General features: G+C 72.3%; 50 protein-coding genes and 1 riboswitch. Of the genes, 26 read left to right on the top strand and 24 right to left on the bottom strand.

Going from position 1 to position 53,638, the window contains the following annotated elements; genetic code table 11:
- Positions 1–89: 89 nt before the first annotated feature.
- Positions 90–1,115: an ATP-binding cassette domain-containing protein gene (locus ABTY62_RS17505; protein WP_352130300.1), complete on the bottom strand. Its 1,026-nt coding sequence runs from the start codon at positions 1,113–1,115 to the stop codon at positions 90–92.
- Between the two features lie 107 nt (positions 1,116–1,222).
- On the opposite strand from ABTY62_RS17505, the gene ABTY62_RS17500 reads away from it, so the two are divergent.
- Entirely contained in the window at positions 1,223–1,990 is a 768-nt protein-coding gene (locus ABTY62_RS17500) for a TetR/AcrR family transcriptional regulator (protein WP_352130299.1), read from the top strand.
- Positions 1,991–2,015: 25 nt separating this feature from the next.
- Here the strand turns inward: ABTY62_RS17500 and ABTY62_RS17495 are convergent, their stop codons facing one another.
- Positions 2,016–3,023 (bottom strand): hypothetical protein, encoded by a 1,008-nt coding sequence (locus ABTY62_RS17495; RefSeq protein WP_352130298.1) that lies wholly within the window; start codon positions 3,021–3,023, stop codon positions 2,016–2,018.
- Positions 3,024–3,295: 272 nt separating this feature from the next.
- Here ABTY62_RS17495 and ABTY62_RS17490 point away from each other — a divergent pair, with 272 nt between their 5' ends.
- The 3 genes from ABTY62_RS17490 (at position 3,296) to ABTY62_RS17480 (ending at position 5,469) form a co-directional block, all read left to right on the top strand.
- Positions 3,296–3,826, top strand: a complete 531-nt coding sequence (locus ABTY62_RS17490; RefSeq protein ID WP_352130297.1) for a hypothetical protein — start codon at positions 3,296–3,298, stop codon at positions 3,824–3,826.
- 118 nt (positions 3,827–3,944) lie between these two features.
- Positions 3,945–4,418: a hypothetical protein gene (locus ABTY62_RS17485; protein ID WP_352130296.1), complete on the top strand. Its 474-nt coding sequence runs from the start codon at positions 3,945–3,947 to the stop codon at positions 4,416–4,418.
- A 55-nt stretch (positions 4,419–4,473) separates the two neighbouring features.
- The gene (locus ABTY62_RS17480) at positions 4,474–5,469 is read left to right on the top strand and encodes an aldo/keto reductase (protein ID WP_352130295.1); all 996 of its coding nucleotides are present in this window, start codon (positions 4,474–4,476) and stop codon (positions 5,467–5,469) included.
- A 145-nt stretch (positions 5,470–5,614) separates the two neighbouring features.
- Here the strand turns inward: ABTY62_RS17480 and thpR are convergent, their stop codons facing one another.
- The 3 genes from thpR to ABTY62_RS17465 are packed head-to-tail and all read right to left on the bottom strand — an operon-like array spanning position 5,615 to position 8,088.
- Positions 5,615–6,178 (bottom strand): RNA 2',3'-cyclic phosphodiesterase, encoded by a 564-nt coding sequence (thpR, locus tag ABTY62_RS17475; protein ID WP_352130294.1) that lies wholly within the window; start codon positions 6,176–6,178, stop codon positions 5,615–5,617.
- A gap of 49 nt (positions 6,179–6,227) precedes the next feature.
- Entirely contained in the window at positions 6,228–7,610 is a 1,383-nt protein-coding gene (locus ABTY62_RS17470; protein ID WP_352130293.1) for an MFS transporter, read from the bottom strand.
- Between the two features lie 34 nt (positions 7,611–7,644).
- Positions 7,645–8,088 (bottom strand): MarR family winged helix-turn-helix transcriptional regulator, encoded by a 444-nt coding sequence (locus tag ABTY62_RS17465; protein WP_311724436.1) that lies wholly within the window; start codon positions 8,086–8,088, stop codon positions 7,645–7,647.
- Between the two features lie 132 nt (positions 8,089–8,220).
- On the opposite strand from ABTY62_RS17465, the gene ABTY62_RS17460 reads away from it, so the two are divergent.
- Positions 8,221–8,406 (top strand): ribbon-helix-helix protein, CopG family, encoded by a 186-nt coding sequence (locus ABTY62_RS17460; RefSeq protein ID WP_352130292.1) that lies wholly within the window; start codon positions 8,221–8,223, stop codon positions 8,404–8,406.
- Positions 8,407–8,451: 45 nt separating this feature from the next.
- Here ABTY62_RS17460 and ABTY62_RS17455 read toward each other — a convergent pair whose 3' ends face one another.
- A complete protein-coding gene (locus ABTY62_RS17455) occupies positions 8,452–9,921 on the bottom strand; it encodes an NCS2 family permease (protein ID WP_352130291.1) in 1,470 nt (489 codons plus the stop codon).
- A gap of 214 nt (positions 9,922–10,135) precedes the next feature.
- On the opposite strand from ABTY62_RS17455, the gene ABTY62_RS17450 reads away from it, so the two are divergent.
- Both ABTY62_RS17450 and ABTY62_RS17445 read left to right on the top strand, forming a co-directional pair.
- Positions 10,136–10,384, top strand: coding sequence for a DUF2530 domain-containing protein (locus tag ABTY62_RS17450; protein ID WP_352130290.1), 249 nt, complete (start codon positions 10,136–10,138; stop codon positions 10,382–10,384).
- A 114-nt stretch (positions 10,385–10,498) separates the two neighbouring features.
- Positions 10,499–11,317: an SAM-dependent methyltransferase gene (locus tag ABTY62_RS17445; protein ID WP_352130289.1), complete on the top strand. Its 819-nt coding sequence runs from the start codon at positions 10,499–10,501 to the stop codon at positions 11,315–11,317.
- Positions 11,318–11,607: 290 nt separating this feature from the next.
- On the opposite strand, the gene ABTY62_RS17440 is transcribed toward ABTY62_RS17445, so the two are convergent.
- Both ABTY62_RS17440 and ABTY62_RS17435 read right to left on the bottom strand, forming a co-directional pair.
- Positions 11,608–14,922: a sacsin N-terminal ATP-binding-like domain-containing protein gene (locus ABTY62_RS17440; RefSeq protein WP_352130522.1), complete on the bottom strand. Its 3,315-nt coding sequence runs from the start codon at positions 14,920–14,922 to the stop codon at positions 11,608–11,610.
- Positions 14,923–15,324: 402 nt separating this feature from the next.
- Positions 15,325–16,248, bottom strand: coding sequence for a DUF3027 domain-containing protein (locus ABTY62_RS17435; RefSeq protein ID WP_352130288.1), 924 nt, complete (start codon positions 16,246–16,248; stop codon positions 15,325–15,327).
- A gap of 425 nt (positions 16,249–16,673) precedes the next feature.
- On the opposite strand from ABTY62_RS17435, the gene ABTY62_RS17430 reads away from it, so the two are divergent.
- The 4 genes from ABTY62_RS17430 to ABTY62_RS17415 all read left to right on the top strand — a co-directional run bounded on the left by ABTY62_RS17430 (position 16,674) and on the right by ABTY62_RS17415 (position 20,346).
- The gene (locus tag ABTY62_RS17430) at positions 16,674–18,167 is read left to right on the top strand and encodes an MFS transporter (protein WP_352130287.1); all 1,494 of its coding nucleotides are present in this window, start codon (positions 16,674–16,676) and stop codon (positions 18,165–18,167) included.
- Between the two features lie 26 nt (positions 18,168–18,193).
- Positions 18,194–18,706 carry a hypothetical protein gene (locus ABTY62_RS17425; protein WP_352130286.1) on the top strand — a complete coding sequence of 171 codons (513 nt, stop codon included), beginning with the start codon at positions 18,194–18,196 and terminating at the stop codon, positions 18,704–18,706.
- A 63-nt stretch (positions 18,707–18,769) separates the two neighbouring features.
- A complete protein-coding gene (locus tag ABTY62_RS17420) occupies positions 18,770–19,495 on the top strand; it encodes a futalosine hydrolase (protein ID WP_352130285.1) in 726 nt (241 codons plus the stop codon).
- Entirely contained in the window at positions 19,492–20,346 is an 855-nt protein-coding gene (locus tag ABTY62_RS17415) for a 1,4-dihydroxy-6-naphtoate synthase (protein WP_352130284.1), read from the top strand. The genes ABTY62_RS17420 and ABTY62_RS17415 overlap by 4 nt, the downstream gene beginning before the upstream one ends.
- An 8-nt stretch (positions 20,347–20,354) precedes the next feature.
- Here ABTY62_RS17415 and ABTY62_RS17410 read toward each other — a convergent pair whose 3' ends face one another.
- A complete protein-coding gene (locus tag ABTY62_RS17410) occupies positions 20,355–20,738 on the bottom strand; it encodes a cold-shock protein (protein WP_311724449.1) in 384 nt (127 codons plus the stop codon).
- A gap of 182 nt (positions 20,739–20,920) precedes the next feature.
- Here ABTY62_RS17410 and ABTY62_RS17405 point away from each other — a divergent pair, with 182 nt between their 5' ends.
- Complete coding sequence (locus tag ABTY62_RS17405) at positions 20,921–21,265, top strand: hypothetical protein (protein ID WP_502997472.1); 345 nt, start codon at positions 20,921–20,923, stop codon at positions 21,263–21,265.
- 52 nt (positions 21,266–21,317) lie between these two features.
- Here the strand turns inward: ABTY62_RS17405 and ABTY62_RS17400 are convergent, their stop codons facing one another.
- Together ABTY62_RS17400 and ABTY62_RS17395 are read right to left on the bottom strand one after the other, a co-directional pair.
- Entirely contained in the window at positions 21,318–21,956 is a 639-nt protein-coding gene (locus ABTY62_RS17400; RefSeq protein WP_352130283.1) for an HAD family hydrolase, read from the bottom strand.
- 105 nt (positions 21,957–22,061) lie between these two features.
- On the bottom strand, positions 22,062–23,255 hold the full coding sequence (locus ABTY62_RS17395) for a hypothetical protein (protein ID WP_352130282.1): 1,194 nt from the start codon (positions 23,253–23,255) through the stop codon (positions 22,062–22,064).
- Between the two features lie 115 nt (positions 23,256–23,370).
- Here ABTY62_RS17395 and ABTY62_RS17390 point away from each other — a divergent pair, with 115 nt between their 5' ends.
- Both ABTY62_RS17390 and ABTY62_RS17385 read left to right on the top strand, forming a co-directional pair.
- Entirely contained in the window at positions 23,371–26,277 is a 2,907-nt protein-coding gene (locus ABTY62_RS17390) for a helicase C-terminal domain-containing protein (protein WP_352130281.1), read from the top strand.
- Between the two features lie 116 nt (positions 26,278–26,393).
- Positions 26,394–28,043 (top strand): DNA repair helicase XPB, encoded by a 1,650-nt coding sequence (locus tag ABTY62_RS17385; protein ID WP_352130280.1) that lies wholly within the window; start codon positions 26,394–26,396, stop codon positions 28,041–28,043.
- Positions 28,044–28,054: 11 nt separating this feature from the next.
- Here ABTY62_RS17385 and ABTY62_RS17380 read toward each other — a convergent pair whose 3' ends face one another.
- On the bottom strand, positions 28,055–28,633 hold the full coding sequence (locus ABTY62_RS17380) for a TetR/AcrR family transcriptional regulator (RefSeq protein ID WP_352130279.1): 579 nt from the start codon (positions 28,631–28,633) through the stop codon (positions 28,055–28,057).
- Positions 28,634–28,902: 269 nt separating this feature from the next.
- On the opposite strand from ABTY62_RS17380, the gene ABTY62_RS17375 reads away from it, so the two are divergent.
- Positions 28,903–31,017 (top strand): HelD family protein, encoded by a 2,115-nt coding sequence (locus ABTY62_RS17375; protein ID WP_352130278.1) that lies wholly within the window; start codon positions 28,903–28,905, stop codon positions 31,015–31,017.
- Between the two features lie 346 nt (positions 31,018–31,363).
- Here ABTY62_RS17375 and ABTY62_RS17370 read toward each other — a convergent pair whose 3' ends face one another.
- Positions 31,364–32,080, bottom strand: a complete 717-nt coding sequence (locus ABTY62_RS17370; RefSeq protein ID WP_352130277.1) for a copper homeostasis protein CutC — start codon at positions 32,078–32,080, stop codon at positions 31,364–31,366.
- 58 nt (positions 32,081–32,138) lie between these two features.
- Between ABTY62_RS17370 and ABTY62_RS17365 the strand changes: the two genes are divergently transcribed.
- Positions 32,139–32,789: an HD domain-containing protein gene (locus tag ABTY62_RS17365; protein WP_352130276.1), complete on the top strand. Its 651-nt coding sequence runs from the start codon at positions 32,139–32,141 to the stop codon at positions 32,787–32,789.
- 25 nt (positions 32,790–32,814) lie between these two features.
- Here the strand turns inward: ABTY62_RS17365 and ABTY62_RS17360 are convergent, their stop codons facing one another.
- Positions 32,815–34,599, bottom strand: coding sequence for a WD40 repeat domain-containing serine/threonine protein kinase (locus tag ABTY62_RS17360; RefSeq protein ID WP_352130275.1), 1,785 nt, complete (start codon positions 34,597–34,599; stop codon positions 32,815–32,817).
- Positions 34,600–34,705: 106 nt separating this feature from the next.
- On the bottom strand, positions 34,706–35,542 hold the full coding sequence (locus tag ABTY62_RS17355; protein ID WP_352130274.1) for a helix-turn-helix domain-containing protein: 837 nt from the start codon (positions 35,540–35,542) through the stop codon (positions 34,706–34,708).
- A 149-nt stretch (positions 35,543–35,691) separates the two neighbouring features.
- Here ABTY62_RS17355 and ABTY62_RS17350 point away from each other — a divergent pair, with 149 nt between their 5' ends.
- Positions 35,692–36,063, top strand: coding sequence for a VOC family protein (locus ABTY62_RS17350; RefSeq protein WP_352130273.1), 372 nt, complete (start codon positions 35,692–35,694; stop codon positions 36,061–36,063).
- 28 nt (positions 36,064–36,091) lie between these two features.
- Entirely contained in the window at positions 36,092–36,514 is a 423-nt protein-coding gene (locus tag ABTY62_RS17345) for an SRPBCC family protein (RefSeq protein WP_352130272.1), read from the top strand.
- Here ABTY62_RS17345 and ABTY62_RS17340 read toward each other — a convergent pair.
- Positions 36,505–37,122: a TetR/AcrR family transcriptional regulator gene (locus ABTY62_RS17340; RefSeq protein ID WP_352130271.1), complete on the bottom strand. Its 618-nt coding sequence runs from the start codon at positions 37,120–37,122 to the stop codon at positions 36,505–36,507. The two genes, ABTY62_RS17345 and ABTY62_RS17340, sit on opposite strands and share 10 nt — an antisense overlap.
- A gap of 135 nt (positions 37,123–37,257) precedes the next feature.
- Here ABTY62_RS17340 and ABTY62_RS17335 point away from each other — a divergent pair, with 135 nt between their 5' ends.
- Positions 37,258–37,470 carry a DUF4287 domain-containing protein gene (locus ABTY62_RS17335; protein ID WP_352130270.1) on the top strand — a complete coding sequence of 71 codons (213 nt, stop codon included), beginning with the start codon at positions 37,258–37,260 and terminating at the stop codon, positions 37,468–37,470.
- Between the two features lie 283 nt (positions 37,471–37,753).
- A complete protein-coding gene (locus ABTY62_RS17330) occupies positions 37,754–38,269 on the top strand; it encodes a GNAT family N-acetyltransferase (RefSeq protein ID WP_352130269.1) in 516 nt (171 codons plus the stop codon).
- Between the two features lie 72 nt (positions 38,270–38,341).
- Here the strand turns inward: ABTY62_RS17330 and ABTY62_RS17325 are convergent, their stop codons facing one another.
- Positions 38,342–39,172: a DUF1963 domain-containing protein gene (locus ABTY62_RS17325; protein WP_352130268.1), complete on the bottom strand. Its 831-nt coding sequence runs from the start codon at positions 39,170–39,172 to the stop codon at positions 38,342–38,344.
- 100 nt (positions 39,173–39,272) lie between these two features.
- Between ABTY62_RS17325 and ABTY62_RS17320 the strand changes: the two genes are divergently transcribed.
- A complete protein-coding gene (locus tag ABTY62_RS17320; protein WP_352130520.1) occupies positions 39,273–40,514 on the top strand; it encodes a Cmx/CmrA family chloramphenicol efflux MFS transporter in 1,242 nt (413 codons plus the stop codon).
- A 49-nt stretch (positions 40,515–40,563) separates the two neighbouring features.
- Here ABTY62_RS17320 and ABTY62_RS17315 read toward each other — a convergent pair whose 3' ends face one another.
- A complete protein-coding gene (locus tag ABTY62_RS17315) occupies positions 40,564–41,430 on the bottom strand; it encodes a class I SAM-dependent methyltransferase (protein ID WP_352130267.1) in 867 nt (288 codons plus the stop codon).
- 92 nt (positions 41,431–41,522) lie between these two features.
- Positions 41,523–42,116 carry a helix-turn-helix domain-containing protein gene (locus ABTY62_RS17310; RefSeq protein ID WP_352130266.1) on the bottom strand — a complete coding sequence of 198 codons (594 nt, stop codon included), beginning with the start codon at positions 42,114–42,116 and terminating at the stop codon, positions 41,523–41,525.
- A 103-nt stretch (positions 42,117–42,219) separates the two neighbouring features.
- On the opposite strand from ABTY62_RS17310, the gene ABTY62_RS17305 reads away from it, so the two are divergent.
- Entirely contained in the window at positions 42,220–43,821 is a 1,602-nt protein-coding gene (locus ABTY62_RS17305; RefSeq protein WP_352130265.1) for an MFS transporter, read from the top strand.
- Positions 43,822–43,855: 34 nt separating this feature from the next.
- On the opposite strand, the gene ABTY62_RS17300 is transcribed toward ABTY62_RS17305, so the two are convergent.
- Positions 43,856–44,218, bottom strand: a complete 363-nt coding sequence (locus ABTY62_RS17300; protein ID WP_352130264.1) for a DUF8819 family protein — start codon at positions 44,216–44,218, stop codon at positions 43,856–43,858.
- Positions 44,219–44,350: 132 nt separating this feature from the next.
- Here ABTY62_RS17300 and ABTY62_RS17295 point away from each other — a divergent pair, with 132 nt between their 5' ends.
- Complete coding sequence (locus ABTY62_RS17295) at positions 44,351–45,280, top strand: MurR/RpiR family transcriptional regulator (protein WP_352130263.1); 930 nt, start codon at positions 44,351–44,353, stop codon at positions 45,278–45,280.
- A 63-nt stretch (positions 45,281–45,343) separates the two neighbouring features.
- A complete protein-coding gene (murQ, locus tag ABTY62_RS17290; protein ID WP_352130262.1) occupies positions 45,344–46,279 on the top strand; it encodes an N-acetylmuramic acid 6-phosphate etherase in 936 nt (311 codons plus the stop codon).
- Between the two features lie 121 nt (positions 46,280–46,400).
- Here murQ and groL read toward each other — a convergent pair whose 3' ends face one another.
- The 4 genes from groL to thrC all read right to left on the bottom strand — a co-directional run bounded on the left by groL (position 46,401) and on the right by thrC (position 50,737).
- Positions 46,401–48,026, bottom strand: a complete 1,626-nt coding sequence (gene groL, locus ABTY62_RS17285; protein WP_352130261.1) for a chaperonin GroEL — start codon at positions 48,024–48,026, stop codon at positions 46,401–46,403.
- A gap of 339 nt (positions 48,027–48,365) precedes the next feature.
- On the bottom strand, positions 48,366–48,572 hold the full coding sequence (locus ABTY62_RS17280; protein ID WP_009716982.1) for a cold-shock protein: 207 nt from the start codon (positions 48,570–48,572) through the stop codon (positions 48,366–48,368).
- A 465-nt stretch (positions 48,573–49,037) separates the two neighbouring features.
- Entirely contained in the window at positions 49,038–49,316 is a 279-nt protein-coding gene (locus ABTY62_RS17275) for a MoaD/ThiS family protein (RefSeq protein ID WP_311724471.1), read from the bottom strand.
- An 89-nt stretch (positions 49,317–49,405) separates the two neighbouring features.
- The gene (gene thrC, locus ABTY62_RS17270) at positions 49,406–50,737 is read right to left on the bottom strand and encodes a threonine synthase (RefSeq protein ID WP_352130260.1); all 1,332 of its coding nucleotides are present in this window, start codon (positions 50,735–50,737) and stop codon (positions 49,406–49,408) included.
- An 18-nt stretch (positions 50,738–50,755) separates the two neighbouring features.
- Positions 50,756–50,901, bottom strand: a riboswitch (SAM riboswitch).
- Positions 50,902–51,072: 171 nt separating this feature from the next.
- Here thrC and ABTY62_RS17265 point away from each other — a divergent pair.
- Both ABTY62_RS17265 and ABTY62_RS17260 read left to right on the top strand, forming a co-directional pair.
- The gene (locus ABTY62_RS17265) at positions 51,073–52,020 is read left to right on the top strand and encodes a glucosyl-3-phosphoglycerate synthase (RefSeq protein ID WP_311724473.1); all 948 of its coding nucleotides are present in this window, start codon (positions 51,073–51,075) and stop codon (positions 52,018–52,020) included.
- A gap of 56 nt (positions 52,021–52,076) precedes the next feature.
- The gene (locus tag ABTY62_RS17260) at positions 52,077–53,537 is read left to right on the top strand and encodes an alpha,alpha-trehalose-phosphate synthase (UDP-forming) (protein WP_352130259.1); all 1,461 of its coding nucleotides are present in this window, start codon (positions 52,077–52,079) and stop codon (positions 53,535–53,537) included.
- The last annotated feature ends 101 nt before the right edge of the window (positions 53,538–53,638 follow it).

Genomic DNA, 53,638 nt, shown 5'->3' with positions numbered 1-53,638 from the left:
CTCCAACACGCAGGCTTCCCTCGTCACTGCTCGCTCCTCCGTCACTGCGCGGCTCCTCAGTCCAGCCCGCGCGGCGCGCCGGGACACGCTCATGCCGCCACCTCCACCCTCTTGTCAGCGTTCGGCTCGTCCGTGCGGTGTCCGGTCAGCCGCAGGAAGACCTCGTCCAGGGTCGGGCGGCGCAGCCCGATGTCCTCGACGGCCACGCCCCGCTCCTGGAGCGCCCGCGCGACCTCGGTCAGCGCCGTGACCCGGTCGCGCACCGGGGCCGTCACCCGGCGGTCCTCCCGGTCGGCCCGCGGCTCGGCGGGCCGCTCGCCCGGACCCCCATCCCCACCCGCGGCCCGATCCATAACCCGCGCCACGGCCTCGACGGCGGCCGGCAGGTCCGCGGTCTCCCGCACCACGACCTCGATCCGGTCCCCGCCGATCGCCCGCTTGAGCTCGGCGGGCGTGTCGTCGGCGATCTTCCGCCCGCGGTCGATCACGGCGACGCGGTCCGCGAGCTGATCGGCCTCGTCCAGGTACTGCGTGGTCAGCAGCACGGTCGTGCCTCCCGCGACCAGCGAGCGGACCGCCTCCCACACCTCGTTGCGGCCGCGCGGGTCGAGCCCGGTCGTCGGCTCGTCGAGGAACAGCACCTGCGGGGCGAGGATCATGCTCGCGGCCAGGTCGAGCCGGCGCCGCATGCCGCCGCTGTACTCCTTGGAGACCGTGTCGGCGGCCTCGGTCAGCCCGAACGCGCTCAGCAGCTCGTCGGCCCGCCGGGCGGCCCGCGCCTTGTCCAGGTGGAAGAGGCGGCCGAACATCACCAGGTTCTGCCGCCCGCTCAACATGTCGGCCAGCGCCGGGTACTGGCCGGTCAGCCCGATCCGGCGGCGCACCTGGCGGGGCTGCTCCGTCACATCGAATCCGGCGACGGTCGCCCGGCCGCCGCTCGGCCGGGCCAGCGTGGACAGGATCCGCACCGCCGTCGTCTTGCCCGCGCCGTTGGGGCCGAGCAGCCCCTGGACGGTGCCGCGGCCGACGGCCAGGTCGAAGCCGTCGAGCGCGCACTTTTGTCCGTATCGCTTGCACAGTCCTTCGGTGAGGACCGCCCATCGCGCCGTGTCCACAAGAAACCCCCAGGTCGTTCGGCGCCCATCAGGTCACTGGGTACAGCGTACCCAATAGCGGGTACACCGTACTCAGTTTTTGGTCGTGGCGTTAGGATGAGCACGCGATGACGACCACCGAACACAGCGGCAGCGGAGACATCTCCCGCAGCCTCGAGCTCCTGTGGGGCACCGGCGAGCGGCCCAGCCGCGGCCCCAAACCCGGGCTGACCCTGGAGCGGATCGTGACGGCCGCCATCGCCATCGCCGACGCGGAAGGGCTCGCCGCGGTCTCCATGCGGCGGCTGTCGGCCGACCTGGGCACCGGCACCATGTCGCTGTACCGGTACATCCCCGGCAAGGCCGAGCTGCTGGACCTGATGCTGGATCAGGTCCAGTCCTTCGACCCCACCGCCCACGACCTGGCGCTGGGCTGGCGGGAGACGCTGGAGATGGTGGCGCGCGGCGCCTGGCAGCTGTACGAGCGCCACCCCTGGCTGCTCCAGGTCGACCAGGCGCGCCCCGTCCTCGGGCCGAACGCCATGACGGGGCTGGAGTTCGCGCTGCGCGGCCTCGACGGCCTCGGCCTCACCGACCGCGAGCGGGTCCATGTCATCGTGACCGTCGACGGGTTCGCCACCGGCGTCGCCCGCACCCATCTGAACTCGACGATGGCCGAGAAGCGCACGGGCATCAGCGACGAGGAGTTCTGGAAGGCGCACGGGCCCGCGATGGAGAAGGCGCTCGCCAGCGGCCGGTTCCCGATGCAGGCGGCGCTCGACGAGGACGCCTTCAAGGAGCCGGACACGGACGTCCGCGAATTCGGCCTGAAGAGCCTGCTGGACGGCATCGGCGCGTTCATCGAGACCCGCGCCGGCGACGCCGCCGAACAGTAACCCCGGGCAGTGACTCCGGAGCCCCTCAGCGCCGCCGGCGGAAGAGCGAGCGCAGGCCGAAGAACAGGGCCGCGGCGGCGGCGAACGTCAGCGCCGCCTTGAACAGATTGCCGTCCTTCTCCTTCTCCGACGCCTCACCGCCCGCCGCGGATTCCCCGCCCCCGTTCCTCTTCTGCTCCTTCGCCGTCGCGTCCGGCAGCAGTTCCCCGCTCAGCTTCACCGCCGTGACCTTGCTGCCCGGGCCCTCCGTGCCGTACATCAGCGTGCCGCCGTCGGTGGTGAAGGTGACCGACTCGCCCTGCCGCTGCAACGGCAGATCCGGCTCCTTGTCGAGCTTCGCCGGCTTTCCGCCGCGCCAGCGGTATTCGGCGACGTTGAAATAGCCGCGGAGCACGAGTCTGCTGGCGTCCGGGGCGAAGGCCCCGTCCGTCACCTCCATGTCGATGTCGGCGACCCGCCGGAAGATATTGACCCCCGAGGCGGACAGCTTCTCGGGCCCGGCGTACAGGCCGCCGTTGTCCTGGCTCTTGCTCGCGATGTAGGCCCGGCCGGTCTTGGGATCGACCATCATCGCCTCGGCGTTGCGCGGGCCGTCCTCGTACTTCACCGTGAACTGGGTCGCCGTGACCGTGGTGTCGCCGAGCTTCTTCGGCTCGGGGAAGCGGTAGATCCACACATGCGGCCAGGTGCCGCCCAGGTTGTCGCCGATGTCGGCGACGTAGACGGCGCCGTCCGGCCCGATCGAGATGGCCTCCACATCGCGCGGGCTGCCGATGCCGCGCATGGTGACGGTCGCGACCGTGCGCCCGGTCCTGCTGTCGACGGCGTAGACGTACGGGCCGTCGTCGCTGTCGTTGTGCGTCCAGTAGACGCCCGGGTGAAGGCGGCTGGCCGCCAAGCCGCTGGACTCGGTGATCCGGGAGTCCTCGATCGTGAACGAGGACGGCGACGTGTGGTCGTCGGCGGCGGCCGGGGCGGCGGCGGGCAGAACCGCCAGCGCGGCGGCGCCGAGGACGGACGGAAGCGAACGCATGGGGCCAAGCCTGCCATCCGGACGCGGACCCGAGGGGCGGCAGTCGGCCAGGGGTGGGTCACCGGGCTGCTACACCTGTCTGATTGACTTCGTCGAGAACGGGCAGATAACGAATGAGCGAGCACTCCACACCGGCTCAACACACAAATTCATAATCTCTGGATTAGTTGCGCTGATCCAGAGATTAATTTTCGGAAATTTATCGGTCGAATGGCGGCAAAGCGGACCACGGCGTTGCATCGAAGAATAAGACCGCCCTACGGTCTTGCCTCATGAGCAATTACGGTGGTTCCTCTTACCCGCAAACCGCTCCCGCTCCCGGGGGCATTCCGGCGGACTCCGCGCCGCCCAAGAAGTTCGCGATCTTCGGGATCGTCGGCGCGGTCATCGCCCTGGCCGGCTCCCTGGTGAACTGGGTGGTCTCCGGCGTCGATGGCGCCGACGGCGGCATCAAGGGCATGGACGGCGACGGTGTGATCACGCTGATCGTCTCCATCGTCGCCGCGCTTGCCCTGATCGGCGCCCTCGTCGCCAAGAAGGCTCAGCTCTACCTGGGCGGCGCGGTCCTGTCCCTGGTCACCGCGGTCTTCGCCGTGCTCAACATCGCGGACCCGGCGCGTCTGGTCGCCGCGAAGGCGGAGGACGAAGGAGTGGCCGCGGACCAGGCCGACAAGGCCGCCGAGCAGCTCGTGAAGCAGCTCGACATCAGCGCGGGCCCCGGCCTGTACATGGTGCTGATCGGCGCGGCGCTGACCATCGCCTTCGGCGTCCTCGGCTTCATGAAGTCCCGCAACAGCCGATAAGAAAAAGAATTCGGCGAAGCATCCGAGAGCCCGCTTTTCGGCCGCACCCCGGCCGAGAATGCGGGCATTCGGATTTTCCGCACCACCTTCCGGAATCGCCCGGCGCTAGGATCTCCGCGTGGCCGATATCTATGACCTGATCCTGTCGGTGGACCTCCCCGGCACCCTCTCGGACGCCGAGATATCCGAACTCCGCTGGCACCTGGGCCTCGCCCCCCAGCCCGCCGCCCCCCTGTCCCTCGTGACCGGCTACGCCGAGCCGCTGATCGGCGACGACGGCAGGCCGGAAGAGGACGAGCAGGGCAACTGGCTGACGGTCTACGAGCCGTACCCCGTCCTCGCCGCCAAGGGCCCCGCCCACCGCGCCGGCGGCGTACTCCTGTCGGCCCTGGAGCCCGGGAACCACGGCGGCTGGGCCCTGACGTCCCGCCAGGAGTTCCACCCCGACGAGTTCGACAGGCTGGGCGAACTCCTGGTCTGGCTGCACGAGCGGGCCGTGGACTCCCTCCGCTTCCAGTGCCATCTGCGCTTCTACGAGGAGGACACCTTCGCGCCGGTGTCCGTCACCGAAGGTGAAGTGAACTGGCCCTGAGCTGACCCGGCGGGCCCTTGATTCGAGCGCACTCGAACGGCTTGGCTAGGTGTTCATGGAGTACACGCAGCTCGGACGTACGGGACTCAAGGTCAGCCGGCTGGTCCTCGGCACCATGAACTTCGGCCCGCAGACCGACGAGGCCGACAGCCACGCGATCATGGACGCGGCACTCGACGCGGGCGTCAACTTCTTCGACACCGCCAACGTCTACGGATGGGGCGAGAACAAGGGCCGCACCGAGGAGATCATCGGCAGCTGGTTCGCGCTGGGCGGCGGGCGGCGCGAGAAGACCGTGCTGGCCACCAAGGTCTACGGCAACATGGGCGCCGAAGGCGAGCCCTGGCCCAACGACGACAAGCTCTCCGCGCTCAACATCCGCCGCGCCGTCGACGCCAGCCTCAAGCGGCTGGGCACCGACCACATCGACCTGTACCAGTTCCACCACGTCGACCGCTCGACGCCCTGGGACGAGATCTGGCAGGCCATCGACGTCCTGGTGCAGCAGGGCAAGGTCCTCTACGCCGGCTCCTCCAACCACGCCGGCTGGCACATCGCCCAGGCCAACGAGACCGCGCGCCGCCGTGGCTCGCTGGGGCTGGTCAGCGAGCAGTGCCTGTACAACCTGTTCGAGCGGCGCGCCGAGATGGAGGTCATCCCGGCCGCGCAGGAGTACGGCCTCGGGGTGATCCCCTGGTCGCCGCTGCACGGCGGGCTGCTGGGCGGCGCCCTCCGCAAGGAGCGCGAGGGCGGCGGTGCGCGCTCCACGTCCGGGCGCAGCGCCGACGTGCTGAAGGACGCCGCGGTGCGGGACAAGGTCCAGCGGTACGAGGACCTGCTCGACAAGCACGGTCTGGAGCCCGGCGAAGTGGCCCTGGCGTGGCTGCTGACCCGGCCCGGGGTGACCGGCCCGATCGTCGGCCCGCGCACCGCCGAGCAGCTCACCTCCGCGGTCCGCGCGAGCGAGCTGACGCTCAGCGAGGAGCTGCTGACCGCGCTGGACGAGATCTTCCCGGGTACGGGCCCCTCGCCCGAGGCGTTCGCCTGGTAGCGCCCGCCGCCACGCCGTGGCGGCCAGCGGCACGGCTCAGCCGAACGCGGCCGCCACGGCGACGACGACGAGTATCAGCACGAGCGCACCGCTCATGATCAGGTTCCTGGTCTTCGGGTCCACGCCTCGAGGGTAACGGGACCGCTCAGCGCTCCAGCGGCCAGGCGGCCACCACCTCGTAGCGGGGGTGCGCGCCCGCGACCCCGGGCGTCGGCGGATGGCTGCGCACCAGACTGAGCTCGGTCACCGTCCAGGCGCTGCCCTCGAAGTCCTCGAGCCCCGCCACATACGGCCGCAGGTCCGCGCCGCCGCGGCAGCGCGCGAGCGTCAGGTGAGGGTGGTAGGGGCGGTGCCGGTCCATGTGGAGGCCGGCCCGCCGGGCCCCGGCCTCGGCGGAGTCGGCCAGATGGCCCAGGGTCGCCCGGTCGCCCTCGACGCCGGCCCACACCACCTTGTCGGAGAAGCGGCCGCCGCCCGCGAGCCGGACCTCGTGGGGCGGGTGGCGGTGGGCCGCCCGCCCCAGCCGCTCGTGCAGCTCGGGCAGCACGCCCTCGTCGACCTGGCCGAAGAAGGCGAGGGTGAAGTGCCAGCCCGCGCGCTCGGTCCAGCGCAGCCCGTCCGCGCCCGGGAGCCCACGCAGCGCGGCGACCCGGGCGGCGAGCTCGGCGACGGCCGCCTCGGGGGGCAGCACAGCGGCGAAGAGTCTCACCCGCCCAGTCTCGCGCAGCAACCGCCCGGCCCGCCCGGCGCGGCCGGGGTCAGACCGCCGCGGGCAGCGACGCCTCCTGGCTCTCCGGCGTGCGCGGCACGAAGGCGATGTGCGGGCGCCCCGGCCGCAGATTGACCTTCACCCGCAGTCCGCCCACCCGTACGAGGACCAGGCCGACCACCACCGCGGCCGCCGCGGAGACCAGCCCGCCCGCCGCGAAGCCGACCCGCGGGCCGTAGGTGTCGGTCACCCAGCCCACCAGCGGGCCGCCGACCGGGGTGCCGCCGACGAAGACCATCATGAACAGGCTCATCACTCTCCCGCGCATCGCGGGGTCGGTGGCCAGCTGGACGCTGGAGTTCGCCGTCACATTGAAGGTCAGCGAGAAGATCCCGATCGGCACCATGAGCGCCGCGAAGAGCCAGAAGGCCGGGGACAGCGCCGCCGCGACCTCCAGCAGGCCGAACATCAGCGCCGCGCCGACCAGCACCCGCTGCCGCGTCGTGGTCCGCCGGGCGGCGAGCAGCGCGCCGGTCACCGAGCCGACCGCTATCAGCGAGTTGAGCAGGCCGTAGGTGCCCGGTCCCGCGTCGAAGACGTCGTCGGCGAAGGCGCTGAGCCAGATCGGGAAGTTGAAGCCGAAGGTGCCGATGAAGCCGACCAGCACGATGGGCCAGATCAGGTCCGGGCGCCCGGCGACATAGCGCAGCCCCTCGCGCAGCTGGCCCTTGCCGCGCGGCGCGCGCTCGACCTTGTGCAGCTCGCCGGGGCGCATCATCAGCAGGCCGATGAGCGGGGCGCCGAACGACAGCCCGTTGAGCAGGAAGGCCCAGCCGCTGCCGACGGCGGTGATCAGCACACCGGCAACCGCGGGGCCCACCAGCCGGGCGGACTGGAAGTTCGCGGAGTTCAGGCTGACCGCGTTGCGCAGGTCCTTCGGGCCGACCATCTCGACCACGAACGCCTGGCGCGTGGGGTTGTCGACGACGGTGACCACGCCGAGCATGAACGCGATCAGATAGACGTGCCAGACCTGCACCTGGCCGCTGAGCGTGAGCGCGGCGAGCGCGAGCCCGCACAGCCCGAGGGCGGCCTGGGTGAGGATCAGCAGCCGCCGCTTGGGGTAGCGGTCGGCGATGACGCCGCCGTACAGGCCGAAGAGCAGCATCGGGAGGAACTGGAGCGCGGTGGTGATACCGACGGCGGTCGATGAGCCGGTGAGGCTGAGGACGAGCCAGTCCTGGGCGATACGCGACATCCAGGTGCCCGTGTTGGATATCACGGCACCGGTGGCGAACAGCCGGTAGTTGCGGACCTTCAAGGAACTGAAGGTCCCGCCCCTGGTGCGCCCGGCTGCGGCGTCACCAGTGGGGTCGGTCGCGGGGTCGATATCGGGTGCGGGTGCGGAATCTGCTCCGGGTCCCGTACTCAAAGTGCGTTCGCCTCCTAGGCGGGCTCGTCTTCTCTCACATGTGCGCGAGCTTCTCCAGGACCGGCGCGGCGGCACGCAGCGCGGCCCACTCCTCCTCGCTCAACCCGCCGACCAGCTCGGCCAGCCATGCGTTCCGCCTGCGGCGGCTCTCTTCGAGCATGGCCTCTGCCCGCTCGGTCGGCGAGACGACTTTCTGCCGCCGGTCCTCGGGGTGCGGCTCCAGCCTGACCAGTCCCTTGGCCTCGAGCAGCGCCACGATGCGGGTCATCGAGGGCGGCTGGACATGCTCCTTGCGGGCCAGCTCACCTGGGGTGGCGGAGCCGCACTGGGCCAGAATGCCCAGCACCGACATCTCGGTAGGGCTGAGCGACTCGTCGACGCGCTGGTGCTTGAGCCGACGGGACAGTCGCATCACGGCGGATCGCAGCGAGTTCACCGCGGCTGTGTCCGCATCGCCATCATGGGACAGATCCGGCATGGTCTTTAGCATAACTCATTACCTCGTCTAATGAAAACCCGCGTTACGGCTCTATTGCATTTTCACCCATACGAGTGAGTCCACTCCGGAAAGTGACGCGGCGAGACCTATGTCACGGGGACTCTGACCCGTATGGGATCGAAAGTGCTCAGCCTACGGATGGACGGTGAGCTGCTGGACCGGATCCGGGAGCATGCCGCAAAACGCGGAATGAGCGTCCAGGACTATGTCATCCGGACGCTCATTCGCGAGGACTTCGACGAACGCTTCAAGACCTCCGTCGACGAGACGGAGCGCTTCTACGGCCGGACCACCTGACCCCGGCCGCGCGGCCGGCTCCCCGGCCCGGCCCGCGTTCCGGCCTCAGCCGGTTCCGATCACCTGCTGGATCGGGTCCAGCAGGAAGTAGACGAGGAAGCACAGCCCGACCACGCTCAGCAGCCACGGCACCTCCCGCGTCCGCTTGGTCGCGATCCGCAGCAGCAGATACGACAGCACGCCGAGACCGATCCCGTTGGTGATGCTGTAGGTGAACGGCATCGACACCATGGTCAGGAACGCCGGGACCGCGATCGTGAAGTCGCTCCAGTCGATCTCCTTGACGTTCGCGGCCATGATCAGGAAGCCCACGACGACCAGCGCCGGGGTCGCGGCCTGCGACGGGACGACCTTGGCCAGCGGGGTGAAGATCAGCGCGAGCAGGAAGAGCCCGCCGGTCACCACGTTGGCGAAGCCGGTGCGGGCGCCCTCTCCGACCCCCGCCGTGGACTCCACGAAGCAGGTGTTCGCCGAGGCCGAGCCGAAGCCGCCGCCCGCGACCGCCACACCGTCCACCATCAGGATCCGGCCCATCCCCGGCAGCTGGCCCCGCTTGTCCGTGAGCCCGGCCTCCTCGCCGACGCCGATGATCGTGCCCATGGCGTCGAAGAAGCCGGACAGCAGCACGGTGAAGACGAACAGACAGCCGGTGAGGATGCCCACCTCATGGAAGCCACCGAACAGGCTGATGTGACCGATCAGGCCGAAGTCCGGGGTGGCGACCACCTTGTCCGGCACATTGGGGACGGTCAGCCCCCAGCTCAGGTCCGGGATGTTCGCCACCGCGTTGATCACCACCGCGACCACCGTCATGGTCGCCATGCCGATCAGGATCGCGCCCCGCGTCTTGCGGACGACCAGCACGAAGGTGAGCGCGAGCCCGAGCACGAAGACCAGCACCGGCCAGCCGTGCAGCCTGCCCGCAACGCCCAGGGCCATGGGCACGGTGGTGTCGGCCTTGTCCGGGTTACGGGTGACGAAGCCCGAGTCGACCAGACCGATCAGGGCGATGAACAGCCCGATGCCGATCGCGATCGCCCGGCGCAACCCGCCCGGGATCGCGTCCATCACCCGCTGCCGCAGCCCTGAGGCGACCAGCAGCATCAGCACCAGGCCCGCGAGGACCACCATGCCCATGGCGTCCGGCCAGCTCATCTTGGGCGCGAGCTGAAGCGAGACCACGGCGTTGATGCCGAGCCCGGCGGCGAGCGCGATCGGGACGTTGCCGATGACCCCCATGAGCAGGGTGGTCAGGCCGGCCATCAGGGCGGTGGCGGTGACGAGCTGGGCGTTGTCCAGATGATGGTGATACTTGTCCTCGCCGGCCCCGAGGATGATCGGGTTCAGCACGAGGATGTACGCCATCGCGAAGAAGGTCGCCAGACCGCCGCGGACCTCCCGCGAGATGGAGGACCCCCGCTCACTGATCCGGAAAAACCTGTCCAGGCCGCTCTTGGGGGGTGCCGGAGCCTGCTGCTGCGTGGCGTCGGCCGGCGCGGTGGCCGAGGGGGTCATGAGGTACCTCAAAGGTGCGTGAAGACAACCAACGGGCCATTTTGGATGATCAGACAAGACATTCCAGCCAGACCCGGACCGATTCAGTATGAATACATGAAGTGCAAAAACGCCAATCCCGGACGATCGGTGACGTTCGGTGACGACAAGCGACCGGGCCGGGTGGAGGGACCGCGCTCCCGCCGCCCCCGCACCCGGCCCGTAAGCTGTGCCCATGACGAAGTGGACCCCCAAACACGAGGCCCCGGCCCCCCTTGAGGGCAATGTCGTCGCCACCATCACCGGCGGCACGATCGTGTGGTTCGTCCTCTTCCTGGTCCAGCTGCCCTTCTACAGCTGGTACGCCGACCACGGCCATGCGTGGTGGCTGTGGACCTGCCTGGCCGGCGGCGGCCTCGGACTGATCGGCATCTGGTACGTCCGCGCCCGGGAGGCGGCCATCCGCCGCTCCCGCGAGTCCTGAGCCCGGGGGAACCGGCCTCGCTGTCGGTGACGCAGGTTTCAGTGCCGCCACGGTTCTCTACTGGTGCGACGATTGCTCACCTTCGTATGCCAACTGGCCGGTAATGTGGGCTTCATGACCGGTCATGGTTTTCGAGCGGACCAAATCGACACGAGCAAGCCGCACTCGGCCCGTTTGTACGACTACTTCCTCGGCGGGAAGACCCACTACTCCGTCGATGCCCGGGCCGCCGAACAGGTCGAGGCCGTCTGGCCCGACGTCATACCGTGGACCCGCGCCAACCGGTCTTTCATGCACCGCGCCACCCGCTGGCTGGCCACCGAGGCGGGCATCCGCCAGTTCCTGGACATCGGCACCGGCATCCCCACCGAGCCCAATCTGCACCAGGTGGCGCAGCAGGCGGCCCCCGACTCCCGGGTCGTCTACGCCGACAACGACCCCATCGTCCTGGCCCACGCCCAGGCGCTGATGCTCTCCAGCCGCGAGGGGCGCACCGCCTACCTCCACGCCGACGTCACCGCCCCCGAGGCCATCCTCGCCGCCGACGAGCTGCACGCCACGCTGGATCTGGACCAGCCGGTCGCGCTGTCCCTCAACGCGCTCATGCACTTCATCGGCGACGACCGGAAGCCCTACGAGATCGTCGAGCGGCTGCTCGCCCCGCTGGCGCCGGGCAGCTACCTCGTCCTCTCCCACGGCGCGATCGACCCCCGCCCCGGCCTCTCCGACGCGGTCACCGAGCTGTACCGCGCGAGCGGCATCCATGTGCAGGGGCGCACCCTGGAGGGGGTCACGGCCTTCTTCGACGGGCTGGAGCTCGTCGAGCCGGGCGTGGTCATGCCGCACCGCTGGAGGCCCGGGAGCGAGCGGGAGCGGGCCGAGGCGGAGTCGACGGATCTGTGGATCTACGCGGGGGTCGGGCGCAAGGGGTAGGCCCACTGTTCGTGGGGGGTGCGCCTGGTGTGGGTGCGGGGTGCGGGGGCGGGGCCTCCGGGGCTGTCACCCTGGACCGCGCCGGTCCGGTGGGGGGTGCGCGTGGGGTGCGTGGGTGGTGCCGGGGGCGGGGCCTCCGGGGCTGTCACCCTGGACCGCATATTTACGGCGCCGGTGCCCGGAAGCGAGACCTTGCCCGGAACTTGGCGCCACAAATATGCGTAAGCGTCCAGGGCACCACCCCTGCACCCCCACCCCCTCCCGTCTCGTCGGCGGCGCCCCCTAGGGCGTCAGTCGAACCAGCGGGCGCGGGCCAGTTCCTCGGTGCGGGTCAGGTCCTCGAGGAGGGCCGCGACCTCGAAGCGGCGCGCCCACTGTCCCGCCGCCCAGGCCAGGCCCGCTGCCACGCCCTCCAGCGTCGAGGCGTGCAGGGTGTCATCGGTGTACCGCCAGTCCAGTTCGGTGCCGCCCTCTACCAGCAGCTCCTCGTGCTCGACGTACGACAGCGGGGCGCCCGGCAGCAGTTCGCGCACCGCCGCCGGGACCTCGTGCGGCTCGCCCTCGGAGACGACCGGGGCCGGGTACGCCTCGCTGAGCCGCCGCACCTGGAACAGCTCCGCCACGTCCGCCGCCCGCGCGGGCCGCACCGGCAGCAGCGCCCGCCCCTCCGCCTCGGCCAGCGGCATCAGGTCCGGCGCGTCCGCGACCAGCACCTCCCCCGCGTCGACCACGCGCGTCTCGTCGTCGGCCACGGCGCGCAGCTCGTCCGGCAGGGTCACCTGCTCGGGGTCCAGGTCGGCCAGGAGCCCGTAGATGGCGTGCAGCTGGGCGGGCGTCACCGGGCGGTCCTCGTCGGCCAGCCTGGCCAGCAGCTCCGCCGCCCCGCCCGGCTCGTCGAGCAGCGCGGCGACCGAGGTCCGTACGCCCAGCGCCCGCAGCACCTGCTCGTCCTCGAACCCGGCCGCGTCCACCGGCTCGTACAGGCCGACCAGCAGCGGGTCGCCCCCGGCCGCGCGCAGCCCGGCCGGCCGGCGCCCGTCCAGCACCGGGTGGCCGCGCAGCCACCAGGCGGTGTACGAGCGCACGATCTCCGTCGTGCCGTTGGGCAGCAGCACCCGCACCGGCGCGGTGAGCGAGTCGCGCAGCGGCGGCTGCGCCAGCATCGCCAGCGCCCTGGGCCAGGCGTCGTCGTCGACCAGGTCCAGGTCCCGCACGGCGACGATCTCGGTGGCCACCGGCGGCACCGGGGTCTCGGGCAGCCGGTCCAGGACGTCCTCGCACCACACGTCGACCGCGTCCAGCAGGCCCACGTCGTCGGGCTCGGCGAAGTCCCCTTCCCTCGGCTCCAGCTCGTCCGGGTCCAGGACCACATCGGTGGCGCGCACCAGCGTGAAGCCGGCCAGCACGCCGACCGCCGCCAGCGTCTCCTCGCCCCAGCGCTCGGCGAGCTCGGCGTCGCACGCGGCCAGCTCGCCCTCCCGCATCACCTGCTCGAAGGCGCTCCCGGGGAAGACCAGCTCCCCGGCCGGGGCCGGCTCGCCGTCCTCGTCGGGCAGCGCCAGCGCGGCCAGCCACGGCTCGTCGCCGGGCGCCAGCCGGGCCTGCTGGACGAGGCCGAGGACCGTCTCGGCGAGCGTGTCGGGGCCGAGCGCGGCGGCGGGCGCGCCCTCGTCCTCCGCGAAGGGGTCGTACTCGTCCTCCGCGTCCAGCGAGTGGGCGACGGCGGCCCGCACCTGAGGGGTGGTCAGCACGGCGCGCGGGGTCGCGGGGGTCGCGCCGAGCTTCTCCAGCAGCGGGTGGGCGGCGTCCGGGTGGGCGACCTTCAGGCCAAGACGCGCCAGCGTGCGGTGCCGGTCGTCGCCCGGCTCCTCGCCCTCGCCCGGCAGCGGCAGCAGCACCTGCCGGGGCCCGATGGTCGTACGCCCGTCGGCCAGCGGCACCGGCAGCCCGCTGAGCCGGTCCGGGTCGGTGCCGCCCAGCGAGTCGTACAGCCGCCGCCACCACGCGGGGGCGCGCTCGACGCCCGCGAGCCGGTCGATCACCTCGCCGAGCGGCACCCGCGCCACGCCCAGGACCCGCAGCTCCTGCCGCCGTTCGAGACCGGCGGGCAGCAGCGTGGGGAACAGCTCGGCCAGCACCCCGACCGTCTCGGCGCCCGCGCCCTCCAGGATCTCGGCGTCCCGGGGCCGCAGGGCGTACGGCTCGCTGTCGGAGCCGCCGACCAGGATGTCGTCGTCCCACGGCTCGGCGCCCGGGTTCCCCGGACCGCCCTGCGCGGCGTCCGGGCCCAGCGCGTCCGGCGAGCCCAGCCAGCCCGTCTCCGTCCCGACAGCCCCGGCGCCAGCCTCTTCGCCGCCCGCCGGGGCGGCGGCGCTGGGCAGGAACGGCACGCGCGGCAGCAGCTCCAGGATCCGCCGGCGCAGCTCGCCGTCCAGCTCCCCCCGGCCCAGCGGGCCGGGCACCAGGTCGATCGTCCCGACCCCCACCGGGTGCCAGTCGCGCAGCAGCGCCGCGTACGCCTCGGCCGCCCGCTCCACCAGGAAGTCCGTCAGCGGCCCCGGGGCGGTGTGGCGGCGGGTGGGCTCCAGCGGGAAGGAGGCGATGAGCAGCGCGGGCACGCCCAGGGGCTCGTCCGTCGGCGTCGGCGCGTGCACCACCGGGGCCGTGTCCGGCCGCGCCGGGGCGCCCTCCGCGTCCACCGGCACCGCCCAGGTCACCGACCACACCGGCCGCAGCCGCTCCTCCACCGGGCGGTCGGCGAGCAGCGCGGCGTCCAGCGGGCCGCCCGCGGCCTCGGTCCGCCACCTGCGGACCCCCGCACGGCTGTCCTCGACGACCGTGTACGGACCCTCCTTACGGCGCCGGAGCGTCCGTACGCCCTCGGGCGTCTCGACCACGACCTCGGCCAGGCCCGGCAGGGTGATCAGCAGCGCGTCGTCGACACCGCCCAGCAGCCGCTCCGCCACGTCCTGCGCGGCGCCGTCGCGCAGCGGCAGCACGACCACCGTGTCGTACCCCTCCGGCGCGGTGCCCTCCGCGGGCAGCGGCAGGCGCAGCAGCGGTACGTGCCCGTCGCGGCGGCGCAGCTCGTCCCCGAGGCCGGGGCTCGCCTCCGCCGCGCGCTGCGCCAGCTCCCGCGCCTCCGCCAGCGACCAGCGCACGCCGCCCGAGCGGCCCACGACCGCGGGCTCGTCGCTGACCGCGAGCACCGCCGCGAAGCCGACCCCGAACCGGCCGACCGCGGCGTCCTCCCACCCGGCGGTGTCGCGCTTCGCGGACGCCCGCAGCGTCGACAGCGACTCCACGCCGGCCGCGTCCAGCGGCGCCCCGGTGTTGGCCGCGGCCAGCACGGCGGGCTCGCCGTCCCGCGCCGGGTGCAGGGTCAGCCGCAGCCGGCCGGGCACGCCGGCCCGGGCGGCGGCGTCCGAGGCGTTCTGCGCCAGCTCGACCACGAGGCGATCACGGTGGCCGCCCAGCGCCAGGTCCTCCTCGGCGTTGGCGTCCTCCCGGAACCTCGCGGGAGACGCGGCCCAGGCGTCCAGCACGCCGCGCCGCAGCCGCGCGGTCCCGAACGGATCCGCGTCCTCCGTCGCGCCTCGCACCATCGCCGTGCTGCTCACGTGTCGCCTCCGGGGTCCTGGTCTGGGTCCGAACGGGGAACACGACCCGCGCCTCAGGGTTCCCCCGCGGCCCGCCTTCCCCACTGCTGTTCGCCGAACGTACCGCCACCTCGCTCCCGATCTCGCGCCGCCCTCCTCACCATCCTGCGCCGCGGGGAGCCGCCGACGAGACGGGAGGGGGTTGGGGTGCAGGGGTGGTGCCCTGGACGCTTACGCATATTTGTGGCGCGAAGTTCCGGGTGACACCACGCTTCCGGGCACCGGCGCCGTAAATATGCGGTCCAGGGTGACAGCCCCGGAGGCCCCGCCCCCGCACCACGCGCGCACAGCAGGCGCACGCACCACAAAGCTCAGGAAGAACACCTCAGGAGCAGAGCAAACATCCGCTCAGGAGTGCCCGAGCTCCTCCGCCGGAGTGTCCGCCTCCACCGAGCCCTCGGCCCGCTCCGCGGGCCCCCGCAGCGGCAGCGGCTCGACGACGGTCTCGTCGATCACCGGCAGCGCCGGGCGCGGCGGCTTCGGCATGACGGCGGCCTCGGAATGCGCCCCGCAGCCGTACGACAGGGAGACCACCCGCCCGTCCGCCGGGCTGAACTCGTTCGCGCAGACTCCGAACGCCTGCCGCAGTGATCCCGCGATCGGCACCAGGAAGCCGCAGGTCAGGCAGGACGCGGGGGCGGCCTGCGCCATCGGCGTGCTCGCGCCGAACGCGTCGTCCCAGCGGTCCGCCGCGCCGTGCAGCCCGTAGCGGGACAGCACGCGGGCGCGCCGCATGCCCAGCTCCTCGGCGAGGGACCCGATGCTGCCGACCGCGGGCGCCGCCTCCTGCGCGGCGGGCGCGCCGGCCGTCATATCGGCGTCCTCCACCGCCGCGAGCTGCTGCATCTCCTCCGAGACGACGGAGTTCGGCAGCGGGGTGTCCTCGCCCGAGTAGCCGGGCTCCAGCCGCAGGTCCTCGGCCTCGCTGGGGAGCAGATCGCCCGGGCCCAGGTCGCCGGGGCGCAGCCGCTCGCTCCAGGGCACCCACTCGGGCGCCAGCAGCGCGTCCGGTCCGGGCAGGAGCACCGTCTCGTCGACGGTGACGATCTTCGCGCGGGAGGCCCGGGTGACGGTCACCGCCCAGCGCCAGCCGCGATAGCCCGGCTCCTGGCACTCGAAGAGGTGCGTGACGACGCGGTCCGCGTCGGCCACGACGCGCACATGCGCGCCGACCGTGCCGGGGCTGGCGGTCTCGGCGGCCGCCTCGCGCGCGAGTTCGACCGCCTCGGCGCACAGGCGGTCGGGGGTACGGCTTCGCATCGCAGCACTCACAGGATCGATTCTCTCTTCCACGCCGTCGCAGCCGTCTGACGAGTGCGCCAGCCGCACAGCCGGGACGCGGGAACACGGACGGAGCGGACCATGGGGCCGCGTCGACGTCCGCGCCCGATCCTGCCTCGGGCGCACCTTGTACGTCCCATTCTGAGGGATGGCGACTCGGCGCGTGGCCAAGAACGACCGTCGGTGGCGCGTAACGCACGCTACCCTGTCCGGCCCATCCCGCCCCACCCCCGTCCCGGGACAACCTCGGAACAACCGCGCAGGACGACCACCGGAGATCGCCCCAAAAGCCTGGCTGACGTGGCTGTTGAACCGGACGTCGACAGATCACTGACAGATCACTGAAAGGGAAGACTTAGTTCCGGATGGCGGCCGGGGGCCTCACATATCGGCCGCCTTGGCTGCAACATGGTCGGGTGGATGTCGCGAGATTCATCGGTGACGGCCCGATCCGACGGTCAGGCCGTCGCATCGGGCGGGCGCTGCACCTCCCGTTCAGCGCGACCGGCAGGGGCATCCGCCGGGCCACCCACGCGCACGGGGCCGGCGAATCCGGCCTCGGCAAGCTGATCGAACTGCACGCCGTGAACTCCGCGGGCGACATGCTGATCACCGTCGCCCTCGCGTCCACCGTCTTCTTCTCCGTACCGACCGACCAGGCGCGCGGGCGCGTCGCCCTCTACCTGGCCATCACCATGGCCCCCTTCATCCTCCTCGCCCCCGTCGTCGGCCCGCTGCTCGACCGGCTGCCGCACGGCCGCCGCGCCGCGATGGCCGGCGCCATGCTCACGCGCGCGGTGCTCGCGCTGACGATGGCGGGCGCGGTCGTGGGCGGCGGTCTCGAGCTGTATCCGGCGGCGCTGGGGGTGCTGGTGGCCTCCAAGTCGTACGGCGTGGTGCGGTCCGCCGTCGTGCCCCGCCTGCTGCCGCCCCGCTTCTCACTGGTCAAGGCCAACTCACGGGTCACCCTCGCCGGGCTGCTGGCGACCGGGCTGGCGGCCCCCATCGGGGCCGGGCTGCACCAGATCGGGCCGGGCTGGCCGCTGTACGGGGCGTGCGTGGTGTTCGCCGGGGGCGGCTTCCTCTCGTTCACGCTGCCGTCCAAGGTCGACTCCGCGAAGGGCGAGGGCCGGGTGCGCTTCACCTCCGGCGAGCACCATCTGCACCTGCCGAAGCCCGCACACCGCGACCCGGCACCCGTCCCCGACCCTGAACCCGACCCCACCGACACCCCGGCCCCGGAACCCGCCGACGCGGCCGCGGGCTCAGGCGCGGGCGCGGACGCGGGCGCGGGCGACAAGGGCGCGCGCCGCGTCAGCCTGCGCAAGGTCAGCCCGTCCGTGCTGCACGCCCTCCAGGCCTGCTCCTCGCTGAAGGCGCTGTCCGGCTTTCTGACCCTCTTCCTCGCCTTCCTGCTCCGCGAGCACCCGCTGGGCGGGCTGAGCCCCGAGATCTCGCTCGGCGTGGCCGCGGTCGCGGGGGGCGGCGGCAACGCGCTGGGCACGGCCATCGGCGCCTGGCTGCGGGAACGCGGACCGGAGCGGATCATCGCGGTGGTGCTGACCTCGGCCCTGGGGGTGATCGTCGCGTCGGCGGCGCTCTACAGCGCGGTCATGGTCGCCGCCGTGGCCGCGACCGCCGGGTTCGCGCTGGCGCTGGCCAAGCAGTCGCTGGACGCGCTGATCCAGCGCGATGTGCCCGAGCGGGTCCGTACCTCCGCCTTCTCCCGCTCGGAGACCACGCTTCAGCTGGCCTGGGTCGTCGGCGGGGCCGTGGGCATCGCCGTCCCGCTCAACGGGGCGCTGGGCATGTCGATCGCGGGGGCGATGGTCGCGCTGGGCACGGCGGCGAGCGTACGCGGGCTGCTGGCGGCCGCCCGGCACGGAGCGACACACCCGCGCGTGGCTTGACCGAGACGGCCAGATAGCCTGCCCGCATGACCGCTGCGCTGTTTTCCAGGGGCAAGGGCCGACGGGCCGCCACCGCCGCCTGTGCCGTGTCCCTCGGGCTCGTCGCCCTCTCCGCCTGCGACAAGCCGACCCCGCTGGCGACGGTCACGGTCGGTTCGGAGACCGTGACGACCGAGGCCGCCAAGGGTTGCTACAAGGACGGCGAGATCGTCGCCAAGTCCGAGAAGCAGGTCACGGCGTGCCTGACCAAGAAGGCCGAGCAGTCGCTGAAGGTCAGCCCCGGCGAGAAGGTGCGGGTCGGCGTGGACCCGAAGATCGCCGAGTCGGGCTGGATCGTGATCAGCGAGGCCCGCGGCGTCGTCAGCGGCCAGTCCAAGAAGACCTACCGCAGCCTCGACAGCGAGACGCTGTTCCAGCAGACGAACCCGCAGACCGGCCAGACCACCACGCTCGACAGCGTGACCCTCGTGATCGTGGAGGTCGGCGAGGGCACCGGGATCAAGGGCGCCTGGCCGATCAAGATCACGCGGGACGCCTGACACCCGACGTCTGACACCGCGACGTCTGACACCGACGCCTGACGGGAGATCCGGGAGCCGCTGATGCGCGTACTCGTCGTGACCGCCGTGCCCGCCGAGCGGGACGCGGTGCTGCGCGGCGCAGGCGCGACGGCGACCGAGGCAACCGAGGTCCCCGTACCCGGCGGACGGACGGCGCACCACGCCGTCCGCCCCCCGCTCACCGTGGACGCCCTGGCCGCGGGGGTCGGCCCGGCCGCCGCGGCGGCGGCGACCGCCGCCGCCCTGACCGCCGCCGAGCTCGGCGACGCGCCCTACGGCCTCGTCGTCTCGGCCGGCATCGGCGGCGGCTTCGCCCCCGCGCCGCTGGGCTCCGTCGTCGTCGCCGAGGCGATCGTCGCGGCCGATCTGGGCGCCGAGACCCCCGACGGCTTCGCCGCCGTCACCGAACTCGGCTTCGGGACCGTCGAACACCTCCCCGAGCCCGCGCTCGTACGGGCCGTGGCCGAGGCCACCGGCGCGGTGCGCGGCGCGGTGCTGACCGTCTCGACCGTGACCGGCAGCGCCGGGCGCGCCGCCGAGCTGCTCCGGCGCCATCCGGGCGCCGCCGCCGAGGCGATGGAGGGGTTCGGGGTGGCCGAGGCGGCCGCCGCGCACGGCGTGCCCGTTCTGGAGGTGCGGGCGGTCTCCAACGCCGTCGGCCCGCGCGACCGCGCGGCCTGGCGGATCGGCGAGGCGCTCGACGCCCTGGCGGGCGCCTTCCGCGACCTGACGCCCGCCCTCGCCACCTGGAAGGAAGCCAGCAGATGACCCCCGAGCCGCTCGGCATCGCGTATTCGCCGTGCCCGAACGACACGTTCGTCTTCCACGCGTGGGCGCACGACGGCGTCCCGGACGCGCCCCCGATCGATGTCACGTTCGCCGACATCGACATCACCAACGGCATGGCGGAGCGCGGCGAGCTCGATGTACTGAAGGTGTCGTACGCCGTCCTGCCGTGGATCCTGGACGAGTACGCGCTGGTGCCCTGCGGCGGGGCGCTCGGGCGCGGCTGCGGCCCGCTGGTGCTCACCAAGGAGCCGGGGCGGGCAAAGGACCTGGCGGGCAAGACGGTTGCGGTGCCGAGCGAGCGCTCGACGGCGTATCTGCTCTTCCGGCTGTGGGCGGCCGGCGAGGTGCCGGGCGGGGTGGGCGAGGTCGTCGTGCTGCCGTTCGACCAGATCATGCCCGCCGTGCGGGACGGCCGGGTGGACGCCGGTCTGGTCATCCACGAAGCCCGGTTCACCTATCAGAAGTACGGCCTGCACTGCCTGGCTGACATGGGCGAGCACTGGGAGCGCACCACCGGCCTGCCGATCCCCCTCGGCGCGATCGTCGCGAAGCGGTCGCTGGGCGCCGAGCGGCTGCGAGCCGTCGCCGAGACCATCCGCACATCCGTACGGGCGGCTTGGGACGACCCGGCGGCGTCGCGCGAGTATGTCCTGGAGCACGCACAGGAGATGGACCCGGCGGTCGCCGACCAGCACATCGGGCTCTACGTCAACGAGTTCACCGCCGACCTCGGCGAGGACGGCTACGCCGCGGTGCGCGGGCTGCTCACACGCGCGGCGGCCGAGGGGCTGGTCCCGCCCCTCGGCGACAACGCGCTGGAGTTCCCCTGAAGTCTCGCTCAGACGTCGAGCTGGTCGGCCACCGCTCGCAGCATGCCCGCGATCTTGCTGCCGTGCGCCTTGTCGGGGTAGCGTCCGCGCTCCAACTGCTGCGTCACGTTCTCCAGCAAGGTGGTCAGATCCTGGACGATGGACGCGAGCTCGTCCGGCTTGCGCCGCTGCGCGGCCGCGACGGACGGGGCGGGGTCCAGCACCGTCACCGAAAGTGCCTGGTCACCACGGTTTCCGGCCACGACGCCGAACTCGACTCGCTGCCCCGGCTTCAGCGAGTCCACGCCTTCCGGGAGCACCGACGAGTGCACGAAGACGTCGCCGCCGTCGTCACGGGAGAGAAAGCCGAAGCCCTTCTCGCTGTTGAACCACTTGACCTTGCCGGTAGGCACGTCTGTCCTCGTCCTCGTCACTCGTCGGAAAACACGTTAAAAACGGCTCTGGATAGCACTACAGCGGGTCGTAAGACCCGCCACCACCAAGGCTAATGGTCGGGAGCCTGGTGACAAGACGTACCCGGGTGGTTCCGGGTGGTGGTTCCTACGCGCGCTCTGCTCGGACCTACCCTGGTGCGGTGAGCAATGAAACCCCGCACGCCGGAACCTCCCCCGGCCACGACCGGGAGGCGCCCCTCCCCGGTGACCGGCTGGTACGCCTGGGCGTGATCGTCTTCGGCGTGGGCGCGGTGGCCACTCTCGTCACCGTGGCCCCGCTCTTCCTGGGCCTGCACCCACTGCCGTCGGCCGCGTACTTCGTGTGCATGCTGATGGGCGTCGGGTTCGCCCTCGCCGCGGCGGGTCTGGTGCGCTCGATCGGGGCGCAGCGGCGCGCGGCCGCCCTGGCGGGCCGCCCCGACCAGCCCTCCCGGCCGCCCGGGCAGGCGGCCTCCCCGTCGGCGTCCTCGTCGGCCTCCTCCTAGACGGCCTGCCGGGCGACGCCCTGGCGGGCGTCCGCCCAGGTCAGCGCGGGGTTCACCCCTTCAGGTGGCGCGCCAGCCACTCCGGGAAAGCGGTCAGGTCGTCGAGCACCACGTCGGCGCCCGCCGTCCGCAGCTCCTCCGCGTCGCACGGCCCGGTGGCGACCGCCACGGACAGCGCGCCCGCCGTGCGCGCGCCGCGCACGTCGCCCGTGTGGTCCCCGACGTACACCGATGCGCCGTACTCGCGCAGCGCCTCCCCCTTCGCCTCGGCCCACAGCCAGCCGACGACCGCGTCCGCCTCGATGCCCAGGTGGGCCAGGTGCAGCTTGGCGTTCGGCTCGTGCTTGGCCGTCACCACGACCGAGCGCCCGCCCGCCTGCCGCACCGCCGCGATGGCCTCGCGGGCGCCGGGCATCGCAAGGGTGGGGGCTATCGCGTACTCCGGGTAGATCGTGCGGTACATCTCCACCATCTCGTCGATCCGCTCGTCGGGGAACCAGTGCGCGAGCTCCTGCTCAAGCGGCGGGCCGAGGCGGGTGATGGCGAGGTCGGCGTCGACGAAGGTGCCGGTGGCGGCGGAGAGCGCCTCGAAGGCGGCCTTGATGCCGGGGCGGGAGTCGATCAGGGTCATATCGAGGTCGAAACCGACCGTCACGGAATGCTGGGGCGTAGACGAAGGCATGCCCGACATTCTGCCCCGCGCCCCATTCGGCCCCCGCGCCGCCCGTTCCGCGCCCCGTTCCGCGCCCCGTTCCGTGCTGCGGGCTCCGGCGGCCGGACGGCCGGCCGCCCCGGGTCAGCTCCGCCGCCGCCTCGCGCGCCACACGAGGAAGAGCGCCGACGAGATCGCGGCGGCGCGCACGACGACCGGCCAGGCCCCCTGGATCGCGTCCCCCATGCCGTTCTCGGGGATCTGCTCGCCCCATTTGCCGCTGGCCCGGCCCCACAGCCAGGCCATGGCCCCGGCCGCGACCAGGCCGGGCATGCCCAGCACGGCCCACTTCGCCTCGGCGGGCGACAGCTTGCGCGTGTAGTAGGCGATCACCCAGCCGAAGGCCATCACGATGAGGTTGCCCAGCGCGGCTCCGGCCACGAGCAGCGCGGCAGCGAGAAGGACCAGCAGGCTGAGGGGGCCCGCCTTCTCCTCCCCGCCCCCGTCCCCGCCCTTTTTCTTGCCGCGCCGCAGCGCGCGGCGGAGCAGCCCGGGCCGCCGCGCCGCCTTGCCGTCGGCGGCCTCCGCCTCCTCGGCCCCTGGGTCGTCGTCCTGCTCCGTCCCCTCGCCCGCGGCCTCCCCGGCCTTCTCGGCCCTGTCCGTCTCGCCCGGCATGCCGAGCAGTTCGGGGATCTCGACGCCGCCGACGAACCCCTCCACCTGCCCGAACGGCGAGTCGCGCTGTTCGGGCTGGGCGAACGGGCCCGGTTCGACATGCCACCAGTCGGGGTTGGAGTCGTGGGGGCCGAGCTCGTCCTCGCCCGCGAGATGCGGCGGCGAGGCGGCCATGGGGGGCCGGTGCGCGGGCCCGGCAGCTTCATCTGAGGACGCCCCATCAGACGGAGACGGCGAGTCGCCGTCGCGCGGGGTCGGCACCTTGCTCATCAGCCCGCTGCGCTCGGCGAGCCCGGACAGCCTGTCGCGCGCCGCGCGCGCCACCCCGGCCGCGCCCGCGCCGCGCGGCGGCTCCGCGCTCCCGTACGCCCCGTCGGAGCCTCCCGCGCCCCCGGCGCCCACCGTGCCCCCGCCCGGAGCGTCCGCCACGCGCGGGCGGCCCCCGGCGGCGGCCACCACGTCCGCGGGCGTGCCCAGCTTGGCGAGAATCCGCTTCACCCCGGCCGGGGTGTCCGAGCCGACGGACCCCCGTCTCTGGTCGATGTCGGCGCGCAACTCGGAGACCAGCCGCATCCGGTCACCGGACGGCAGACCCTGTTGCTGTGCCAGATCGCCGACACGGCTCAGATAGTCGTAGACGAGCTGTTCGCTCTCGATCCCCACCAAGACCCCTGAGAATGCACACCGCTGGCGTATCAGACCGTCCCGACGGTACCGCGCCGGACGGGCGGGCCGCCGCATCTCCGACTGGTCACCAGCCCCCGGTACTGTGGATCGAATGACCAGTTCGCGGAATCGGGAGGCACACGTGCCTGCAGAGACCGGCTCACGGGACAGCGGCCGCGGAGCGCCGCGCACGCTCGCCGAAGAGCTGCGCACCCGCCGGGACGACGCCCTCGCCACGCTTCTGCGCGCCCGCCCCGACCTGCTGTCCCCCGTCCCCAACGACCTCACCCAGCTCGCCACCCGGGCGGGCACCCGCGCCTCGGTCGTACGGGCCGTGGAGCGCCTGGACCGGTTCGCGCTCCAGACGGCGGAGGCGCTGGCGGTCGCGCCCGACCCGTGCCCGTACGAGACGCTGAGCGCGCTGATGGCGGGCGACAGCGGGCCGGGGGACCCCGGCCCCGACAACTCCGAGGACGACGCAGCACCGAGCGGCGCGCAGCCCGAAGGCACCCTGGACGAGCCTTCCGCCGCGACCCGCGAGCAGATCCTCGCCGAGCTCCCGCGCGCCGTGGCCACCCTGCGCGCCCAGGCGCTCGCCTGGGGCGGCGACGACCGGCTGCGCCTGGTCCGCACCGCCCGCGAGCTGCTGGCCCCCTCGCCCACGACCCCGTCCCCGACCGGCCTGGGCCCCACCGTCCCGGAGGCCACGGCCGGGATGTCCCCCGGGCGGCTCCAGGAGATCCTGGCGGCGGCCGGGCTGCCGCCGACCCATGACCCGGTCACCGCGGCCGCCGCCCTCACCTCGCTCTTCGGCGACCGCCCCCGTATGGCGGCGCTGCTCGCCGGGGCCCCCGCGGCCGCGACGGCGGTGCTGACCAAGCTGACCTGGGGCCCGCCGTACGGGGAGGCGTCCGTCGCCGCGCCCAGCCCGCCCGTCGAGTGGCTGCTGGCCCGCGGCCTGCTGCTGCCGTCCGGGTCGCGCAATGTGGTGCTGCCCCGCGAGGTGGCGCTGCACCTGCGCGGCGGCCGCGCGCACCGCGCGCCCGAGCCGCTGCCGCCGCCCCTCCCGCCCGCTGCGCGCCACGATCCACAGGCTGTGGACGCGACGGCGGCGGGCCAGGCGTACACCTCCCTGGCCACGGTCGAGGAGCTGCTGGGGCAGTGGGGGGCCGCCGGCCCGGCCGTCCTGCGCGCGGGCGGCCTGAGCGTACGGGACCTCAAGCGGACCGCCGCGGCGCTCGACGCGACCGAGCCGCTGGCCGCGTTCTGGATCGAGCTGGCGTACGCGGCCGGGCTGGTCGCCTCGGACGGCGAGACGGACGAGCGCTACGCGCCCACCCCCGCCTACGACGACTGGCTGGGGCTGCCCGCCGAGGAGCGCTGGGCGCGGCTCGCCTCCGCCTGGCTGACCGCGACCCGCGCGCCCGGCCTGGTCGGCGGCCGCGACGCCAAGGGCCGCACCCTCGCGGCCCTCGGCCCGGAGCTGGACCGCTCCCCCGCCCCCGAGGTGCGCCGCCGCGTCCTCGAACTCCTCGCCGCCCTCCCGCCCGGCGCCTCGCCCGCCGCCGAGTCGCTGCTGGCCCGGCTGCGCTGGGAGCGCCCGGCCCACCGCGGCGCGCCGGGCGAGGACCTGCGGTCGCGGCTGGCCCAGTGGACGCTGACCGAGGCCGAGCTGCTCGGCGTCACCGGCCGCGGCGCCCTGTCCGCCCACGCCCGCGCCCTCCTGGGCCCCCGCCCACCCGCGGTCCCGGCTCCGGCGGGACCGGCGGGCGCCGCCAAGGAGAGCCGCGGCACCGGCGGCCGAGGCACCGCACCACGGGCCGCCGAGCCCGGGGGCCGGGCGCGGAGCCGGGCCACCGTCGGCCAGGGCCTCGCACCGCAGGCCACCGAGCCGCCGGACCGGGCCGCCGAAGGCGAAGCTGCCGGGCCCGGGGGCCGGGCCGCCGACCGGGCGACCGCCGCCCGCCCCGGGGCTCGGCCCCCGGGCCCCGCCACCCCGGCGGGGCCGGGCGCGGCGGAAACGCAGGCCCCGCCCACGCCCGGCCGACCCCTGACCGGGGCCGAGGCCGCTGCCGCCGCGGCGGCGGCAGCGCGGCTGCTCGCGCCGCTGCTGCCCCAGCCGCTGGACCACGTCCTCCTCCAGGCCGACCTCACCGCCGTCGCGCCCGGCCCGCTGGAGCGGCCGCTCGCGGCGATGCTCGGCGTCCTCGCCGACGTCGAGTCCAAGGGCGGCGCCACGGTCTACCGCTTCACGCCCGCCTCCGTGCGCCGCGCGCTTGACGCCGGGCGTGCGGCGTCCGACCTGCACGCCTTCCTCGCGCAGCACTCCCGCACCCCCGTGCCCCAGCCGCTCGCCTACCTCATCGACGACGTGGCCCGGAAACACGGCCAACTGCGCGTCGGCGCCGCCTCCGCCTATGTGCGCTGCGACGACGACACCCTGCTGGCCGAGATCCTCGCCGACCGCCGCTCGGCGGGGTTGCGGCTGCGCCGCCTCGCGTCGACGGTGCTGGCCGCGCAGGCCGCGCCGGACGCGCTCCTGGAGGGCCTGCGCGCGATGGGGTACGCGCCGGCGGCCGAGTCCGCCGAGGGCGATGTGCTGATCACGCGCGCCGAGGCCCACCGCACCCCGCCGCGCTCGGCCCCCGCCCCCGTGCCGGAGGGCCCACCGATGCCCGACGAGACGCTCCTGGGCGCGGCGGTGCGCGCCATCCGCGCCGGTGACCGCGCCGCGACGGCACCCCACAAGCCGGTGCCCGCGGCCGCTTCGTCGGGCAACCGGCTGCCCCGCACCACCTCCGCCGACACCCTCGCCACCATGCAGGCCGCGGCCCTCACCGGCTCGGCCGTGTGGATCGGCTACGTCAACGCGGACGGCGCGGCCAGCCAGCGCGTGATCGCCCCGGTGCGCGTCGAGGGCGGCTTCGTGACGGCGTACGACCACACGGCCGACGAGGTGCGCACGTACCCGCTGCACCGGATCACGGGGGTAGCGGAGCTGGCGGACGACTCGGCGTGAGCGGGCGGGCGGAGGGCACGCGCGAACGGCGTCCCGCGCACCATTCCCGTTCACCCACCCGAGTGCGTAACACTGGATGCTTGCCACCCCACCCCCGTCATGAAGGGCCCAGGCGCGTGAACGGACCGCTCATCGTCCAAAGCGACAAGACGCTCCTGCTCGAGGTCGACCACGAGCAGGCCGATGCCTGCCGCCGCGCCATCGCCCCCTTCGCGGAGCTGGAGCGGGCCCCGGAGCACATCCACACCTACCGGGTGACCCCGCTCGGCCTGTGGAACGCCCGCGCCGCCGGGCACGACGCCGAGCAGGTCGTCGACGCGCTGGTCCAGTACTCGCGCTACCCCGTCCCGCACGCCCTCCTCGTCGACGTCGCCGAGACCATGGCGCGCTACGGGCGGCTGCGGCTGCTCAAGCACCCCACCCACGGGCTGGTCCTGGAGACCTCCGACCGCCCGGTCCTCCAGGAGGTGCTGCACTCGAAGAAGATCCAGCCGCTGGTCGGCCCGCGCATCGACCCGGACACGGTGGCCGTCCACCCCTCCGAGCGCGGGCAGATCAAGCAGGTGCTGCTCAAGCTGGGCTGGCCCGCCGAGGACCTGGCCGGGTATGTGGACGGCGAGGCGCACCCGATCGAGCTGGCCGAGGACGGCTGGGCGCTGCGCCCGTACCAGAAGCAGGCCGTCGAGGGGTTCTGGCACGGCGGGTCGGGGGTCGTCGTGCTCCCGTGCGGCGCCGGGAAGACGCTGGTGGGCGCGGGGGCGATGGCCACCGCCAAGTCCACCACCCTGATCCTGGTGACCAACACCGTCTCGGCCCGCCAGTGGAAGCACGAGCTGGTGAAGCGCACCTCGCTCACCGAGGACGAGATCGGCGAGTACAGCGGCACGCGCAAGGAGATCCGCCCGGTCACCATCGCCACGTACCAGGTCCTCACGACCAAGCGGAAGGGCGTCTACTCGCACCTGGAGCTCTTCGACTCCCGCGACTGGGGCCTGATCGTCTACGACGAGGTGCATCTGCTGCCCGCCCCCGTCTTCAAGTTCACCGCCGATCTCCAGGCGCGCCGCCGGCTCGGGCTGACCGCGACGCTGGTGCGGGAGGACGGCCGCGAGTCCGATGTGTTCTCCCTCATCGGCCCCAAGCGCTTCGACGCGCCGTGGAAGGAGATCGAGGCGCAGGGCTATATCGCGCCCGCCGACTGTGTCGAGGTGCGCGTCAATCTGACGGAGACCGAGCGCCTGGCGTACGCGACGGCCGAGCCCGACGAGAAGTACCGCTACTGCGCCACGACCGACTCCAAGCGCCGGGTCACCGAGGCGCTGGTGGCGCGCCACAAGGGCCAGCAGACCCTCGTCATCGGCCAGTACATCGACCAGCTCGACGAGCTGGGCGAGCATCTGGACGCGCCCGTCATCAAGGGCGAGACGACCAACGCGCAGCGCGAGAAGCTCTTCGACGCCTTCCGGCAGGGCGAGATCTCCGTCCTCGTCGTCTCCAAGGTCGCGAACTTCTCGATCGACCTCCCGGAGGCCACGGTCGCCATCCAGGTGTCGGGGACGTTCGGGTCCCGCCAGGAGGAGGCCCAGCGCCTGGGCCGCGTGCTGCGGCCGAAGGCGGACGGCCACCGGGCGGTCTTCTACTCGGTCGTCGCGCGCGACACCATCGACCAGGACTTCGCCGCCCACCGCCAGCGGTTCCTCGCCGAGCAGGGGTACGCCTACCGGATCGTGGACGCGAGCGCGCTGCCGGCGGGCGACGACGTCTGAGGGCTCGGCACTCAGGGCTTGGCGGCCGAGGGCCAGTTCTCCAGCAGCGTGGCCAGGGCGTTGACGCCGCGTTCCCACGACGCCTGGACGTCGCGCGGGTCGTGGAAGGCGCCGATCGCCTCCAGTCCGACGTAGCCGTGGAAGGTGCTGCGCAGCAGCCGTACGGCGTCGGTCAGGTCCGGCTCGGTGAGCCCGTACGCGTGGAACACGGCGTAGGTGGCCTCGATGATCCGGGCGCCGCCCGTGGACTGGGCGGCCACCTCGGGGTCGATCTCGATATGGGTCGCCGCGTACCGGCCGGGGTGCTCCCGCGCGAAGTCCCGGTAGGCGTTGGCGAAGGCGAGCAGAGCGTCGCGCCCGGCCCGCCCGGCCACGGCCGCCGTGATGCGGTCGGCGAAGTCGCTCGCGGCGCGCATCGCGACCCTGACGCGCAGGTCACGGACGTTCTTGACGTGCGAGTACAGGCTTGCGTCGGCCACCCCGAAGCTGCGCGCCAGCGCGGAGATCGTGACGTTCTCCAGGCCGACGGCGTCCGCCATGTCCGCCGCCGCCTCCGTCACCCGCTCAGGCGTCAGACCCGCTCGGGGCATGCGCCACCTCCCTCTCCGTGCATCGAGTCCCCGGACCGCCCGGTGCGGCCCACGCAATCCAATCAGGCCGGGCCGGGCGGAGAACCGGCGGAGAACCCGCGGAAAACCATTCGCGGTCGCTCGAAGCACTGGCTACAATCGCCCGTCTTGCCGCCTCCCGCCCCTCAGGGAGAGCCGCCGCCCGGACGGAAACCGGCCGGCTTCTGACGTGAGCCATTCACGCCCCGCACTTTGTCTGTCTGCTTCGCGTACACGCCGGAGGCTACGCCGTGCCCTCGCACGCCCCTGACCACCCCGATCCACTCGAGCGGGAGCGCACCCACCTCGCCGCGTCCCGCGCCGCCCTCCGCGCCATGCGCGCCGACGTCGAGGCCCTCGACCTCAAGGACGTCACCGCCAACTGGGTGAACGCCGAGGCCCTCCAGCACCAGGTCGACGAGCGCATCAAGGCCCTCGCCGACCTGGCCGACACCCCGCTGTTCTTCGGCCGCCTCGACTATCTGCACGCCCCGGGCGCGGAGACCGCGGAGGGCGCGGAAGGGGAGCAGCCCGCCGCCGGAGGCGGCTCAACAGACACTTTTTATATCGGGCGGCGGCATGTCCACGACGCCGACGGCGACCCGATGGTCATCGACTGGCGCGCCCCCGTCTCGCAGCCCTTCTACCAGGCGTCGAAGAAGGCGCCGATGGACGTCGGGCTGCGCCGCCGCTTCGGCTACACCGGCGGCGAGCTGACCGCGTACGAGGACGAGGCCCTCACCGACCCGAGCGCTGTGACAATTTCCGGCTCCGCCGGGGGCTCGCACGCCAGCAAGCTGCTCCAGGCCGAGATCGAGCGTCCGCGCGTGGGTCCGATGCGGGACATCGTCGCCACGATCCAGCCCGAGCAGGACGAGATCGTGCGCGCCGGGATCGGCGGCACGGTCTGCGTCCAGGGGGCGCCGGGCACCGGGAAGACGGCGGTCGGCCTGCACCGGGTGGCCTATCTGCTCTACGCGCACCGCGAGCGGCTCGCCCGCTCCGGCACCCTCGTCATCGGCCCGAACCGCTCCTTCCTCCACTACATCGAGCAGGTCCTGCCCGCGCTCGGCGAGCTCCAGGTCGGCCAGGCCACGGTGGACGACCTGGTCGCACGCGTCGAGGTGCGGGGCGCGGACGACGCCGGCGCGGCCGGCATCAAGGGCGACGCGCGGATGGCCGAGGTGCTGCGCCGCGCCGTCCGTTCACACGTCACCCTGCCGACCGAGCCGTGCGTCGTGGTGCGCGGCTCGCGCCGCTGGCGGGTCCCGGCGTACGAACTGGAGGAGATGGTCCGCGAGCTGCTGGACCGCGACATCCGCTACGGCGCGGCCCGCGAGGCGCTGCCGCAGCGGATCGCGCACGCCGTGCTCGTACGGATGGAACAGTCCGGCGAGGCGCCCGACGACCGGGTGCAGGACGCGGTGGCCCGCAACCCCGCCGTGAAGGCGGCGGTCAAGGCGATCTGGCCGCCCGTGGACCCGGCCAAGCTGGTGCTGCGGCTGCTCTCCGACCCCGACTTCCTCGCCGAGCAGGCGGACGGGATCCTCGACGCCGACGAGCAGAAGACCATCCTGTGGGCCAAGCCGGCGCGCGGCGTGAAGTCCGCGAAGTGGTCCCCGGCGGACGCGGTGCTGATCGACGAGGCCACCGACCTCGTCGAGCGGACGCACTCGCTCGGCCATGTGGTCCTGGACGAGGCGCAGGACCTGTCCCCCATGCAGTACCGGGCGGTGGGCCGCCGCTGCACCACCGGCTCGGCGACCATCCTCGGCGACATCGCGCAGGGCACCACGCCGTGGGCGACCGCGACCTGGGAGGAGGCTCTCCTCCACCTCGGCAAGTCCGGGGCCGCGGTGGAGGAGCTGACCCAGGGCTTCCGCGTGCCGCGCGAGGTGATCGCGTACGCCTCGCGGCTGCTGCCCGCCATCGCCCCCGGCCTGTCGGAGGCCACCTCGATCCGCGAGGCGGCGGGCGACTTCTCCGTACGGGCCGTGGACGCCGCCGCGCTCGACTCCGCCGTGCTCGCCGCCTGCCGCGAGGCGCTGGGCCACGAGGGCTCGATCGGCCTGATCGCGGCCGACGCGCGGATCCCGGTGCTGGCGGACGCCCTCGACGCGGCGGGCCTGGCGTATCTCTCCCCCGGCGAGGAGACCAGCGCCGAGGCCCGCCTGACGCTCGTCCCGGCGACGCTCGCCAAGGGTCTGGAGTACGACTACGTGGTGCTGGACGAGCCGGCCGCGGTGGTCGACGGCGAACCGGACGAGCGCACCGGCCTGCGCCGCCTCTATGTGGCGCTGACCCGGGCGGTGTCGGGGCTCACGGTGGTCCACGCGGCGCCGCTCCCGGAGCGGTTGGCTACCTGACGGTGGGGGGTGCGCCTGGTGTGCGTGGGTGGTGCGCCTGGTGTGCGTGGGGGGTGCCGGGGGCGGGGGCTCCGGGGCTGTCACCCTGGACCGCATATTTACGGCGCCGGTGCCCGGAAGCGCTGACTGGGCCGGAACTTCGCGCCACAAATATGCGTAAGCGTCCAGGGCACCACCCCTGCACCCCCACCCCCTCCCGTCTCGTCGGCGGCTCCCCGCCCGGTGGCCCCACCCCTGCCGGGGACCCGCTCCCGGCGTCCCGCCGCCGGAGGCGCCACCATCGGCCGGCCCCGCATCCCCCGGAAGGCCAACCCGCGCACCGGGGCGCGTCGGGGGAAAGCCCCCGTCAGCCCACCGGTACCACTTCGTCCAGCGCGGCGCGCCACTGATGGACCGAGGCGATGTCCACGGGCCCGTCCCAACCCGAGGCCCGGGCCGCGCCGCCGATGTGGAAGGCGTCGATCCCGGCGGCGCGCAGCGCGGGCAGGTGGTCGAGCCGCAGCCCGCCGCCCACCATGATCCGGGGCCCGGCTGCCATGTGCGCCTCGTCCACCAGGACCGGAAGCCCGTCGTCGACCCCGGCGGCCGACCCGGCGGTGAGGTAGGTGTCCAGGCCGGGGACGCCCGCGAGTTGCCGGCGGAGCGCGCCGCGGTCGGCGGCGCGGTCGATGGCCCGGTGGAAGGTCCATCGGCTCTCGTCGAGCCCGGGGCCCGCGCTGATGACGTCCATGAGCGCGCGGACGGCGGCCAGGTCGGCCAGCCCGTCGGGGGTCAGGAAGCCGAGCACGAACTCGTCCGCCCCCTCCGCCCGCAGCACCGCGGCCCGCGCGCACAGCGCGTCGAGCGCGGCGGCCCCACCGCACGCGAAGCCGTTGGAGGCGCGCAGCATCACCCGCAGCGGGATGTCCACGGCCGACCGGACCGCGGCGAAGGTCTCGCGGGAGGGGCTGAGCCCGTCGGCAGCCATATCGGTGACCAGTTCGAGCCGGTCCGCCCCGCCGGCCTGCGCCGCGACCGCGTCGGCCACGTCCAGGGCGATCACCTCGAGAAGTGGTCTAGACATGCCGAACAGCTTGCCACACCACACGCACCCCGAAACCCGGACGTCCCACAATTGGCCTATGGCCGACCCCGCGCACGACGCGCTCCTCACCCGCTGGGCGATCCACCTCGACAGCGCCCGCGAGCCCGTCACCCAGCCCGCCCCCGAGCCGTACGGCCAGGACCTCCTGGCCCGCTGGGCCGAACCCCAGCGCCGGTACCACACCACCGACCACCTCATCGCCATCCTGGACCGGGTCGATGAGTTGATCCGTCATGCCGCGGACCCCGCCGCCGTCCGTCTCGCCGCCTGGTTCCACGACGCCGTCTACCTCCCCGAGCGCTCCACCAACGAGGACCGCAGCGCCCGCCTCGCCGAACGTGCCCTGCCGGAAGCGGGTGTGCCGCAGGCGCGTACGGCCGAAGTCGCCCGCCTGGTGCGGCTGACGCGCAGCCATGCCCCCGATCCCGGCGACACGAACGGCGAAGTGCTGTGCGACGCCGACTTGGCTGTGCTGGCCGGATCCCCCGAGGCCTACGCCGTGTACACCGCCGCCGTCCGCGAGGAGTACGGCTTCGTCCCCGACGACGCCTTCCGCGAGGGCCGGGCGGGCGTACTGCGCGAACTGCTGGCCATGCCCCGGCTGTTCCGCACGCCGGAGGCCCACGACCGCTGGGAGGACGCGGCGCGCCGGAATCTCGCGACGGAGCTCGCGCTGCTGGATGCGTAATGACCGGGGCGGATCCATGCCGGATTCAGGCGGTCCAGAGAACCACCTCGTTGCCACCGGCGCCGGCGAGGGTGCTCCCGTCCGGGCTGAAGGCCACGGAGCGGATCGGCGCACGGTGATCCGTCAAAGTGGCAAGTCTGTCGTCGGTGTGCGTGTCCCAAAGATGCACCCTGTGGTCGGCACCGCCACTGGCCAGCACGCGGGCATCGGGGCTGAAGGCCAGCGCGTGCTCCGTCTGCATCCGCCCGCGGTGGCCGGTCAGCTGCCGCCGTAGCGCGCTGGTGCGGACGTCCCAGAGGTACACCCAATTCCCGCTGCCACCAGCCAGGATCTGCCCATCGGGGCTGAAGGCGACCGAGCATACCCATCTGCGGTGCCCGGCCAGCTCGGAGCGATGCTCCCCAGTGTAGGCACCCCGGAGACGGACGTTTCCGCCCTCGGCGCTGACCAGCGTCTGCCCATCGGGGCTGAAGGCCAGCGACCACACCATCTTGGACGCGACGAGCTCGCGACGCTGCTCGCCGGTGCGGATGTTCCAGAGGTGGATCCCGTCCGTCCCGCTGCTGGCCAGGGTCTGTCCATCGGGGCTGAACGCCAGCCCTGTCAGCCATCTGGCGTGCGCCAGCTGGTCGCGCTGCTCCCCGGTGCGCGCGTCCCACAGGCTCACCACCTTGCCGCCCCCGATCGTGGCCACCGTGCGGCCATCAGGGCTGAACACCAGCCTGTCCAGGTCACGGTGGGCGATGAGCCGACGGAGCTGCTCGCCGGTGTGCGCGTTCCAGAGATGGGCCCCGCCCTCACCGGCGCTGGCCAGCGTCTGCCCGTCCGGGCTGAAGGCCACCGAGTTCACCGCTCCCATGGCGCGTGTGCCCAATCGGCCGAGCAGGGCGTACGTGCGCATCCCGCCGATGCCGTACGAGGAGTTGGCGGGGTCGCCGGAGGCGCCGGCGCCGGGGTACTGGAGTGTTTCCGTCGTCGCTCTGTCACCCCGCTCCGCGAGCCGGGCCAGCTCGAAGGCAAGGCTGTCGGCGTCCGGTCGTCCGTCGGGCATCTTGGCCAGTAGTGCCACGGTCAGATCGTCCAGCACAGCGGGAATGTCGGGCCGTAATGCGCGAGGGCTTGGTGGGCGCTGCTCCACGTGCTGACGCATCAGCGTGTAGAGGGGCTGGCGGGGAGGGAACGGGGGCTGCCCGGTCAGCAGCTCGAAGATCACGCAGCCGAGGGAGTACAGGTCGCTGCGGGCGTCGACCGGCTGGGACTGCCATTGCTCGGGCGACATGTACGGCGGTGTACCGATCATTTGTCCGCTGGCGGTCACCGAGGTGACGGCATCCGTGCTGCGCGCGATACCGAAATCACAGATCTTGACCCGGCCGTCGCGCTGGAGGAAGAGGTTGGCCGGCTTCAGGTCCCGGTGGACGATTCCGCGGCTGTGTGCCACGCGCAGTGCGTCGACAGTCTGGCGAGACAGGTCCAGCACCTGCTCGATCGGCAGCCCTGATGGCTGTTGGGCCATCAACTGCGCCAGATCGCGGCCGTGCAGCAGCTCCATCACGATGAACAGATGCCCATCGTGGCTACCGGCGTCGTGAACCACGGTGATACCGGGGTGCTGCAGTTTGGCGAGGGCAGCCGCCTCGTCCTGGAAACGCCGTACCGACCCCGGGTCCGCCAACGCGGGCAGAAGTTTGACCGCGACCTCCCGCCGCAGCACCGACAGGTCGCGGCCCAGCCACACCTGGCCCATGCCACCGCGCCCCAGGATCCTGTGCAGCTCGTACCTGCCGGACAGAACCGTCCCGGAATCCACTGTGTGCCCCCATTCTCCGGACGCCCTCGACACGCCCTGTGCGGCAGACATCCTGCCTCGGACTTGAGTCGCTTGGGGAGCAGTCCCGGTGCCAAGACCGGCAGGGTCACGTGAAGGGGAACTCTCCGCGGACAGCCGGGGCCAGCAGGCGGCGGAGCGCTGTCGGCGTGCGGCCCAGGTACTGACGCATGGTCCTGGTCAGGTGGGCCTGGTCGGCGTAGCCGAGGTCGGCGGCGAGGGCGCTGAGGCTGTTCTCGCCGGCCTCGAGGCGGTCGAGGGCCCGGCCGATGCGGACGCGGTGACGGTAGCGGGTCACCGACACGCCCAGCTCACGGGGGAACGCCCGGCTCAGACGATAGGGCGAGACGCCCAGCAGTTCGGCCAGTGAGAACAGCGTGTTCGATGTGGGGTGTTCTTCGGCGATCGCCTCGCGTGCTGCCGTTACGAGCCGCCGGTCCGATTTGGCGGACGCACCGCCTAGCGGGGTCGGTCCGGCCGCCGTCCGGCCGACGGCGGTCGACAGCAGCGTCAGCAGCTCCTCCGAGACCGCGAAGTCGACGTCGCCCGAGCGTGCGGCCGCGAGGAGACGGCGGTGGGCCAGGTCGAGCCTGGGGTCGACGTAGACCGTCGGCGCGGCCGGTCCCGCGGCGTCTCCGGCGAGGGAACGCCACAGCTTCGGCGTCACGCTGATCGCCGTGCAGAGATCCCCGCCGGTGGGGTGGGCGAAGCTCTCCTCCTCGCCCGGGTAGCCCACATAGGCCAAGGTCGCGTCGATGTCGGCGGGGACTCCGGCGCTCGTTCTGCGGAACCGGCCGCGCCGCACGAGCACCACCCGGTAGTCGGTGCGCACTTCCGGCGCCGACCAGCGCGTGTGGTCGGCGCGGCAGGCCACCGCGCTGATGTCGAAGTCGGGACGGCCGGCGACAGGAACAGCTGTGAGCACCCTTCGAACGCTACGCGGCGGGTCCGACAGCCCCCGCAAGGATGTTCAAGACGAGGGTCTGCCGCCGCGAGCATGCTGGCGGGGTTGCAACGGGCCGCGCCCCCGAGGCGTCGAGCCCCATCCTCTACCGATTCTCAGGAGTCATCGGCATGCCTGTTCTCAAGCAGCTCAGCACGGTCGTGTTCGACTGCGCCGATCCGGCCGCGCTCGCCGCGTTCTACCAGAAGGCCACCGGCTGGGAAGTCACCAGCAGCGGGGAGGACTTCGCGTCCGTGGGCAACGGCACCCCGGTACAGCTCGGCTTCGTGCGCGTCGCGGGCTACCGGCCGCCGAGCTGGCCCGACGGCGCCACGCAGGTGCACCTCGACTTCACCGTCACCGATCTGGACGGCGCCGTCGAGGAACTGGTCGGCATCGGGGCGTCCCGGCCCGACTTCCAGCCGGGCGAAGGCCGGTGGATCGTCCTCACCGATCCCGAGGGGCATCCGTTCTGCCTCGTCCCCGACGCCTCCGGCGGCTGAGCGCCCTGACGGAAAGGAAGATCGACCCGTGGCATCCATCCACCGCGAAGTCCTGATCGACGACAGACCGGAGAACGTCTGGGCGGCGGTTCGCGCCTTCGGCGAGATCCACCAGCGTCTCGCACCGGGTTTCGTCACCGACACCCGCGTCGAGGGCGACATCAGAGTCGTGACCTTCGCGAACGGCACCGTGGTGCGCGAGCTCATCGTCGACCTCGACGACAAAGCGCGGCGCATCGCCTATGCGGTGGTCGGCGGCTCCCTGGAGCCCACGCACCACCACGCGTCCATGCAGATCCTCGGCGACACCGAGAACCGCAGCCGATTCGTCTGGATCACCGATGTGACGCCGAGCAGTCTTGGAGAACCCATCGCCGAGATGGTCGACCAGGGGATTCGGGTCATCAAGCGCACCCTGGACCGCGACGAGCGGCGCCCCGGTCAGCGGTAGGCGGCGAGGAAGGCCCGGACACCGGCGGTGGCGTAGTGGTCGAGTTCGGCCTCGGTGTGCTGCGGGCCGCCGGTGAACATGGCCTTGTTCACGGGGATCCAGAGGAGCAGGCCGGAGAAGTGGTTGGCGGCCAGGAGCGGTTCGTCCACGCGGAGCAGCCCCTCGTCGGCCAGGCGCTGGAACGTGGCGGCCAGGGTGGCGAGCACGCGCTCGAAGCCCTGCTCGTACCAGGCGGTGCCCAGGTCCGGGAAGGTGTCGGCGTTGGCGATGATCAGGCGTCGCAGCTGGAGGACCTGGGGTTGGGTGAGGGCGGTCAGGAACTGGCGGGCGAGCCGGTGCAGGTTGTCTTCCAGGGCGTCGGGGTCGGCGGGGATGGCGGCCACCAGGTCGATCATTCCGTCGATCCGGCCGCTGGTGGCCAGGACGATCTCGGCGAACAGCTTCTCCTTGTCGGCGAAGTGCTTGTAGACGGTCTGCTTGGACACCGCGGCGAGTCTCGCGATGTCGTCCATGCTGGTGCCGGAGTAGCCCTTCTCCATGAAGACCGCGGTCGCGGCCTCCATGATCGCCTCGTGTTTACGGGCTGAGCGGCCCTGTTCGTTCGGCACCGTTACCGCCTCCTCCACCTCGGGTACTGGACAGTCTAGTTCTCAAATGGGTACTGTACCGTCCAGTTCCCGGGCCGGCGCCGGTAGAACGAGCAAGTCACCACCGCCACGCACACACAGACGGGACACCGCGACATGACCGCACCGGTAAAGGGCCCTGCCAGCTACTTCCCCTCGATCGAGAAGAAGTACGGCCGCCCGATCGCGGAATGGAAGGACCTCATCCGCTCCTCGCCCCTGTCCAAGCACATGGAGCTCGTCACGTGGCTCAAGACCGAGCACGGACTCGGACACGGACACGCCAACGCCCTCGTGGCGCACACGCTCGCCGAAGAAAGCAGCACGTGAGGGCGATCCGGCGCGGCCCTGGGTGAGGGGTAGGGCCCGCTGCCGGACGTCAGGTCGGGGCGGATCAAGGGCGTGCTACGGTACGGGCGTTCGTGTTGGATCAGATCGAGGACGATAAGGAGGGCGAGTTGATGGCCGCGCCTGAGGCCACTGCGCCGCGCAGCGCCCGGACCGTCCTCACGTCCCGGGCGACGGCCTGATCCAGTCATCCGCCTCGCTGGGAGCGTGAGCTCGCGGGGCAGCCCCACACGAACCTCACCATGAAACGGATCTTCATCCAGTCATGCGTACCCACAACCAGTGGATCACCCGGGCCGAGACCGAGGCCGACATCCCGGCCGTCCGCGGCATCGTCCTCGCCGCCTTCGACACCCCGTACGAGGCCGACCTCGTAGACGCCCTGCGCGACGACGTGTCGTGGATCGAGGGCCTGTCCGTCGTCAGCGTCGGCGCGAACGGCTCGCCCGTCGGCCACGCGCTGCTGACGCGCTGTCACATCGACGACACCCCGGCCCTGTGCCTGGCCCCGGTCTCCGTGCTGCCCGAGCACCAGAAGACCGGTGCCGGCTCGGCGGCCATCCGTGCCGCGCTCGGCGCGGCCAGGGAGCTGGGCGAGTACTACGTCACCGTCCTCGGACACCCGGCGTACTACCCGCGGTTCGGCTTCGGCCGTGCCTCCGCCCACGGCATCGGCGTGACCCTCGACGTCCCGGATGAGGCCATGATGGCCCTCACCCTGGACGCGACCCGCCCGCTGCCGAGCGGCACCGTCCGTTACGCCGCGCCCTTCGGGGTCTAGCGGTTCGGCCGGCCGCGCGAGGGGTTCCGCCCCTCGCACGGCCGGCCGTCGGTGTTCCGGCCCGGCGACGCGTCACCACATGTCCGGGGTCGGTATCGCCTGGCTGAAGTCGCCCGCGCGCAGCGCCTCGGTGGGGATCGACCAGTGCATCCAGCCGCCTTCCCCGTCGAGGCGCCACTCGTGCCGGTCGGAGAGCTGGAGCAGGTGGTGGTATCGGTTCGAGTCGTCGCCGTTCAGCATCACCGATGAGCTTCCCGTGGGGAAGACCGGCCGCCCGAAGGCCATGTCCTCGCAGAACAGCAGGCCCGGGGGAAACCAATCGGCGTGTATCGCGCCCCTGAACATCTCCACGGCCTCGTAGTCGCCCCCCTCGTATCCCAGGTCGAGCGTGTCCCAGGCGGAATCCCAGATGTCGGGGAAGGCGAAGGCGAGTTCCGCCGCCCATGGGACGGGGGCGAAGACGCTGGACCGGGCGGGTGGTTCGGTTTCGACGGCGAGGGTGGAACGGGCCGCGATGACCCTCCCCACCTCCGGGTCCTCCGTGCCGTAGCCCGATGCCACCTCCCGGGCCGTGGGGTCGCACTGCTCGGACTCCTTGTCGAGGTGGAAGAAGTTGAGCAGGCCGGTGCCGGGTGGCAGGAGGTCGCCGAGCCAGGGGGCCAGGGCGTCGGTGTCGAGGACGGCGATCAGGCTGAGCGGGAGGTCCTCGCACATCGGCCAGGGGGTGCCGGGCTCCAGCATGGCCCTGCCGCCGAAGCGGCTGTGCCCGGCGGCCTGTCCGGGGGCGGCCTCGGTGAGCTCGAAACCGGGCCGGGCCAGGCTGATGACGCGGTCCGCGAGGTCGGTACCGAGATGTTCCGCGCAGAAGTCACGCAGAGCTGTCAGAGTGGTCCTGGGATCCATGCGAGGAGTCAACCAGGAGGGCGGAGGCTGATGCGGAATACCAAGCTCCAGGCCGTAGTCGACTCTCGGCATGTCCCCCACTGACCGCGCGCGGGTCCGTATGCCCGTCGCCGTCCATGTCCTCGGCCTGTCCGTCTTCGCCCTCGGGACCTCGGAGTTCATGCTCTCCGGGCTGCTGCAACCCATCGCCCGCGACATGGACGTCTCGATCCCGACCGCCGGGCTGCTGATCTCCGCCTTCGCGATCGGGATGGTGGTCGGCGCGCCGCTGCTCGCCGCCGCCACGCTGCGGCTCCCGCGCCGGACGACGCTGATCGCGCTGCTGGCCGTGTTCGGGCTCGGCCAGGTCGCGGGGGCGGTGGCGCCTTCGTACGGGGTGCTGTTCGCGTCCCGGGTGGTCAGCGCCCTCGCGTGTGCCGGGTTCTGGGCGGTGGGGGCGGCGGTGGCCGTGTCTCTGGTGCCGGTGAACACCCGGGCGCGGGCGATGGCGGTGATGCTCGGCGGGTTGAGCGTCGCGAACGTGGTGGGCGTGCCCGCGGGGGCGTTCCTCGGTCAGCACGCCGGGTGGCGGGCGGCCTTCTGGGCGGTGGCGGCGCTGTCGGCGCTCGGGCTCGTGGGTGTCGTCGGGCTCGTACCGCGTACGGAGGCGCCGACCGGGCAGGACCGGCCGAGGCTCCGTGCCGAGCTGTCCATCTACCGCGACCGGCATGTGTGGCTGGCGCTGGTCACCACGGCGCTCAGCGGCGGGGCGGTCTTCTGTCTGTTCTCGTATCTCGCGCCGCTGCTGACGGACGTGGCCGGGATGGACGAGGACTGGGTGCCCAGCGTGCTGGCGCTGTTCGGCGCCGGGGCGATCGTGGGGACGACGATCGGCGGGCGGATCGCGGACGCCCATCTCTTCGGCACGCTCTACGGCGGCATCACGGCCACGGCCGTCGTGCTGAGCGCCTTGGCGCTGACCGCGCACCACGCGGTCGCGGCCGTGAGCCTGGCGCTGCTGCTCGGTGTGACGGCCTTCTTCACCGGGCCCGCGCTCAACGCCCGGATGTTCAATGTCGCGAACGCCGCCCCGACCCTCGCGGGCGCGACCACGACCTCCGCCTTCAACATCGGCAACACGCTCGGACCTTGGCTCGGCGGGCTCGTCATCGACGCGGGCTGGGGCTACCCGGCCGTGGCCTGGACGGGCGCGGCGCTCGCGGCGCTCGCCGCCGGGACGACGGCGCTCGCCGCGCGGCTGCCGCATCAGGCGCCGGGCACTTCGCGCGTGATCGTCGGTTCGGAGGCACGGGAACAGGAGGCACGGGCGGAAGACGGGGTGAGCGGCCCGCTCGGGCCATGACGGTTTTCCAGCAGCGCTGGAAAACGGCGGACGGCGGCGAGGGCGAGCGTCAGGTGCGGCGTGCGGCCCACACCGTGCGCTCGGTGCGCACACTCAGATCACTGCGGCGCAGGATGCTGTGCGGGCTGTCGGTGTCGAGCAGCCGGCCGAGAGCGGTCAGGTCCTCGGCCGTCAGCGCGGATGCGATGCCGCCGCGCATGCGGCGCAGGCTGCTGAGTGCGTAGCGGCCTGCCGCGTCGGTGTGGGTCGGGCCGATGTTGACGGTGATGGTGCGTTCGTCTTCGACGATGAAGCCGGCTGTCGTCAGCTTGGCTCCCCAGTCGGCTCCACGGTGGGGGACGTGCTCGGCGTGGTGGTGGTCGAGTGCGGCATGGCAGCGCTCCTCAAGTCCGGGGGCGTCTTCCAGGGCGCCTTCGGGCAGGAACCGGGGGAAGCCGGCCAGCTCGACGACGGCGAACAGCCCGCCCGGTGCCAGCAGTTCGTGGACCTGGCGCAGGGCCCGGTCGGGATCGGCCATGTGGTGCATGGAAGCCGACGCCCAGACCAGCTCCGGAGTGTCGAGTTCGGGCCACGCCATCGCGTCGAGGTCGGCCCGAACGAGGCGTACGCGGTCGGCCGCTCCGGCTGCGGCTGCTTTCTCCCGCAAGCGGTGCAGGTGGGCGGCTGAGGAGTCGACGGCCGTCAGCTCTGCCTCGGAGAAGTGCTCGAGCAGTGCGAGGGTGCCGGCTCCGGTTCCGCAGCCCAGGTCCACGATGCGGTGGGGCGTGGTCTCGAGGGGCAGCCGGGCGATGATGGACGCGGTGTGTTCGGCGAGCACTTCCGCGTCCAGATCAAGGATCTCCGTCTGCTCGACCGCGTCGCGCTCCGGAACGTGGTATGCGCCGTGTTGTGCCGTGTGCGGCAATGGGTGGGTCATGCGGCCACGCTAAGCGGGCCATCCGCGTGTGGCCTGGTGCGTTTCGCAATGCGCAAGGAGATGGCCGGCTGGGCTGCGGAACACGCAAACAGTCACGGTGACGGGCGGTTCACCTTGTCGGCGTCCTCGCCGCGCTGGTGCCCGCGGCGGGCGTCGCGGTCGAAGACGCCGAGGATCTCGCATGGTCCGCCCTCGGCGCCGATGGCGTGCGGGAGCATCGTGGGGAACTCCGCCGCCTGGTTGGTCTCGATCCTGAAGCGCCGGTTGCCCAGCAGCAGGGTCGCGGTGCCGGACAGGACGACGAGCCATTCGCGGCCGGGGTGGGCGCGCATGCGCGAGGGATTGTCGGGCGGCGGGTTGACCATGCGCTGGCGGACGACGGTCATGCCGGGCTCCGCCCTGATGGGCCAGCGCATCAGCCCGTGGGCCGCGTCGACCATCGGGTTGAAGACGACATCGTCCGTGGCGGTCTCCACCAGCTGGTCGAGAGAGGTGTCCAGAGCGCGCGCGAGGGTGACGAGCTGGTCCAAGGCCAGGCGGCGCCGGCCGTTCTCGATGCGGCTGAGCGTGGACTGGCTGACCTTGGCGCGGCCGGCCAGCTCCTCCAGGGACCAGCCTTGGGCCACGCGCAGGGCACGGATGCGTTTGCGTACCAGGCTGTCCAGCTCGCCATCGTCTTGCGTCATGAGCAAGATTGTATGCCCGAACAGCAAGCAGCGCTTAGCGTCCTCCGTGTCCGGCCCCGCCACGGCCGGCGCTTCAGCCCTGCTGTCCTGTTGAGAGGAATCCATGAGTACGAACCAGCCCGGCCAGGTGAGCACTGAGCCGAGCGGCATCCCGGGCGAGGGCCTGCCCGGCGCGCGTCAGCGTCGCACGATCCTGATCGCCGTCTGTGTCGCGCTGATGGCCGTCATCGCCTCGGTGTCCGGGCTCGGCGTCGCCCAGCCCGACCTCGCCATCGCCTTCGGCGCATCGCAGAGCACGATCCTGTGGATCATCAACATCTACACCCTCAGCCTGGCCGCACTCCTGTTGCCGCTGGGCGCGCTCGGCGACCGCATCGGCCGCAAGCCCATGCTGCTCACCGGCCTGGCCGTCTTCGGCGTCGCCAGTGCGGCGGCAGGGCTCGCCCCGTCCGCTGCCGTCATGCTTGCCGCGCGCCTGTTCAGCGGCGTGGGCGCGGCGATGATCATGCCCATCACGCTGGCCGTCATCACCTCCACCTTCCCCGAGGAAGAACGCGGACGGGCGATCGGCGTGTGGACCGGTGTGGCCGGAGGCGGCGGCATCCTGGGCATGTTCCTCTCCGCCGCCCTGGTCGACGTGGCGAGCTGGCGGTGGCTGTTCGTCCTGCCCGTCGCGCTCGTCGTCGTCGCCTTCCCCATGACACTGCGATCCGTCCCCAACTCCCGCGAGATGTCCGGGCGTTCTTTCGACACTGTCGGCGCGCTGACCTCGGTCGTCGCCGTGGTGGGGCTCATCTTCGTGCTCCAGGAAGGCCCAGGGCGGGGCTGGACCGCGCCCGCGACCCTGCTCAGCCTGGCCATCGGTGTCATCGCCGCCGGGGCCTTCGTGGCCTGGGAACTGCGCCGCCGGGATGCCGCGCTGCTGGACGTGCGTCTGTTCGGCGACCGCTCACTGACCGCCGGGTCGGTCACGCTCCTGGCGGTCTTCGGAGTCCAAGCAGGCATCTTCGTGGTCCTCTTCCCGTTCCTCCAGGCCGTCCTCGGCTGGTCGGGTCTGCTGTCCACGCTGGCGCTGATGCCGATGGCCGTGCTGATGATGATGGCCTCCGGCCTCGCCCCCCGGCTGACCGCACGCATCGGCCCCCGAGCGACCATGGCCACAGGGATCCTTCTGGCCACGGTCGGCCTGGCGCTCATGGCCTCCTTCGTCTCCGTCGACGGCGGCTACCTGTCCGTCCTGCCCGGCATGCTCGCCATGGGCATCGGCATGGGCCTGTCGATGACGCCCTCCACCGAGGCCATCACCAGTTCCCTGCCACGCGAGCGCCAGGGCGTCGCGTCCGCGCTCAACGACGTCACCCGCGAATTCGGCACCGCGCTCGGTGTCGCCCTGCTCGGAGCGCTCCTGTCCTCCGGCTACCGCAACGCCATCGACTCCCGGCTCGCCGACGTCCCCCAGGGCCCGGCCGACACCGCGCGCGAAGGCATCGTCGGCGCCCTCGACGCCGCCCACCAGGCCGGCCCCCATGCGCAGACGCTGATCCATGCCGCCCAGGGGTCGTTCGTCGACGGCTGGCGGCACGCGATGTGGGCGGGGGTCGCCGTCATGGCTGCCCTCTTTCTCCATGTTCTCGCCCGAGGGCCGGAGCGCCCCGCCCATACTCCGGCGAACGCACCGGAACCAGCCGACGCGACCGCTCGGTAGCCCTGGACCACCGCAATGCCCCGCGCCGCGCCCGTCAGATCGTCCCGAGCGTCCCCACCCTCGCCACCGCCACCGCCGTCTTGCCGCACACCCAGTGCGGATCCGGCCCCAACTCGGGCTCCACGTCCAGCGCGTGCGGATCGCCACTCTCCGTGCAGACCGGGCACAGCGGCCAGCGGCCGTACCGCTCCAGGAGGGCGTCCTGTACGTCCTGGGCGACCAGCCCGGCCAAGTAGTCGGCCCCCTCCGGCCACTGCTCGACCCACCACCTGCGGTGCGCGATGGAGTCCTCGACGAGGGAGACGATGTCCGCCTGGGCGACCTCTCCCGCCGCGAGATCGGCGAGCACGAGCGCCCGTGCCGCGTGCAGTGCATGTTCGAGCTTCATGAGCCCCATTGTCACCTTTGCGCACAACCGGCGCCCGTCGGTGAGCGCGCCGGGAGGTAGGGAGCGGCGCAGGACGAGCCCCCGACACGGGCTCGGGACGGACCCTTGACGGCCCCCGGACGATGAAAATACCTTTCAGTGGTGAGCAGCAAGCTGAAGGAAACTTTCACCGTGCCCGAAGCCACTCCGCCCGCCCCCGCCGCCCTCGCGGCCAAGGTCCGTACCCTCGCGCCCTCCATGACCCGCTCGATGCAGCGCGTCGCCGAGGCCGTGGCGGGAGATCCGGCCGGCTGTGCCGCGCTCACCGTCACCGGGCTCGCCGAGCGCACCGGCACCAGCGAGGCCACCGTGGTCCGCACCTCGCGCCTGCTCGGCTACCCCGGCTACCGCGATCTGCGCCTCGCGCTGGCCGCCCTCGCCGCGCAACAGGCGGCCGGGCGCGCCCCGGCCGTCACGGCCGACATCGCCGTCGACGACCCCATCGCCGACGTCGTCACCAAGCTCGCCCAGGAAGAGCAGCAGTGCCTGGCCGACACCGCCGCCGGGCTGGACACCGGCCAGCTCGAAGCGGCCGTCGGCGCGCTCGCCACCGCCCGCCGGATCGACGTCTACGGCGTCGGCGCCTCCAGCCTCGTCGGCCAGGACCTGGTTCAGAAGCTGCTGCGCATCGGCCTGATAGCCCATGCGCACGCCGACCCGCACCTCGCGGTCACCAACGCCGTGCAGCTGCACTCCGGGGACGTCGCCATCGCGATCACCCATTCGGGCCGTACCACCGACGTCATCGAGCCCCTGCGGGTGGCCTTCGAGCACGGAGCCACCACCGTCGCGATCACCGGCCGCCCCGACGGCGAGGTCGCCCAGTACGCGGATCTCGTGCTCACCACCTCCACCGCCCGCGAGAGCGAGCTGCGCCCGGCGGCCATGTCCAGCCGCACCAGCCAACTCCTCGTCGTGGACTGCCTCTTCATAGGTGTGGCGCAGCGTACGTACGAGGCGGCCGCCCCCGCGCTCGCCGCCTCGTACGAAGCCCTCGCCCACCGGCATGACCCCCGGCCCGGACCCCGCTGACCGAGCGCTGACCGAGTCGGGACACCCCCGTTGACACCCCGTACCGGAAAGAGCCGCTTCGCCATGACTTCCGCCGCTGACCAACAACAGCTGCGCGCCCAGCTGGACACGCTCACCACCGAGGCATTCCGCCCCGAACTCGCCGAAATCGACCGGCTGGAGACCATCGAGATCGCCCGCATCATGAACGGCGAGGACGCGGCCGTGCCCGCGGCCGTCGCCACCGAACTGCCGCGGATCGCCGCCGCCATCGACGGCATCGCCGAGCGGATGGCCCGCGGCGGCCGGCTGATCTACATGGGTGCGGGCACCGCCGGGCGGCTCGGCGTGCTCGACGCCAGCGAGTGCCCGCCCACCTTCAACACCGGTCCTGGCCAGGTCATCGGGCTGATCGCGGGCGGGCCCGCCGCCATGGTGACCTCGGTCGAGGGCGCCGAGGACAGCAAGGAGCTGGCCGCCGCGGACCTCGACGCGCTCTCCGTCGGCGCCCAGGACAGCGTCGTCGGCATCTCCGCCTCCGGCCGCACCCCGTACGCGGTCGGCGCGGTCGAGCACGCCCGCCGGCTCGGCGCGCTCACCGTCGGCCTGTCCTGCAACGCGGGTTCGGCGCTCGCGGCGGCCGCCGAGCACGGCATCGAGGTCGTGGTCGGGCCGGAGCTGCTCACCGGCTCCACCCGGCTGAAGGCGGGCACGGCCCAGAAGCTGGTGCTCAACATGGTCTCGACCATCACCATGATCCGGCTGGGCAAGACCTACGGAAATCTGATGGTCGATGTGCGCGCCTCGAACGACAAGCTGCGGGCGCGCTCGCGCCGTATCGTCTCCCTCGCCACCGGGGCCCCCGCCCCGCGGATCGAGGCCGCGCTGGCCGCCAGCGACGGCGAGACGAAGCACGCCATCCTGGCCATCCTCGGCGAGGTGGACGCCCCCACCGCCACCCGGCTGCTGACCGAGTCGGACGGCCATCTGCGGGCCGCGCTGGAGGCCGCGCGCGGGTGACCGCGCTTACGGGAAGAGTGTGCTGAAACGCCGTCGGGGCGGCACCCGGAAGAGGGTGCCGCCCCGACGCATCAGATCCATGCGGACCCGATGAGGACGGTCGATCGACGGAAGGCGTCGATCAGAAGTCCATGTCACCGCCCGGCATGCCGCCCGGAGCGCCCGCCGCGGCGGCCTTCTCCGGCTTGTCGGCGATGACGGCCTCGGTGGTCAGGAACAGCGCGGCGATCGACGCGGCGTTCTGGAGCGCGGAGCGCGTGACCTTGGCCGGGTCGATGATGCCCTCGGCGATCAGGTCGACGTACTCACCGGTCGCGGCGTTGAGGCCGTGACCCGGGGTGAGGTTGCGCACCTTCTCCACCACGACGCCGCCCTCGAGGCCGGCGTTGACCGCGATCTGCTTCAGCGGGGCCTCGAGCGCCAGGCGCACGGCCTGGGCACCGGTGGCCTCGTCACCCTCGAGCTCCAGCTTCTCGAAGACCGAGACGGTCTGGAGCAGGGCCACGCCACCACCGGCGACGATGCCCTCCTCGACGGCGGCCTTGGCGTTGCGCACCGCGTCCTCGATGCGGTGCTTGCGCTCCTTGAGCTCGACCTCGGTGGCGGCACCGGCCTTGATGACGGCCACGCCGCCGGCCAGCTTCGCCAGGCGCTCCTGGAGCTTCTCCCGGTCGTAGTCCGAGTCCGAGGACTCGATCTCGGCGCGGATCTGGTTGACGCGGCCCTGCACCTGGTCGGTGTCGCCGGCGCCGTCCACGATGGTGGTCTCGTCCTTGGTGACGGTCACCTTGCGGGCGCGGCCCAGCAGGTCGACGCCCGCGTTCTCCAGCTTGAGGCCGACCTCCTCGGAGATGACGGTGCCACCGGTGAGGATGGCGATGTCGCCGAGCATGGCCTTGCGGCGGTCACCGAAGCCCGGGGCCTTGACGGCAACGGACTTGAAGGTGCCACGGATCTTGTTGACGACCAGGGTCGCCAGGGCCTCGCCCTCGATGTCCTCGGCGATGATCAGCAGCGGCTTGCCCGACTGCATGACCTTCTCGAGCAGCGGGAGGAGGTCCTTCACGCTGGTGATCTTCGAGTTGACGATCAGGATGTACGGGTCGTCGAGCGACGCCTCCATACGCTCCATGTCGGTGGCGAAGTACGGGGAGATGTAGCCCTTGTCGAAGCGCATGCCCTCGGTGAGCTCGAGCTCGAGCCCGAAGGTCTGCGACTCCTCGACGGTGATGACGCCTTCCTTGCCGACCTTGTCCATCGCCTCGGCGATGAGCTCGCCGATCTGGGTGTCGGCGGCGGAGATGGAGGCGGTGGAGGCGATCTGCTCCTTGGTCTCCACGTCCTTGGCCTGCTCGAGCAGCTGGGCGGAGACGGCCTCGACGGCCTTCTCGATGCCACGCTTGAGGGCCATCGGGTTGGCGCCCGCGGCGACGTTCCGCAGGCCCTCCTTGACCAGCGCCTGGGCGAGGACGGTCGCGGTCGTCGTGCCGTCACCGGCGACGTCGTCCGTCTTCTTCGCGACCTCCTTGACCAGCTCGGCGCCAATCTTCTCGTACGGGTCCTCGAGCTCGATCTCCTTGGCGATGGAAACACCATCGTTGGTGATCGTGGGGGCGCCCCACTTCTTCTCGAGGACGACGTTGCGACCCTTGGGGCCGAGGGTGACCTTGACGGCGTCGGCGAGCTGGTTCATCCCGCGCTCGAGGCCGCGCCGCGCCTCCTCGTTGAACGCGATGATCTTGGCCATGTGAAGTGGTCCTCCCAAGACGGGGTGGATTGCTCCGGACCGCGCCTGGCGCCCGCGACGGACGGCCTGTCTGCCGTGCGGTTCCTTGCCCCGCATGGCCTGACGGACCTCACCGACCCGATCCTTCTGTCACTCTCACCTTCAGAGTGCTAACGCCAATGATTAGCACTCGACCCCTGAGAGTGCAAGCGCCCGAAGGGCTACGGGGTGGGGCAAGGTGGTCGTGAGCGGCCGTCGGCGCGCACGTCAACACCCATGCGAACACGCATGTCAAAGGGCCCGTGCCCCTAGGGGGTACGAGCCCTTTGAACGGTCCAGTCAGTGCCTCGCGTCGGCGCTTCAGCCAACAGCCACGCGGACCATGTCCGCCTGCGGCCCCTTCTGGCCCTGCGAGATCTCGAACTCGACCCGCTGGCCTTCTTCGAGGGTGCGGTAACCGTCCATCTGGATCGCGCTGTAGTGGACGAACACGTCCGCACCACCGTCGACCGCGATGAAGCCGTACCCCTTCTCCGCGTTGAACCACTTGACGGTGCCCTGAGCCATTCCTAACTCCCCTATTGCTGGCCCCTGCGCAGGACCGCACTCCGCGGACCCGGGTCAGACCTCACCCCCCGGTCGTGGGGGGTGTGCGCCGGAACGCGTCGACCGCCGCTGAATGTATCTGTCCCACTGCCCTGTGCAACAGGTCAATCGGACGAGAATTCTGGCGACGGTCGATCGGTAATAAGTGGAGAATTCCCGGGAATTCGGGGCAAGTCGGGCCAGGCATAAGGGAATCAACCCGACAATTCGCGCGCACACTTTACGCACAAGTTGACGAGTTCTCATATGCGGCCGCCAATGAGGCCGACAGAAGGGGAACGGCTCAACTGTAGCGCGATTCAACACACGGAATCGCCCGGTCCGTTTCTATCAGGACCGGGCGATTCCGTTTACCTCGGGGGTACGGCCGGCTCACATCGGCCCGTGGCGTGGCCACAACCGGCCTGTGGCGGGGGAGCGACCGGCTCAGCAGCCGCCCGCGACCGCCGGAATGATCGAGACACCGGCGCCGTCCGGAGTCGCGGTCTCCAGGCCCTCGGAGAAGCGAACGTCGTCGTCATTGACATAGACATTGACGAAACGCCGCAGCTTGCCGGTGTCGTCCAGGACGCGGGCCGCAATGCCCTGGTGATTCCGGTCCAGGTCCGCGAGGACCTCGGAGAGGGTCGCACCCTCGGCACTGACCTCGGCCTGCCCGCCGGTGTACGTACGCAGGATGGTGGGGATCCGGACATTGACGCTCATGAGGGTTTCACCTTCCAAGGGAACTGCTGCGGGGGGCGAGGGCGAATTCGAGGGGCGAATTCAAGCCAGCTGGTTTGAGCGGGCCCGATTCAGGCCAGACCAGCTTCGCGGAACGCGTCGAGGCTGGGGCGGATCACCGCCGTGGGTCCACTCGTCGGGGCGACCGCGTCGAGCGTCTTGAGGCCGTCGCCGGTGTTGAGCACGACGGTGGTGAGGGTGGGGTCCAGCACCCCGTTCTCGAGCAGCTTCCTCGCCACGCCCAGGGTCACCCCGCCGGCGGTCTCCGCGAAGATCCCCTCCGTACGGGCCAGCAGCTTGATCGCGTCCACGATCTGCTCGTCGTTCACGTCCTCCACCGCCCCGCCCGTGCGGCGCGCGATGTCCAGGACATACGGCCCGTCCGCCGGGTTGCCGATGGCCAGCGACTTGGCGATGGTGTTCGGCTTCTGCGGCCGCACCACGTCATGGCCCGCCTTGAAGGCGGTGGAGACCGGGGAGCAGCCCTCGGCCTGGGCGCCGAAGATCTTGTACGGCTTGTCCTCGACCAGGCCGAGCTCGATGAGCTCCTTCAGCCCCTTGTCGATCTTCGTCAGCTGCGAGCCCGAGGCGATCGGGATGACGAGCTGGTCCGGCAGCCGCCAGCCGAGCTGTTCGCAGATCTCGTACGCGAGGGTCTTGGACCCCTCCGCGTAGTACGGGCGGAGGTTGACGTTGACAAAGCCCCAGCCCTCGCCCGCCGGGTCGCCGATCAGCTCGCTGCAGAAGCGGTTGACGTCGTCGTAGGTGCCCTCGATGGCGACCAGGTCACCGCCGTAGATCGCGGCCATGACGACCTTGCCCTGCTCCAGGTCGTGCGGGATGAAGGTGCAGGAGCGCAGTCCCGCGCGGGCGGCCGCGGCGCCGACCGCGCCCGCGAGGTTGCCGGTGGAGGAGCAGGAGAGGGTGGTGAAGCCGAAGGCGCGGGCGGCCTCGACGGCCTGGGCGACGACGCGGTCCTTGAAGGAGTGCGTCGGGTTCCCGGAGTCGTCCTTGATGTGCAGCTCGCCGGTCACGCCCAGCTCGCGGGCGAGGTTGTCGGCCTTCACCAGCTTGGTGAACCCGGGGTTGATGTTGGGCTTGTCGGCCACGTCCGCCGGGACGGGCAGCAGCGGGGCGTAGCGCCAGATGTTGTTCGGGCCCGCCTCGATCCGTCGGCGCAGCCCCTCCGGGTCGCCGGTCGGCAGGTCGTACGCGACCTCGAGCGGCCCGAAACACTCCACACAGGCGAAGATCGGGCCGAGGGGGAATCGCTCACCGCACTCACGGCAGGACAGTGCGACGGCGGGGCCGAGCGAGACGGAGGAACCGGAAGAACCCGAAGAACCCGAAGAATCGGTGGAATCCGAAGAAGCGTTGGAGCTTTCGACAGCTTGCACAGCCATGGGAGGCGAGGCCCTTTCTCCTCATCTTCCTCACGGCGCATCTCGCCGCGAGCCGGAATTGGCACCTTCCCGAGCCGGGGCCCCGCTTCGCGTAAGAGCGCAGGACCGGCCGGAGGGTTGCCGGGGCTTCAACGGGCCGTTCCCTCTGCCCCTCTGGATGAGCGGTATGACGCCGGGCACGGCCCGGCGTTTTTGTCGCACGCGGACCCCCGACATACGACGGTCACGTGCGTTGTTCAAGACTGTAACCGAAGGCCTGGATGGTTGAGATAGTCGTCCGAGGCGCGAGATGGGTCACAGCTGACGCGCGCCAGGCACAACAGGGAGGCATGGCCGTGCTGGAAGAGGTGGAACGCTGGCTGAAGGAGCGGTCCTGGTCCGCCGGCGACCGTCCGCTCGACCGCCTGCTGGCCGCCAAGCGCGCCACGGGCAGGACCGTGAGCGTCGTCCTGCCCGCCCTCAACGAGGAGGCGACGGTCGGCGAGATCGCCGCGGCCATCCGCCGCGAGCTGATGGGCGAGGCCGCCCCGCTGGTCGACGAGCTGGTGGTGATGGACTCCGGGTCCACCGACCGCACCGCCGAGGTCGCCGCGGCGGCCGGGGCGAGGGTGGTGCACCGCGACGCCGTGCTGCCCGAGCTGCCCGCGCTGCCCGGCAAGGGCGAGGTGCTGTGGCGCTCGCTGCTGGCGACCAGCGGCGACATCATCTGCTTCATAGACGCCGACCTGCGGGAATTCGACGCGCGCTTCGTCTCCGGGATCGTCGGCCCGCTGCTGACCGACCCGGACGTACACCTGGTCAAGGGGATGTACGACCGGCCGCTCGGCAACGCATCCGGCCAGGGCGGGCGGGTCACCGAGCTGGTCGCCCGGCCACTGCTCAATCTGCACTGGCCGCAGCTGGCCGGTTTCGTACAGCCGCTCGGCGGCGAGTACGCGGCGCGCCGCTCGCTGCTGGAGCGGCTGCCCTTCCCCGTCGGATACGGGGTGGAGCTGGCCATTCTCATCGACTCGCTGCACACGGTCGGACTCGGCGCGCTCGCCCAGGTCGACCTCGGCGTGCGCAAACACCGCCACCAGGACCCGCAGGCGCTCGGCCGGATGGCGGCCACGATCTACCGCACGGCCCAGCTGCGGCTGGCGCGCGGGCATCTGGTGCGGCCGCGGCTGACCCAGTTCGACCGGGACGAGGGCGGTTTTGTGGCGCGGACGAGCGCCGTGGACACGGAGGAGCGGCCGCCGATGATCGAGATCCCGGAGTACGCGGAGCGGCGGGCGGCGTGAGGGGGAAGAAACCGCACGCACGTTTGCGCGACGCGTGGGGTGGCTAGGTACGCGACATGGCCTCTGAGCACAGTGCTGCACAGGTCCTCGTCGCGTCCAACCGCGGCCCGGTCTCGTACGCCCTGCGGGAGGACGGATCGCTTGCCCCCAAGCGCGGCGGCGGCGGGCTGGTCTCCGGCCTCAGCGCCATCGGGCCGGACGCCGGCGCGGTGTGGGTCTGCGCGGCGCTGGGCGACGGCGACCGCGAGGCGGCCCGGCGGGCCGGGCCCGGCCATCTGGACCCGGACGACACCGGCGGACAGCTGGTGCGGATGCTCGACATCGCGCCGGAGATCTTCGACGCCGCGTACAACGGCATCGCGAACTCGGTGCTGTGGTTCGTCCACCACCTGCTCTACCAGACGCCGCTGGAGCCGGTCTTCGGCGCGGAGTTCCGCGCCCAGTGGGACGCCTACCGGACGTACAACGCGGCCTTCGCGGACGCCCTCGCCCAGGAGGCCGCCGACGGCGCGGCCGTGCTGGTCCAGGACTACCACCTGGCGCTGGTGCCGGGACTGCTCCGCGAGCGCCGCCCCGACCTGCGGATCGGCCACTTCTCGCACACCCCCTGGGCGCCCCCGGACTACTACCGGCTGCTGCCGGACGACGTGGCGGCGGAGGTTCTGCGCGGCATCCTCGGCGGCGACCGCGCCGCGTTCCTCACCGAGCGCTGGGCCCTGGCCTTCGCCGACTGCGCCGCGGCCGTGCTCGGCGCGGAGGTGGAGCGGGACGGCGCGCGGCTGACCGTGCGCTTCGAGGGGCGCGAGACCCGGCTGGGCGTGCACGGCCTCGGCGCGGACGCGGACTTCCTGCGGAAGCGGTCCCGGGCCGCGGACGTCGACGAGCGGCTGACCGCCCTGCGCGCACAGATCGGCCCCGGGCGCAGGACCGTCGTCCGGGTGGACCGCACCGAGCTGTCCAAGAACATCGTCCGCGGGCTGCTGGCCTACCGGCGGCTGCTGGAGACCCGCCCCGAGTGGCGGGAGCGCGTGGTGCATGTGGCCTTCGCCTACCCCTCCCGCCAGGACCTGGCCGTCTACCGCGACTACACGGACGAGGTGCGGCGGGTCGCCGACGCGATCAACGCCGACTACGGCACGGAGGGCTGGCAGCCGGTCGCCCTCCATGTGAAGGACGACTTCGCGCGGTCGCTCGCCGCCTACCGGCTGGCCGACGTGGCGCTGGTCAACCCGATCCGGGACGGGATGAACCTGGTCGCCAAGGAGGTGCCGGTGGTCTCCGAGCGCGGCTGCGCGCTGGTGCTGTCGCGGGAGGCCGGGGCGTACGCGGAGCTGGGCGAGGCCGCGCTGGTGGTCAACCCGTACGACATCGAGGCGACGGCGCGCGCGCTGCACGAGGCGCTGTCGATGGGGGACGGCGAGCGGGCGGAACGTACGAAGCGGCTGGTGGCCGCGGCGACCGCGCTGCCGCCCGCGCAGTGGTTCCTCGCGCAACTGCGCGACCTGACAGCGGCGTAACGCCTGCGGCGGGCTTTTCCCCTACCCGCCCCTTCCCGCAACCGGGGCTCTGCCCCGGACCCCGGTCCTCAAGCGCCGGACGGGCTGGCTAGCCCGTCCGG

This window comes from Streptomyces sp. NPDC097640 (genome assembly GCF_040302705.1).
GTDB lineage: Bacteria > Actinomycetota > Actinomycetes > Streptomycetales > Streptomycetaceae > Streptomyces.
Note: the sequence above shows the minus strand (reverse complement) of the source record. Positions and strands in the feature narration are given on the sequence as shown.

Coding starts and splice junctions, on each gene's coding strand:
- ABTY62_RS17315 (WP_352130267.1), bottom strand. CDS start 41,430: ATGACCCACCCATTGCCGCACACGGCACAACACGGCGCATACCACGTT.
- ABTY62_RS17480 (WP_352130295.1), top strand. CDS start 4,474: ATGGAGTACACGCAGCTCGGACGTACGGGACTCAAGGTCAGCCGGCTG.
- ABTY62_RS17370 (WP_352130277.1), bottom strand. CDS start 32,080: ATGTCTAGACCACTTCTCGAGGTGATCGCCCTGGACGTGGCCGACGCG.
- ABTY62_RS17465 (WP_311724436.1), bottom strand. CDS start 8,088: ATGCCGGATCTGTCCCATGATGGCGATGCGGACACAGCCGCGGTGAAC.
- ABTY62_RS17425 (WP_352130286.1), top strand. CDS start 18,194: ATGACCGCTGCGCTGTTTTCCAGGGGCAAGGGCCGACGGGCCGCCACC.
- ABTY62_RS17415 (WP_352130284.1), top strand. CDS start 19,492: ATGACCCCCGAGCCGCTCGGCATCGCGTATTCGCCGTGCCCGAACGAC.
- ABTY62_RS17280 (WP_009716982.1), bottom strand. CDS start 48,572: ATGGCTCAGGGCACCGTCAAGTGGTTCAACGCGGAGAAGGGGTACGGC.
- ABTY62_RS17455 (WP_352130291.1), bottom strand. CDS start 9,921: ATGACCCCCTCGGCCACCGCGCCGGCCGACGCCACGCAGCAGCAGGCT.
- ABTY62_RS17460 (WP_352130292.1), top strand. CDS start 8,221: ATGGGATCGAAAGTGCTCAGCCTACGGATGGACGGTGAGCTGCTGGAC.
- ABTY62_RS17275 (WP_311724471.1), bottom strand. CDS start 49,316: ATGAGCGTCAATGTCCGGATCCCCACCATCCTGCGTACGTACACCGGC.
- ABTY62_RS17440 (WP_352130522.1), bottom strand. CDS start 14,922: ATGGTGCGAGGCGCGACGGAGGACGCGGATCCGTTCGGGACCGCGCGG.
- ABTY62_RS17320 (WP_352130520.1), top strand. CDS start 39,273: ATGCCCGTCGCCGTCCATGTCCTCGGCCTGTCCGTCTTCGCCCTCGGG.
- ABTY62_RS17300 (WP_352130264.1), bottom strand. CDS start 44,218: ATGGGGCTCATGAAGCTCGAACATGCACTGCACGCGGCACGGGCGCTC.
- ABTY62_RS17500 (WP_352130299.1), top strand. CDS start 1,223: ATGACGACCACCGAACACAGCGGCAGCGGAGACATCTCCCGCAGCCTC.
- ABTY62_RS17260 (WP_352130259.1), top strand. CDS start 52,077: ATGGCCTCTGAGCACAGTGCTGCACAGGTCCTCGTCGCGTCCAACCGC.
- ABTY62_RS17445 (WP_352130289.1), top strand. CDS start 10,499: ATGACCGGTCATGGTTTTCGAGCGGACCAAATCGACACGAGCAAGCCG.
- ABTY62_RS17490 (WP_352130297.1), top strand. CDS start 3,296: ATGAGCAATTACGGTGGTTCCTCTTACCCGCAAACCGCTCCCGCTCCC.
- ABTY62_RS17450 (WP_352130290.1), top strand. CDS start 10,136: ATGACGAAGTGGACCCCCAAACACGAGGCCCCGGCCCCCCTTGAGGGC.
- ABTY62_RS17330 (WP_352130269.1), top strand. CDS start 37,754: ATGCGTACCCACAACCAGTGGATCACCCGGGCCGAGACCGAGGCCGAC.
- ABTY62_RS17380 (WP_352130279.1), bottom strand. CDS start 28,633: ATGCCCCGAGCGGGTCTGACGCCTGAGCGGGTGACGGAGGCGGCGGCG.
- ABTY62_RS17495 (WP_352130298.1), bottom strand. CDS start 3,023: ATGCGTTCGCTTCCGTCCGTCCTCGGCGCCGCCGCGCTGGCGGTTCTG.
- murQ (WP_352130262.1), top strand. CDS start 45,344: ATGACTTCCGCCGCTGACCAACAACAGCTGCGCGCCCAGCTGGACACG.
- ABTY62_RS17305 (WP_352130265.1), top strand. CDS start 42,220: ATGAGTACGAACCAGCCCGGCCAGGTGAGCACTGAGCCGAGCGGCATC.
- ABTY62_RS17335 (WP_352130270.1), top strand. CDS start 37,258: ATGACCGCACCGGTAAAGGGCCCTGCCAGCTACTTCCCCTCGATCGAG.
- ABTY62_RS17365 (WP_352130276.1), top strand. CDS start 32,139: ATGGCCGACCCCGCGCACGACGCGCTCCTCACCCGCTGGGCGATCCAC.
- thrC (WP_352130260.1), bottom strand. CDS start 50,737: ATGGCTGTGCAAGCTGTCGAAAGCTCCAACGCTTCTTCGGATTCCACC.
- ABTY62_RS17420 (WP_352130285.1), top strand. CDS start 18,770: ATGCGCGTACTCGTCGTGACCGCCGTGCCCGCCGAGCGGGACGCGGTG.
- ABTY62_RS17310 (WP_352130266.1), bottom strand. CDS start 42,116: ATGACGCAAGACGATGGCGAGCTGGACAGCCTGGTACGCAAACGCATC.
- ABTY62_RS17350 (WP_352130273.1), top strand. CDS start 35,692: ATGCCTGTTCTCAAGCAGCTCAGCACGGTCGTGTTCGACTGCGCCGAT.
- ABTY62_RS17325 (WP_352130268.1), bottom strand. CDS start 39,172: ATGGATCCCAGGACCACTCTGACAGCTCTGCGTGACTTCTGCGCGGAA.
- groL (WP_352130261.1), bottom strand. CDS start 48,026: ATGGCCAAGATCATCGCGTTCAACGAGGAGGCGCGGCGCGGCCTCGAG.
- ABTY62_RS17390 (WP_352130281.1), top strand. CDS start 23,371: ATGACCAGTTCGCGGAATCGGGAGGCACACGTGCCTGCAGAGACCGGC.
- ABTY62_RS17400 (WP_352130283.1), bottom strand. CDS start 21,956: ATGTCGGGCATGCCTTCGTCTACGCCCCAGCATTCCGTGACGGTCGGT.